This is a genomic window from Pseudooceanicola endophyticus, from assembly GCF_018760365.1.
Lineage (GTDB): Bacteria > Pseudomonadota > Alphaproteobacteria > Rhodobacterales > Rhodobacteraceae > Pseudooceanicola > Pseudooceanicola endophyticus.
Map to the genome: position 1 here is coordinate 56,886 of NZ_JAHIAB010000004.1, position 54,542 is coordinate 111,427.

Annotated in this window: 53 protein-coding genes and 1 riboswitch (2 of these 54 cut by a window edge); of the genes, 29 read left to right on the forward strand and 24 right to left on the reverse strand. The window is 68.6% G+C overall.

Going from position 1 to position 54,542, the window contains the following annotated elements; all coding sequences use genetic code 11:
* Positions 1-309: the 3' portion of a glutamate synthase large subunit gene (gene gltB, locus KM176_RS08590; RefSeq protein WP_160891192.1), read on the forward strand. Its footprint begins 4,230 nt before the window's first position; the window shows 309 of its 4,539 coding nt (coding positions 4,231-4,539); its start codon lies off the left edge, out of view; it ends in the stop codon at positions 307-309.
* Positions 310-379: 70 nt separating this feature from the next.
* On the opposite strand, the gene KM176_RS08595 is transcribed toward gltB, so the two are convergent.
* Positions 380-706 carry a DUF4342 domain-containing protein gene (locus tag KM176_RS08595; protein ID WP_160891191.1) on the reverse strand — a complete coding sequence of 109 codons (327 nt, stop codon included), beginning with the start codon at positions 704-706 and terminating at the stop codon, positions 380-382.
* A gap of 184 nt (positions 707-890) precedes the next feature.
* On the opposite strand from KM176_RS08595, the gene mtgA reads away from it, so the two are divergent.
* The 3 genes from mtgA to queG all read left to right on the forward strand — a co-directional run bounded on the left by mtgA (position 891) and on the right by queG (position 3,537).
* Positions 891-1,703, forward strand: coding sequence for a monofunctional biosynthetic peptidoglycan transglycosylase (mtgA, locus tag KM176_RS08600; protein WP_375372105.1), 813 nt, complete (start codon positions 891-893; stop codon positions 1,701-1,703).
* A gap of 46 nt (positions 1,704-1,749) precedes the next feature.
* Positions 1,750-2,421: an FtsZ-binding protein FzlA gene (gene fzlA / locus KM176_RS08605; protein WP_160891190.1), complete on the forward strand. Its 672-nt coding sequence runs from the start codon at positions 1,750-1,752 to the stop codon at positions 2,419-2,421.
* A 78-nt stretch (positions 2,422-2,499) separates the two neighbouring features.
* Positions 2,500-3,537: a tRNA epoxyqueuosine(34) reductase QueG gene (queG, locus tag KM176_RS08610; protein ID WP_160891189.1), complete on the forward strand. Its 1,038-nt coding sequence runs from the start codon at positions 2,500-2,502 to the stop codon at positions 3,535-3,537.
* On the opposite strand, the gene KM176_RS08615 is transcribed toward queG, so the two are convergent.
* Entirely contained in the window at positions 3,534-4,361 is an 828-nt protein-coding gene (locus tag KM176_RS08615) for a hypothetical protein (RefSeq protein ID WP_160891188.1), read from the reverse strand. The genes queG and KM176_RS08615 overlap by 4 nt on opposite strands.
* A gap of 230 nt (positions 4,362-4,591) precedes the next feature.
* Between KM176_RS08615 and msrB the strand changes: the two genes are divergently transcribed.
* On the forward strand, positions 4,592-5,038 hold the full coding sequence (gene msrB / locus KM176_RS08620; RefSeq protein ID WP_160891187.1) for a peptide-methionine (R)-S-oxide reductase MsrB: 447 nt from the start codon (positions 4,592-4,594) through the stop codon (positions 5,036-5,038).
* Entirely contained in the window at positions 5,038-5,547 is a 510-nt protein-coding gene (msrA, locus tag KM176_RS08625; protein ID WP_160891186.1) for a peptide-methionine (S)-S-oxide reductase MsrA, read from the forward strand. The genes msrB and msrA overlap by 1 nt, the downstream gene beginning before the upstream one ends.
* A gap of 33 nt (positions 5,548-5,580) precedes the next feature.
* Here msrA and KM176_RS25165 read toward each other — a convergent pair whose 3' ends face one another.
* The gene (locus KM176_RS25165; RefSeq protein ID WP_160891185.1) at positions 5,581-6,159 is read right to left on the reverse strand and encodes a hypothetical protein; all 579 of its coding nucleotides are present in this window, start codon (positions 6,157-6,159) and stop codon (positions 5,581-5,583) included.
* Between the two features lie 188 nt (positions 6,160-6,347).
* Between KM176_RS25165 and KM176_RS08635 the strand changes: the two genes are divergently transcribed.
* A complete protein-coding gene (locus KM176_RS08635) occupies positions 6,348-7,262 on the forward strand; it encodes a DMT family transporter (protein WP_160891184.1) in 915 nt (304 codons plus the stop codon).
* Positions 7,263-7,353: 91 nt separating this feature from the next.
* Here the strand turns inward: KM176_RS08635 and KM176_RS08640 are convergent, their stop codons facing one another.
* The 5 genes from KM176_RS08640 to KM176_RS08660 all read right to left on the reverse strand — a co-directional run bounded on the left by KM176_RS08640 (position 7,354) and on the right by KM176_RS08660 (position 12,917).
* Positions 7,354-8,697 (reverse strand): NAD(P)/FAD-dependent oxidoreductase, encoded by a 1,344-nt coding sequence (locus tag KM176_RS08640; protein ID WP_311136122.1) that lies wholly within the window; start codon positions 8,695-8,697, stop codon positions 7,354-7,356.
* A 34-nt stretch (positions 8,698-8,731) separates the two neighbouring features.
* Positions 8,732-9,547, reverse strand: coding sequence for an ABC transporter permease subunit (locus KM176_RS08645; protein WP_160891183.1), 816 nt, complete (start codon positions 9,545-9,547; stop codon positions 8,732-8,734).
* Positions 9,544-10,434 carry an ABC transporter permease subunit gene (locus tag KM176_RS08650; protein ID WP_202397693.1) on the reverse strand — a complete coding sequence of 297 codons (891 nt, stop codon included), beginning with the start codon at positions 10,432-10,434 and terminating at the stop codon, positions 9,544-9,546. Before KM176_RS08650 ends, KM176_RS08645 begins: the two co-directional genes overlap by 4 nt.
* Before the next feature lie 196 nt (positions 10,435-10,630).
* Positions 10,631-11,752, reverse strand: coding sequence for an ABC transporter ATP-binding protein (locus KM176_RS08655; RefSeq protein ID WP_160891181.1), 1,122 nt, complete (start codon positions 11,750-11,752; stop codon positions 10,631-10,633).
* 76 nt (positions 11,753-11,828) lie between these two features.
* Complete coding sequence (locus tag KM176_RS08660; protein WP_160891180.1) at positions 11,829-12,917, reverse strand: polyamine ABC transporter substrate-binding protein; 1,089 nt, start codon at positions 12,915-12,917, stop codon at positions 11,829-11,831.
* A gap of 147 nt (positions 12,918-13,064) precedes the next feature.
* On the opposite strand from KM176_RS08660, the gene KM176_RS08665 reads away from it, so the two are divergent.
* From KM176_RS08665 to KM176_RS08675, 3 genes are all read left to right on the forward strand, one after another.
* Positions 13,065-13,739 carry a GntR family transcriptional regulator gene (locus KM176_RS08665; protein WP_160891179.1) on the forward strand — a complete coding sequence of 225 codons (675 nt, stop codon included), beginning with the start codon at positions 13,065-13,067 and terminating at the stop codon, positions 13,737-13,739.
* A gap of 78 nt (positions 13,740-13,817) precedes the next feature.
* Positions 13,818-15,212 carry an aspartate aminotransferase family protein gene (locus KM176_RS08670; RefSeq protein WP_160891178.1) on the forward strand — a complete coding sequence of 465 codons (1,395 nt, stop codon included), beginning with the start codon at positions 13,818-13,820 and terminating at the stop codon, positions 15,210-15,212.
* Between the two features lie 144 nt (positions 15,213-15,356).
* Entirely contained in the window at positions 15,357-16,199 is an 843-nt protein-coding gene (locus KM176_RS08675) for a formate/nitrite transporter family protein (protein WP_160891177.1), read from the forward strand.
* Positions 16,200-16,211: 12 nt separating this feature from the next.
* Here the strand turns inward: KM176_RS08675 and KM176_RS08680 are convergent, their stop codons facing one another.
* On the reverse strand, positions 16,212-16,631 hold the full coding sequence (locus KM176_RS08680; RefSeq protein ID WP_160891176.1) for a winged helix-turn-helix transcriptional regulator: 420 nt from the start codon (positions 16,629-16,631) through the stop codon (positions 16,212-16,214).
* 119 nt (positions 16,632-16,750) lie between these two features.
* Between KM176_RS08680 and KM176_RS08685 the strand changes: the two genes are divergently transcribed.
* Positions 16,751-17,860: an NADH:flavin oxidoreductase gene (locus KM176_RS08685; RefSeq protein WP_160891175.1), complete on the forward strand. Its 1,110-nt coding sequence runs from the start codon at positions 16,751-16,753 to the stop codon at positions 17,858-17,860.
* A gap of 196 nt (positions 17,861-18,056) precedes the next feature.
* Here KM176_RS08685 and KM176_RS08690 read toward each other — a convergent pair whose 3' ends face one another.
* Positions 18,057-18,923 (reverse strand): branched-chain amino acid aminotransferase, encoded by an 867-nt coding sequence (locus tag KM176_RS08690; protein ID WP_160891174.1) that lies wholly within the window; start codon positions 18,921-18,923, stop codon positions 18,057-18,059.
* A gap of 212 nt (positions 18,924-19,135) precedes the next feature.
* Here KM176_RS08690 and KM176_RS08695 point away from each other — a divergent pair, with 212 nt between their 5' ends.
* On the forward strand, positions 19,136-19,633 hold the full coding sequence (locus KM176_RS08695; protein ID WP_160891173.1) for a MarR family winged helix-turn-helix transcriptional regulator: 498 nt from the start codon (positions 19,136-19,138) through the stop codon (positions 19,631-19,633).
* A complete protein-coding gene (locus KM176_RS08700) occupies positions 19,630-20,346 on the forward strand; it encodes a response regulator (RefSeq protein WP_160891172.1) in 717 nt (238 codons plus the stop codon). Before KM176_RS08695 ends, KM176_RS08700 begins: the two co-directional genes overlap by 4 nt.
* Positions 20,347-20,420: 74 nt before the next feature.
* Here KM176_RS08700 and KM176_RS08705 read toward each other — a convergent pair whose 3' ends face one another.
* Positions 20,421-21,380: a phosphotransferase family protein gene (locus KM176_RS08705; RefSeq protein WP_160891171.1), complete on the reverse strand. Its 960-nt coding sequence runs from the start codon at positions 21,378-21,380 to the stop codon at positions 20,421-20,423.
* 132 nt (positions 21,381-21,512) lie between these two features.
* On the opposite strand from KM176_RS08705, the gene KM176_RS08710 reads away from it, so the two are divergent.
* Genes KM176_RS08710 through dxs form a run of 3 tightly spaced genes read left to right on the forward strand, consistent with a single transcriptional unit; the run spans position 21,513 to position 24,586 of the window.
* Positions 21,513-21,755, forward strand: coding sequence for an exodeoxyribonuclease VII small subunit (locus tag KM176_RS08710; protein ID WP_160891170.1), 243 nt, complete (start codon positions 21,513-21,515; stop codon positions 21,753-21,755).
* Between the two features lie 3 nt (positions 21,756-21,758).
* Positions 21,759-22,619 carry a polyprenyl synthetase family protein gene (locus tag KM176_RS08715; protein ID WP_328806007.1) on the forward strand — a complete coding sequence of 287 codons (861 nt, stop codon included), beginning with the start codon at positions 21,759-21,761 and terminating at the stop codon, positions 22,617-22,619.
* Between the two features lie 41 nt (positions 22,620-22,660).
* A complete protein-coding gene (gene dxs, locus KM176_RS08720; RefSeq protein ID WP_160891169.1) occupies positions 22,661-24,586 on the forward strand; it encodes a 1-deoxy-D-xylulose-5-phosphate synthase in 1,926 nt (641 codons plus the stop codon).
* A 171-nt stretch (positions 24,587-24,757) separates the two neighbouring features.
* Here the strand turns inward: dxs and KM176_RS08725 are convergent, their stop codons facing one another.
* Positions 24,758-25,447 carry an exopolysaccharide biosynthesis protein gene (locus tag KM176_RS08725; RefSeq protein WP_236045233.1) on the reverse strand — a complete coding sequence of 230 codons (690 nt, stop codon included), beginning with the start codon at positions 25,445-25,447 and terminating at the stop codon, positions 24,758-24,760.
* 31 nt (positions 25,448-25,478) lie between these two features.
* Positions 25,479-26,345 (reverse strand): SDR family oxidoreductase, encoded by an 867-nt coding sequence (locus tag KM176_RS08730; RefSeq protein WP_160891168.1) that lies wholly within the window; start codon positions 26,343-26,345, stop codon positions 25,479-25,481.
* A gap of 173 nt (positions 26,346-26,518) precedes the next feature.
* Between KM176_RS08730 and KM176_RS08735 the strand changes: the two genes are divergently transcribed.
* Positions 26,519-27,985 carry an AMP nucleosidase gene (locus tag KM176_RS08735; RefSeq protein WP_160891167.1) on the forward strand — a complete coding sequence of 489 codons (1,467 nt, stop codon included), beginning with the start codon at positions 26,519-26,521 and terminating at the stop codon, positions 27,983-27,985.
* Positions 27,986-28,165: 180 nt separating this feature from the next.
* Entirely contained in the window at positions 28,166-28,453 is a 288-nt protein-coding gene (locus KM176_RS08740) for an HU family DNA-binding protein (protein ID WP_160891166.1), read from the forward strand.
* A gap of 158 nt (positions 28,454-28,611) precedes the next feature.
* On the opposite strand, the gene KM176_RS08745 is transcribed toward KM176_RS08740, so the two are convergent.
* From KM176_RS08745 to KM176_RS08755, 3 genes are read right to left on the reverse strand one after another with little or no spacing between them, the layout of a single operon-like run.
* On the reverse strand, positions 28,612-29,745 hold the full coding sequence (locus tag KM176_RS08745) for an HlyD family secretion protein (RefSeq protein ID WP_311136121.1): 1,134 nt from the start codon (positions 29,743-29,745) through the stop codon (positions 28,612-28,614).
* Positions 29,746-29,756: 11 nt separating this feature from the next.
* The gene (locus tag KM176_RS08750) at positions 29,757-31,538 is read right to left on the reverse strand and encodes an MFS transporter (RefSeq protein WP_202397677.1); all 1,782 of its coding nucleotides are present in this window, start codon (positions 31,536-31,538) and stop codon (positions 29,757-29,759) included.
* A gap of 22 nt (positions 31,539-31,560) precedes the next feature.
* Positions 31,561-32,046 (reverse strand): MarR family winged helix-turn-helix transcriptional regulator, encoded by a 486-nt coding sequence (locus tag KM176_RS08755; protein WP_160891165.1) that lies wholly within the window; start codon positions 32,044-32,046, stop codon positions 31,561-31,563.
* 250 nt (positions 32,047-32,296) lie between these two features.
* On the opposite strand from KM176_RS08755, the gene KM176_RS08760 reads away from it, so the two are divergent.
* Genes KM176_RS08760 through KM176_RS08770 form a run of 3 tightly spaced genes read left to right on the forward strand, consistent with a single transcriptional unit; the run spans position 32,297 to position 34,375 of the window.
* Positions 32,297-33,196: a DMT family transporter gene (locus tag KM176_RS08760; RefSeq protein ID WP_160891164.1), complete on the forward strand. Its 900-nt coding sequence runs from the start codon at positions 32,297-32,299 to the stop codon at positions 33,194-33,196.
* Between the two features lie 33 nt (positions 33,197-33,229).
* Positions 33,230-33,943, forward strand: coding sequence for a cytochrome c biogenesis CcdA family protein (locus tag KM176_RS08765; protein WP_160891163.1), 714 nt, complete (start codon positions 33,230-33,232; stop codon positions 33,941-33,943).
* A 12-nt stretch (positions 33,944-33,955) separates the two neighbouring features.
* The gene (locus tag KM176_RS08770; protein WP_160891162.1) at positions 33,956-34,375 is read left to right on the forward strand and encodes a thioredoxin family protein; all 420 of its coding nucleotides are present in this window, start codon (positions 33,956-33,958) and stop codon (positions 34,373-34,375) included.
* 27 nt (positions 34,376-34,402) lie between these two features.
* Here the strand turns inward: KM176_RS08770 and KM176_RS08775 are convergent, their stop codons facing one another.
* The 3 genes from KM176_RS08775 to aroC all read right to left on the reverse strand — a co-directional run bounded on the left by KM176_RS08775 (position 34,403) and on the right by aroC (position 36,887).
* Complete coding sequence (locus KM176_RS08775; RefSeq protein ID WP_160891161.1) at positions 34,403-34,702, reverse strand: hypothetical protein; 300 nt, start codon at positions 34,700-34,702, stop codon at positions 34,403-34,405.
* A 127-nt stretch (positions 34,703-34,829) separates the two neighbouring features.
* Positions 34,830-35,777 (reverse strand): AEC family transporter, encoded by a 948-nt coding sequence (locus KM176_RS08780; protein ID WP_160891160.1) that lies wholly within the window; start codon positions 35,775-35,777, stop codon positions 34,830-34,832.
* A gap of 6 nt (positions 35,778-35,783) precedes the next feature.
* The gene (gene aroC / locus KM176_RS08785) at positions 35,784-36,887 is read right to left on the reverse strand and encodes a chorismate synthase (RefSeq protein WP_160891159.1); all 1,104 of its coding nucleotides are present in this window, start codon (positions 36,885-36,887) and stop codon (positions 35,784-35,786) included.
* A gap of 186 nt (positions 36,888-37,073) precedes the next feature.
* Positions 37,074-37,171, forward strand: a riboswitch (TPP riboswitch).
* Between the two features lie 41 nt (positions 37,172-37,212).
* On the opposite strand from aroC, the gene thiB reads away from it, so the two are divergent.
* The 6 genes from thiB to KM176_RS08815 all read left to right on the forward strand — a co-directional run bounded on the left by thiB (position 37,213) and on the right by KM176_RS08815 (position 44,561).
* On the forward strand, positions 37,213-38,190 hold the full coding sequence (gene thiB, locus KM176_RS08790) for a thiamine ABC transporter substrate binding subunit (RefSeq protein WP_160891158.1): 978 nt from the start codon (positions 37,213-37,215) through the stop codon (positions 38,188-38,190).
* Entirely contained in the window at positions 38,166-39,698 is a 1,533-nt protein-coding gene (locus KM176_RS08795; RefSeq protein WP_160891157.1) for a thiamine/thiamine pyrophosphate ABC transporter permease ThiP, read from the forward strand. Before thiB ends, KM176_RS08795 begins: the two co-directional genes overlap by 25 nt.
* Positions 39,691-40,386: a thiamine ABC transporter ATP-binding protein gene (locus KM176_RS08800; protein WP_160891156.1), complete on the forward strand. Its 696-nt coding sequence runs from the start codon at positions 39,691-39,693 to the stop codon at positions 40,384-40,386. Before KM176_RS08795 ends, KM176_RS08800 begins: the two co-directional genes overlap by 8 nt.
* A 31-nt stretch (positions 40,387-40,417) precedes the next feature.
* Entirely contained in the window at positions 40,418-41,095 is a 678-nt protein-coding gene (locus tag KM176_RS08805; RefSeq protein ID WP_160891155.1) for a 2-dehydro-3-deoxygalactonokinase, read from the forward strand.
* A gap of 87 nt (positions 41,096-41,182) precedes the next feature.
* Positions 41,183-42,190 (forward strand): deoxyribose-phosphate aldolase, encoded by a 1,008-nt coding sequence (gene deoC, locus KM176_RS08810; protein ID WP_160891154.1) that lies wholly within the window; start codon positions 41,183-41,185, stop codon positions 42,188-42,190.
* Positions 42,191-42,233: 43 nt separating this feature from the next.
* Positions 42,234-44,561 (forward strand): aldehyde dehydrogenase family protein, encoded by a 2,328-nt coding sequence (locus KM176_RS08815; RefSeq protein ID WP_160891153.1) that lies wholly within the window; start codon positions 42,234-42,236, stop codon positions 44,559-44,561.
* Between the two features lie 136 nt (positions 44,562-44,697).
* Here KM176_RS08815 and serB read toward each other — a convergent pair whose 3' ends face one another.
* The 3 genes from serB to KM176_RS08830 form a co-directional block, all read right to left on the reverse strand.
* Positions 44,698-45,570 carry a phosphoserine phosphatase SerB gene (serB, locus tag KM176_RS08820; RefSeq protein WP_160891152.1) on the reverse strand — a complete coding sequence of 291 codons (873 nt, stop codon included), beginning with the start codon at positions 45,568-45,570 and terminating at the stop codon, positions 44,698-44,700.
* Positions 45,571-45,656: 86 nt separating this feature from the next.
* The gene (locus tag KM176_RS08825) at positions 45,657-46,649 is read right to left on the reverse strand and encodes an MDR family oxidoreductase (RefSeq protein ID WP_160891151.1); all 993 of its coding nucleotides are present in this window, start codon (positions 46,647-46,649) and stop codon (positions 45,657-45,659) included.
* Positions 46,650-46,676: 27 nt separating this feature from the next.
* Positions 46,677-47,432 carry a FadR/GntR family transcriptional regulator gene (locus KM176_RS08830; RefSeq protein WP_160891150.1) on the reverse strand — a complete coding sequence of 252 codons (756 nt, stop codon included), beginning with the start codon at positions 47,430-47,432 and terminating at the stop codon, positions 46,677-46,679.
* Between the two features lie 153 nt (positions 47,433-47,585).
* Here KM176_RS08830 and KM176_RS08835 point away from each other — a divergent pair, with 153 nt between their 5' ends.
* A complete protein-coding gene (locus KM176_RS08835) occupies positions 47,586-48,965 on the forward strand; it encodes an FAD-binding oxidoreductase (protein WP_160891149.1) in 1,380 nt (459 codons plus the stop codon).
* Between the two features lie 28 nt (positions 48,966-48,993).
* Positions 48,994-52,359, forward strand: a complete 3,366-nt coding sequence (locus KM176_RS08840; protein ID WP_160891148.1) for an indolepyruvate ferredoxin oxidoreductase family protein — start codon at positions 48,994-48,996, stop codon at positions 52,357-52,359.
* Between the two features lie 37 nt (positions 52,360-52,396).
* Here the strand turns inward: KM176_RS08840 and KM176_RS08845 are convergent, their stop codons facing one another.
* Positions 52,397-54,478 carry an acetate--CoA ligase family protein gene (locus tag KM176_RS08845; RefSeq protein ID WP_202397676.1) on the reverse strand — a complete coding sequence of 694 codons (2,082 nt, stop codon included), beginning with the start codon at positions 54,476-54,478 and terminating at the stop codon, positions 52,397-52,399.
* Positions 54,465-54,542, reverse strand: partial view of an enoyl-CoA hydratase/isomerase family protein gene (locus KM176_RS08850; protein WP_160891147.1) — the end only. It continues 732 nt past the right edge of the window; only the last 78 of its 810 coding nucleotides appear in the window; its start codon lies off the right edge, out of view; it ends in the stop codon at positions 54,465-54,467. The genes KM176_RS08845 and KM176_RS08850 overlap by 14 nt, the downstream gene beginning before the upstream one ends.

The following is a 54,542-nucleotide window of genomic DNA, read 5'->3' on the forward strand; positions in this document are numbered from 1 at the left end:
ATCGGGGCGAACTTCGGGGCCGGCATGACCGGCGGCATGGCCTATCTCTATGATCCCGAAGGCATCACGGAGAAGCTGATCAACAAGGAAACCCTGGTCACCTGCCCGGTGACGGTCCAGCACTGGCAGACCCAGCTGCACGACCTGGTCAAGCGTCATGCCGAGGAAACCGGCAGCCGCAAGGCCTCGGAGATGCTGCAGCACTGGGATCTGGAGCTGGGCAACTTCCTTCAGGTCTGCCCGAAGGAGATGCTGGTGCACCTGCCGTTCCCGCTGAGCGAGGACGAAAGGGCGATGCCGGCAGAGTAACCCTTGCCGGATCCGTGAAATGGACGGGCCCCGGAGCGCAAGCTCCGGGGCCCTTTCCTTTGACCTGCCCTCAGATCGGCAGGTTGTCTCCCAGCGGGCCGTCGGCCAGCGTGTCGGCCTCGGTCGGGGCGTGCGGCGGGTCGTGACCATGCTCCACCTCGACATGAAGCTGGGTCGCAAGGCCTGCTGCGGCGCCCAGCAGCGTCAGCCAGGGGGCGGCCAGGGCCAGGGCCCCGCCGGCGACCACCGCCGCCGTCACCGGAAGTTCCAGGGTGAAGCTGCCGTCTGGGTCGCGGATGCGCAGGCGGTTCACGTTGCCCTCGGCAATCCTGTCGCGCACATGGTCGATCAGGGCGGGGGCATCGATGCAGGCGGTTCTTCTCGGGTCGAGGGCCATGTCGGGCTCCTTTCATCCGGTGTTGCCCGGGAGGATGATGCGTGGAGGAAAGACCCCGGCCACCCTCCCTTTCCGGACATCACTATGCTACTTCTTGGCAGGGGACGCGGCCTTGATCCTGATCATGGCAGCCCCCGCATTTCCGGGACGGACGGGCGCAGACCCGTCAAGGAAGAGGCAGGGCGTGGCGAAACAGGCCGAGCGGAAAAGCCCCCGGGCGAAGACCGGGACGAAGAAGACATCGAAGGCGCCGGCCAAGGCCGCGAAAGCCGCAGCTGCAGCCCCGGCCCGCCGGCGGCTGCTGCGCCTGCCACGCCTGCGCATCCCGACGCGTCGCGGCCTGCGGCGCCGGCTGGGGCTGACCCTGGTCGGGGTGGTCGGGCTGGCGCTGGCGCTGGTGGCGGTGAATTCCGTGGTGCGGCCCTTCCAGGGGATCTACATGCATTCCGAGGCGCGCCGCCTGGGCGGGATCGAGCAGAGCTGGGTTCCGATGGACCAGATCGCCCCGGTGATGGCGCGCTCTGCCGTGGCGGCGGAGGATGCCAATTTCTGCCGTCACTGGGGCTTTGACATGTCGGCGATCCGCGATGCCATTGCAGACGGCATGTCGCGCGGCGGCTCGACCATCACCCAGCAGGTCGCCAAGAACGTCTATCTCTGGCAGGGCCGCAGCTATGTCCGCAAGGCGCTGGAGGCGGGCTTTACCCCCGCGATCGAGCTGTTCTGGACCAAGCGCCGGATCCTTGAAGTCTACCTGAACGTCGCCGAGTTCGACGAGGGCGTCTTCGGTGTCGAGGCCGGGGCCATGCATTACTTCGGCGTCCATGCGGCACAGCTGAACGCCACCCAGGCGGCGCGGCTGGCGGCGATCCTGCCCTCGCCGCAGGCCTGGTCGGCCTCGCATCCGACAAATTACGTGCTGCGCCGGTCGCGGCAGATCATCGACGGGGCGGCGACGATCCGGCGCGATGGCCGCGCCGCCTGTTTCGAGGATTGAACCCGCCCCTGTGAAAGGGCATGACAAGGGTCCAAGGATGGTGACCATGATCTCAGCAGAACTCTACCACGTGCCGCTTTCGCCGTTTTGCCGCAAGGTGCGCCTGTCGCTGTCGGAGAAGCGGATCGACTGCAAGCTGATCGAGGAACGCTACTGGGAGAAGGATACCGACTTCCTGCGGCGCAATCCCGCCGGCAAGGTGCCGGTGCTGAAGCTGGAGGGCCGGGTGCTGGCCGAGAGCGCGGCGATCTGCGAATACCTCGAGGAGGTCTATCCCGAACCCTCGCTGATGCCGCGCGATCCGATGGAGCGCCACGAGGTGCGCCGCCTGGTCAGCTGGTTCGACGACAAGTTCCACCACGAGGTGACCTCCAAGCTGCTTTACGAGCGGGTGAACAAGAAGATCACCGGCCAGGGCTTCCCGGATTCGACCAACGTCAAGGCGGGCCTTCGGGCGATCAAGTTCCACCTGGACTACCTGGGCTGGCTGCTGGACCACCGCCGCTGGCTGGCGGGCGACCGCATGACGCTGGCGGATTTCGCGGCGGCCGCGCATCTGTCCAGCCTCGACTACATCTCGGACGTGGACTGGGACCGCAATGCCTCGGTCAAGGACTGGTATGCGAAGATCAAGTCGCGCCCGGCGTTCCGGGGCATCCTGATGGACCAGGTGCCGGGCTTCCCGCCGCCGGATCACTACACGGATCTCGATTTCTGAGGGAGCGGGGGCGCTGCCCCCGTCCGCCTGCGGCGGACTCCCCCGAGGTATTGGAAACAAGAAAATGGAGGGGCCGGGGTGCTTCGGGATCGGCTTGTCGCGCAGGCGGTGGCAGAGGGGTTCTCTGCGGCGCGGGTGTGCCGGCCCTGCGACGTGCCGGAGGTGATGGGGCGGCTGCAGGCCTTCCTGGAGGCCGGGTATCACGGGCAGATGGGATGGCTGGCGGATCGGGTGCACTGGCGCGGCGATCCGGCGGCGCTCTGGCCCGAGGCGAAATCCGTGATCATGCTGGCGGAGAACTACGGCCCCGATGACGATCCGCGGGCGGTGCTGGCGCATCCGGACCGGGCGGCGATTTCCGTCTATGCGCAGAACCGCGATTACCATGACGTGGTGAAGAAGCGGCTGAAGCGGCTGGCGCGCTGGCTGATCGCGGAGGCCGGGCCGGAGGTGCAGGTGAAGGTCTTCGTCGATACCGCACCGGTGCCCGAGAAGGCCCTGGGCCAGGCGGCGGGGCTGGGCTGGCAGGGCAAGCATACCAACCTGGTGAGCCGGGAGCTGGGCAGCTGGTTCTTCCTGGGGGCGATCTTCACCACCCTTGAACTGCCGGTGGACGGGCCGGAGGCGGATCACTGCGGGCGCTGCACGCGCTGCCTTCAGGCCTGTCCGACCGAGGCTTTCGTGGCGCCCTACCGGATGGATGCGCGGCGCTGCATCTCTTACCTGACGATCGAACATGCGGGGCCGGTGCCCGTGGATCTGCGGGGCCGGATGGGCAACCGGATCTACGGCTGCGACGATTGCCTGGCGGCCTGTCCCTGGAACAAGTTCGCGGAGCAGGCCGCCGAGATGAAGTACCATGCCCGCGACGATCTGCGGGCCCCCGAGCTGGCGGAACTGGCGGCGCTGGACGATGCGGGGTTCCGGGCGCGGTTCTCGGGGTCTCCGATCAAGCGGATCGGGCGGGACCGTTTCGTGCGCAATGTGCTTTACGCCATCGGCAACAGCGGCGTGCCGGCGTTGCGGGGGGCGGCCCGGGCCCTGCTGGAGGATCCCGATCCCACCGTGGCCGAGGCCGCCCGCTGGGCGCTGGCACGCCTTGGGGACCCGGCCTAGCCGCGGTCATCCACCAGCAGGCGCAGCCGGTTGCCGTCCGAGGCGAAGACCCCGACCACGTCCCAGGCGCCGAAGCCGCGCTGTTCCAGCCGGGCCTCGACCGGGGGGATGGCGCGAATCTGCTGCTGCATCCGGGCGATCCGGGCGCGGTCCTGGCGCAGCTGGCGGTCGAGCTTGCCCAGATTGATCCGGCCCGTGCCGGAAAGCTGGGTGAGGGTGACGATCTCCAGGTCGCTGGGGTTCAGCCGCATCCAGTCCAGCGGGGCCAGGGCGCGCGGCATCGGACGCCAGGGGGCGTTGCCGGTGCCGGTGCGACCGGCGGTGACGGTGCCGCTGCCCGTCCCCATGCCCGAACCGGTACCCGAACCGGTGCCCGAGCCGGTCCCGGAACCGGTTCCGGAGCTGCCGCCCGTGCCGGAGCCGGAGCTGCCGCCAAGGCCGACATCGACGGAGATGCCGCCGCCGCCCGAACCCGAGCCCGACCCGGAGCCGCCGGAACCCGACCCGCCGAGGCCCACGTCGGCGCTGGCCGAGAGGCCATCATCGCCGCCGAGGCCGGCATCGACATCTGCGGACACGCCGTCCCCGCCTCCGAGGCTTGCATCGGCGCTGGCGCTGACGCCATCGCTGCCGCCGAGGCTGGCATCCGCGTCGGCGGACACGCCGTCGCTGCCCAGGCCCACGTCGGCACTGGCCGAGAGGCCGCTGTCGCCGCCTAGGCTGGCATCGACCCCGATGTCGAGGCTGCGGCCCGCCTGGGGCAGGCCGGTGATCAGAATGAGGCTGAGGGCCGTGAGGCCGCCCGTCCGGATGATATGTCGCATGGTCTCTCCTCCCGTTGCTGCGAACTGCCCGGAAGGTCTGGTCCTGCCCTGTATCTGTCCTGGTTCAATGGCGCGTCCTGCGTCGCGCTTGACCGCAGGAACGGAGCCGCGCCGGAAAAGGTTTCACCGCGTTAAATTATCGCGCGCCTCTGCAAGGCGGCTGCGCGGCGGCAGGGGTTTTCCTTTGCCGGGAAATCCCCACATGATGAGACGAACAGACAGGAGGCGTCATGACCAACTATCGCAAGACCGAAGAGGCCATCTCCGCTCTGACCCCGGAACAGTTCCGGGTGACCCAGCAGAACGGCACGGAACGGCCCTGGAGCGGGGCATATAACGAGACGAAGCAGGCCGGGCTTTACGTCGACATCGTCTCGGGCGAGCCGCTGTTTGCCAGTGCCGCCAAGTTCGAGAGCGGCTGCGGCTGGCCCAGCTTCGTGCGCCCGGTGGCGCCCGACAACGTGGTGGAGCTGACCGATACGACCCATGGCATGGTCCGGGTCGAGGTGCGCTCGAAACACGGGGACAGCCACCTGGGCCATGTCTTCCCCGACGGGCCGCGCGATCGCGGCGGCCTGCGCTACTGCATCAACTCGGCGTCGCTGCGCTTCATCCCCCGGGCGGAGATGGAGGCGGAAGGCTACGGCGCATATATCGACCAGGTGGAGGAACCGTGATGAGCGAAGAGCGTGCCGTCCTGGCGGGCGGGTGTTTCTGGGGCATGCAGGACCTGATCCGCAGGCTGCCGGGCGTCACCCGGACCCGCGTGGGCTATACCGGGGGCGACGTGCCCCATGCGACCTACCGCAACCATGGCAGCCATGCCGAAGGGATCGAGATCTTCTTTGATCCCTCGGTGATCAGTTATCGGCAGATCCTGGAGGTGTTCTTCCAGATCCATGATCCGACCACGCCGAACCGGCAGGGCAACGACCTTGGGCCGAGCTATCGCAGCGCGATCTACTATGTCGATGCCGCCCAGAAGGCGGTGGCGCAAGAAACGATCGCCGATGTGAACGCCTCGGGGCTGTGGCCGGGGTCGGTGGTGAGCGAACTGGAGCCGGTGGGCGATTTCTGGGAGGCCGAGCCGGAGCATCAGGATTACCTGCTGCGCTATCCCAACGGCTACACCTGCCATTTCCCGCGCCCGCACTGGGTGCTGCCGAAGCGCAGCGCCGCAGAGTGAGAGCCGTCCGCGTGAGAGGCGTCTGCGTCCCCGTCAGAGGGGGCGCAGACTGAAGGCCAACAGCAGCGCCAGGATTGCCGTCAGCCAGCTGGCCCCGATGCGCAGGGCGATCGGCCCCCAGGGGGTGGCGGCGGCGTGTTGCAGGCCCCGGGACAGCAGGGCGGCAGCGGTGATCGCCAGCCCCGCCAGCAGGTAGGCACCAAGCGCCAGCAGCAGCGGCGGGGCCGGGCTGGCGTGGAACAGGGCCGTCATCGCCAGCGCCGGCAGGATCAGCGCCAGCGCGGCCCGCAACGCCGTCGGCGCGCCGGTCGGGCGCAGGGCCACCAGTGCCGCCGCGGGAATGCCCGCGGCCAGGGCCAGCACCGCCACCGCTTCTCCGGTCAACGGGGCGACCAGCAGACCGGCCCCCAGCCCCGCCAGGATCAGCGCCCAGAGCCGCCCGGCCTGCGCCCCGAGTGCCAGGCCGAGTGCCAGCAGCGGCAGCAGGCATTCGGGCATGTCGGCGGCCTGCCGCAGCCCCTGCCAAAGCTGTGCCGGGGCGGGTGACGGGGCAGCGGGGGCGGCGACGCCCGGGGCAGGCAGCAGCAGCAGGGCGGCGGACAGGCGGAGCATCGGGACCTCGGGTGGCGGAAGCGGCCCCTTGGTGGCGGCTCGAGGCGCCGAGGTCAATCGTGCAGGCGGTAAGGGGCGGGGACGCAAGGAGGGCGGGAGGCGCAAGGAAGGGGGCGCAAGGGCGGCTGTGCCGTTGACCCTGCGGCGGGCTTCACGAAGGAGTGAGGCCTCTTCCCAGAGGATCCCCCATGCAGCCCTTCAAAGGCATCCTGTACAAGCTGATCGCGGTGATCTGCTTCATCGTCATGCAATCCCTGATCAAGGCGGCCTCCGACCATGTGCCGCCGGGGGAAACGGTGTTCTTCCGATCCTTCTTCGCGCTGCCGGTGATCCTGGCCTGGCTGGCCTGGCGGCACGAGCTGTCGACCGGGTTGCGGGTGAAGGCGCCGATGTCGCATGTCTGGCGCGGGCTGATCGGGACCACGTCGATGGGCTGCGGCTTTGCCGGGCTGGCCTTCCTGCCGCTGCCGGAGGTGACCGCGCTGGGCTATGCCATGCCGCTGCTGACGGTGATCTTCGCGGGCATGTTCCTGCACGAGCAGGTCGGGGTCTACCGGCTGAGCGCGGTCGGGCTGGGCCTGATCGGCGTGCTGGTGGTGCTGGAGCCGCGGGTGACCGCGCTGAACGGCACGTTGAAGGCCGAGGAGGCGATCGGGGCCATCCTGGTGCTGGTCGGAGCCATGAGCGGGGCGCTGGCCCAGGTCCATATCCGCAACATGGTGCGGCTGGAGGCGACCTCGGCCATCGTGTTCTGGTTCACCATGACCTCGACCGTGCTGTCGCTGGCGACGATCCCCTTCGGCTGGGTGATGCCCGGCGGGAAGGAGGCGCTGTGGCTGATCGGTGCTGGGCTGCTGGGCGGGGTCGGGCAGATCTTCCTGACCGCCTGCTACCGCTTTGCCGATGCCAGCGTGGTGGCGCCCTTCGACTATGCCTCGATGATCTTCGCACTGGGGATCGGCTACGTGGTCTTTGCCGAGGTGCCGTCTGGGCAGATGCTGGTCGGGGCGGCGATCATCGTCGCGGCCGGGGTGTTCATCATCTTGCGCGAGCGGCATCTGGGGTTGCAGCGGGCCCGCGCCCAGGCGGCGAAGACCCCGTGACCAAAGCCCCGTGACACCGGGTGGGGGTGGGGGCGCTGCCCCCGTCCGCCTGCGGCGGACTCCCCCGAGGTATTTCAAACAAGAAAATGCCTCAGCGGTTGAGCAGCCGGGACATGCCGTATTCCGCGGCCAGCAGCAGCATCCGGTGGCGCCCGAGCGGGAAGCGCATCGGCGGGGTGGCGAAGCTTTTCGGCAGGTCCGGGGTGTCGCCGGCGGCAAGGCGGCCCATCTGGGCGCCGAGGTAACTGCCCATGGCCACGCCATTGCCGTGGTAGCCGAAGGCGGCAAAGACCTTCGGGCTGCCGGGCAGCGCGCCGCAGAACGGTGTCAGAGAGGCCGTCACGCAGACCATGCCGGACCAGTAGAACGGGCTTTCGACATGTTTCCATGCCGGGAAGGCGGCCTCGAAATCGGCGCGCAGGCGGGCGGCGATGCGCTTTTCGTTGGCCGCCGAGGAGCGCAGCGCGCCGCGCATGCCGAAGACCATCCGCCCCTCCGGGGTGAGGTGGAAGTAATGCAGCATCTTGCGGTCTTCGTAGCTCATCTGGCGGGAGGTGAAGCCCTGGGCCGAGAGCTCTTCCGGGGTCATCGGGCGGGTGGTCAGGACCGAGCTTTGTGCCGGGATGTAGCGACCGCGCAGCCAGGGGTGCAGGTTTTCGCTGGCATAGCCGTTGGTGGCGATCAGCACCCGGTTTGCGGTGATCGTGCCGTTTGCGGTGATCACCTTCGGCTGCGGGCCGCTGTCGTCGATGCGCAGGGCGGGGGTGGCGCCATGCAGCTGCGCCCCGGCGCGGCGCGCGGCGGCGGCGAGCCCGGCGAGGTACTTGCGCGGGTGCAGCGCGAAGCCGTGCGGCATCTGGATCGCGCCGTGCCAGAGCGGCCCGTTCAGGCCATGGGCCGCCAGGTCCGGCTTTTCGATGAGGGTGGCGGGGCTGCCCCAGTCGCGCAGGTGCGCCTCTGCGTCACGGCGGAACTGTTCCATCTTGGCCGCGGTATGGGCCAGGATCACCTCGCCCTCGGAATGGCGGTCGACATCGAGGTTCTCGGCCTCAAGGAAGGCCTCCACATGGGCGACGGCGGCGGCTTCGGTGCGGTTGACGGCGGCGGGTTCGCCGGCGCCGAAACGGCGCGTCAGCAGGGCGTCGGAGGCGCGGTGCGAGCCGATGCAGCAGAAGCCGCCGTTGCGCCCCGACGCGCCGAAGCCGGGGAATTGCGCGTCGATCAGCGTCACCTCGATGCCGGCACGGGCCAGGGAGATGGCGGCGTTGAGACCGGTGAAGCCGCCGCCGATCACCAGCGCATCGGTGCGGTGATCGGCGAGCGGCGGGAAGGTCAGGGCCGTCTCGGGGACGGCCTCGGCCCAGTAGCAGCGCTCGATCGGGCTCCGCGAGTAGGTGTAGTCGGGATAGAGACGGCGGGGCGTCAGATCGGTCACGGGCTGGTCTTTCGGTTTTCGGGGCGGTCGTCCGTCAGGTGCGGACGGCCGCCTGTTCTTCCATTTGCTGGCGCACGGCGGCGCGCTTGGAGATGATCGAGAAGATCACAACGCCAAGCGCCACGATGCCGATCATCAGGGTCGAGAGGGCGTTGATCTCCGGGCTGACGCCCAGGCGCACCGCCGAGAAGATCTTCATCGGCAGGGTGGTCGAGGAGGGGCCGGCGGTGAAGGAGGCGATCACCAGGTCGTCGAGCGAGAGGGTGAAGGCCAGCAGCCAGCCCGAGATCACCGCCGGCGCGATGATCGGCAGGGTGACAAGGCGGAAGCTTTGCCAGGGGGTGCAGCCGAGATCGAGCGCGGCTTCCTCCAGCGAGCGGTCGAAGGAGGAAAGCCGGGAGGAGACCACCACCGAGACGTAGCACATGGCGAAGGTGGTATGGGCCAGAACGATGGTCAGGATGCCCCGGTCGAGCCCGATGCCGATGAACAGCAGCAGCAGCGCCAGGCCGGTGATCACGTCGGGCATGACGAGGGGCGCGTAGATCATGCCGGAGAACAGCGTGCGGCCCAGGAAGCGGCCCGTGCGCACCAGGATCCAGGCGGCCATGGTGCCGAGGATGGTCGCCAGGGTCGAGGAGATCACCCCCACCTTCAGCGTCACCATGGCGGCATCGAGGAAGGCCTGGTCGCGGAACAGTTCTCCGTACCAGTGGGTCGAGAAACCCGCCCAGACGGTGACCAGCTTGGAGGCGTTGAAGCTGTAGATCACCAGGATCAGCATCGGCAGGTAGAGGAAGGCCAGGCCCAGGGTGAGCGAGACCAGGTTGAACGAGGACATGCGTCTCATTGGCCGGCCTCCCGGTTCTTCTGTTCATTGCGCTGGAAGAGGATGATCGGGATGATCAGGATCAGGAGCAGCACCACGGCCACCGCCGAGGCGACGGGCCAGTCGCGGTTGTTGAAGAATTCCTCCCAGAGCACCTTGCCGATCATCAGCGTGCGGGACCCGCCCAGCAGCGAGGGGATGACGAATTCGCCAAGCGCGGGGATGAAGACCAGGAAGCAGCCGGCGATGATGCCGGGCTTCGACAGCGGCACGGTGACCAGCCAGAAGGCGGTCAGCCGCGAGCAGCCCAGGTCCTCGGCAGCTTCGAGGAGCGAGATGTCGAGCTTTTCCAGAGTCGCGTAGATCGGCAGGATCATGAAGGGCAGGTAGGTATAGACGATGCCGATATAGACCGCCGTGGGGGTGTTGAGGATCGTCAGCGGCTCGTGGATCAGGCCGGTCCAGAGCAGGAAGCTGTTCAGCAGCCCGTTCTGGCTGAGGATGCCCATCCAGGAGTAGACCCGGATCAGGAAGGAGGTCCAGAAGGGCAGGATCACCAGCATCATCAGCGTCGGGCGCCATTCGCTGCGCGCCGAGGCCATGGCGTAGGAGATCGGGAAGCCCACCAGCAGGGTGATCAGCGTCGAGAAGGCGGCGATCTTCAGCGAGGAGAGATAGGCCTTCCAGTAGAGGTCATCGCTGGTCAGGAACCAGAAGTTCTCGAGGTCGAGCTGGGAGAAGAAGTCCTTCAGCCCGGAGAGGCCCGCTGCGAGGTCGAGCTGGGGCATGTAGGGCGGGCGCGCCAGCGCCACGTCCGAGAGCGAGATCTTCACCACGATGAGGAAGGGCACCAGAAAGAGGGCCAGCAGCCAGAGGTAGGGGATCAGGATGAGGGTCAGGCGGCGCAGCATCAGGCGGCTCCTCCGGTGACGGAGGGGGGCAGGGGGCGCTGCCCCCGCGCCTGCGGCGCTCCCCCGGGATATTGATGGCCAGATGACGGGGAGGCCGTCGGGCCCCCATGGCGGGTGGTTTCATCTTTCCCCAAATATGCCCGCCGGAGGCGGAACGGGGCGCGGCGGTCGGGCTGGAGGCTGACGGGCATGATCAGCGCTCCAGCAGGATGGCGGCGGTGTCGGTCCAGGACAGCCAGACCTTGTCCTCCCAGGTGAAGGAGCGGCGGGCGATGCGGCGGGTGTTGGTGCTTTGCGCCTTGATCACGTGGCCGGTCGGCAGCTTGACGTGGTAGGTCGAGATGTTGCCGAGGTAGCCGATGTCGAGGATCTCGCCCTGCAGGCGGTTGGCGGTGTCGGGCTCGGTTTCCGAGATGGTGATCTTTTCCGGGCGGATCGCCAGGTAGCAGGCCTGGTCCTTGGAAAGGTGCTTTTCGGTGGCGGCGACCAGGGGCGTGGTGCCCTCGGCCCAGCTGACGAGGACCCGGTCGCCGGACTGGGAGGCGCGGCCCTCGATGATGTTCACGTCACCGATGAAATCGGCCACGTAGACCGAGTTCGGGGTCTCGTAGATGCGGTCGGGGGTGGCGACCTGCACCAGCTTGCCCTCGTCCATCACCGCCACGCGGGAGGCGACGGTCATCGCCTCTTCCTGGTCGTGGGTGACGATGACGAAGGTGGTGCCGGTCTTCTCCTGGATGTCCATCAGTTCGAACTGCGTCTCTTCGCGCAGCTTTTTGTCGAGGGCGCCCAGCGGTTCGTCGAGCAGCAGCAGTTTCGGCGCCTTGGCGAGGGAGCGCGCGAGCGCGACGCGCTGGCGCTGGCCGCCCGAGAGCTGGTGCGGCTTGCGGCGGGCGAATTTCTCGAGCCGGGTCAGGCGCATCATGTCGGCGACGCGGGTCTCGATCGTGCCGCGGTCCTTGCCCTCGCGCTTCAGGCCGAAGGCGATGTTGTCCCAGACCGAGAGATGCGGGAAGAGCGCGTAGCTCTGGAACATCATGTTGACGGGGCGGCGGTTCGGCGGAATCTCCGCCATGTCCTGGCCGCCGATCAGGATGCTGCCCGAGCTGGGCGTCTCGAAGCCCGCGAGCATGCGCATCAGCGTGGTCTTGCCACAACCCGAGGGGCCCAGGAGGGCGAAGAATTCGCGGGTGTAGATGTCGAGGTCCAGGTTGTCGATCGCGGTGAAATCGCCGAAGCGCTTGGTCACGTTGCGGAACTGGATCAGCGGTTTTTCGTCCGGGTTCTCCCAGGGGGCGAAGACGGTCTGAGGCATGGGGCGGGCTCCTGGTCTCGGCATGGAAACCGCGCCGCAGGGGCTGCGGCGCGGCGGGTGTCGGGCGATCCGGGCGTCAGGTACCCGATTTCACCTTGGTCCACATGCGGGTCAGGTTGCGCTGGTCCTTCGCGTCGAAGGGCGTGACCGTGTAGAGGTGGTCCAGCGTCTCCTGGTCGGGGTAGATCGCCGGGTCGCCGATCACGTCATCGTTGAGGTACTGCTGCGAGGCCTTGTTGCCGTTCGCGTAGTAGACGTAGTTGGAGGCCGCGGCGGCGTTGTGCGCGTCCATGATGAAGTTCAGGAACTTCATCGCGCCATCGGGGTTCGGGGCATCGACGGGCACGGCCATCTGGTCGAACCACATCAGCGCGCCTTCCTTGGGAATGTTGTATTCGACCTTCACGCCGTTGTCGGCCTCGGCGGCGCGATCGCGGGCCTGGAGCACGTCACCCGACCAGCCGAAGGCCACGCAGATGTCGCCGTTCGCCAGCGCGTTGATATATTCCGAGCTGTTGAACTTCTGGATGTAGGGGCGCACCGCTTCCAGCGCCTTCTCGGCCTTGTCGAGCGAGTCCTTGTCGTGGGCGTCGGGGTTCAGGCCCAGGTAGGTCAGGGCGGCCGGCACCATCTCGGTCGGGGCGTCGAGGAACATCACGCCGCAGGAGGCGAGCTTTTCCATGTTCTTGGGATCGAAGACCAGCGCGAGCGAGTTCACCGGCGCGTCGTCGCCAAGCGCTTCCTTCACCTTGTCGACGTTGATGCCGATGCCGGTGGTGCCCCACATGTAGTTGATCGAATAGTCGCCGTTGGGATCGTAGGTGTCGGTCCGTTTCTGGATCACGTCCCACATGTTCTTCAGGTTCGGCAGCTTCGACTTGTCGAGCTTCTGGAACGAGCCGGCGGCGATCTGGCGCTGCAGGAAGGTGCCCGTGGGAACCACGACGTCGTAACCGGAGCCCCCGGCCAGCATCTTGGTCTCGAGCAGCTCGTTGGAGTCGAAGACGTCGTAGACCAGCTTGATGCCGGTCTCGTCCTCGAACTTCTTCAGCAGCGATTCGTCGATGTAATCGGACCAGTTGTAGACATGCACCTCTTCCTGGGCCGCGGCGGCGGTAGCCGACAGTGCCAGAGCTGCGGTCACGCTCAGCATGGTTCTCTTCATGAAATGGTCTCCCTGAGATTTGGGGGTTCTTCGTGCCCTTCATCCCAAATTTGATCAAACGTTGCGCCCTCTGGCAACAGGAAGATGTTTCCATGGGGGCGCAAGCCGTGCAAGATGAGGTGAACAACCGTGATACGGGGAAGGGTGATGAATTTGCAGGCAGAGGCATCGGCTGCGCGCGACAGCAAGGGCGCGGGGCTTCCGGCGCACGAGATCGTCTATCGCGAATTGCGGGCGCGGGTGCTGTTCGGCCAGTTCGAGCCGGGCCAGGGGGTGACCATCCAGGGGCTGGTGTCGGACCTCGATGCCGGGATGACGCCGGTGCGCGAGGCGCTGCGCCGGCTGATGGCCGAGGGTGCGCTGGAATTCCGGGGCAACCGGCGGATCTCGGTCCCGGCGCTGACGGCGGCGGATCTGGATCAGCTTCTGGTCGCCCGCCGGGCGCTGGAGCCGGAGCTGGCTCGCCGCGCCTGCCAGCGGCTGAACCAGGCCGATATCCTGGCGATGGAGGCCATCGACAGCGCCCTGGACGAGGCGATCCGTCGCGGCAATGTGCATGACTACCTGGTCGAGAACCACCGTTTCCACGCCTATCTGAACGCCCGTGCCGAGGCGCCGATCCTGTCGGGCCTGGTCGAGGGGCTGTGGCTGCGCTTTGGCCCCTCGCTGCGGGTGGTCTGCGGCCAGTTCGGCACCCGCAACCTGCCCGACATGCACAAGGAACTGATCTGTGCCCTGAAAGCAGGCGATCAGGAGGCCGCCGCGGCCGCGATTGCCGGCGATCTGGAACAGGGCATGGAGATGATCCGGCAGGCCCTGTGACCGCCCCGCGATTCGATTGACAAGTGCTAATTTGATCATATTCTCCGGCCCGACGACGCATCGGACAGGAGGCCCTTCATGGTCAGCATCACCAACCACATGCCCACGGCAGAGCTTCAGGCGCTGGACGCGGCGCATCATGTGCACCCGTTCTCGACCAATGCGGGCTTCGCGACGAAGGGCGCGCGGGTCATCACCGGTGCCGACGGCTGCTGGCTGAGCGACAGCGAGGGCGAGAAGATCCTGGATGCCATGGCGGGTCTGTGGTGCGTCAACATCGGCTATGGCCGCGACGAGCTGGCCGAGGTCGCCGCCCGCCAGATGAAGGAACTGCCCTATTACAACACCTTCTTCATGACGACCCACGTGCCGGTCATCGCGCTGTCGGCAAAGCTTGCGGAACTGGCGCCGGGGGATCTGAACCACGTCATGTATTCCTCCTCGGGGTCGGAGGCGAACGATACCAACCTGCGCATCGTGCGCACCTACTGGGCGGAAAAGGGCAAGCCGTCCAAGAAGGTCGTGATCGCGCGCTGGAACGGCTACCACGGCTCTTCCATGGGCTCGGGCAGCCTGGGCGGCATGAAGTCGATCCATTCGCAGGGCGGTCTGCCGATCCCCGACATCCACCATATCGGCCAGCCCGACTGGTGGTCCGAGGGCGGCGACATGAGCCCCGAGGACTTTGGCCTGATGCGCGCGCAGGAGCTGGAGCAGGCGATCCTGGAGCTGGGCGAGGACAAGGTTGCCGCCTTCATCGCCGAGCCCGTGCAGGGGGCTGGCGGCGTGATCATCCCGCCCGCGACCTACTGGCCCGAGATCCAGCGCATCTGCGACAAGTACGAGATCCTGCTGATCGCGGACGAGGTGATCTGCGGCTTCGGGCGTACCGGAAACTGGTTCGGCTGCCAGACCATGGGGATTCGTCCCGACATCATGACCATCGCCAAGGGTCTGTCCTCGGGTTACCAGCCGATCGGTGGCTCGATCCTGTCGGATGAGGTCAACGCGGTGATCGCCGCGACCGAGTTCAACCACGGCTACACCTATTCCGGCCACCCGGTCGCCGCCGCCGTGGCGCTGGAAAACCTGCGCATCCTCGAAGAGGAAAAGGTGATCGCGCGCCTGCAGGACGACACTGGCCCCTATCTGAAGGAACAGTTCGAATCCCTCGCGCAGCACCCGATGGTGGGCGAGGCGAAGATCATCGGCGCCATGGGCTCTCTGGCGCTGACGCCGGACAAGGCCACGCGGGCGAAATTCGCCGGCAAGGAAGGCGCCGTCGGCTTCATGGTGCGCGAGCGCTGCTTCGCCAACAACCTGGTGATGCGCCATGTCGGCGACCGGATGATCATCTCTCCGCCGCTGGTCATTTCGAAGGCCGAGATCGACACCCTGATCGAACGCGCCTGGAAAAGCCTGGACGAGGGCATGGCACGGGCCAAGGCCGAAGGCATCTTCAAGGCGGCCTGATCCCCCGTCCCGAAAGGACCCGCAAAGGCCCGGCTCATGCCCGGGCCTTTCGCGTTTCGGGGAACCCGGCGCGGGCTTTCGCGTTTGCCTTTCTGCGGAGGAACCCCCAGCGGAACGGAAGGACGCCCCTTGAAGGACGACCCAATGGCACAGGATCAGGCAGAAGAGGGCCGCGCGCCCGATGTGGCGGCGCTTGAGGAGCAGCTGCCCTCGCAGGCGGCGGCGGTCCATGCGGTGATCCGGCGCTCCGGCGAGAAGGAGCTGCGGCGCGAGGTCATGGCGCTGCTGTGGTCGGCGATTGCCGGCGGCATCACCATGAGCACCTCTTTCCTGGGCCGCGGCGTGCTGATGGCCAACCTGCCGCAGAGCGATTTCGGCTTCCTGATCGATTCCGCCGGCTACACGCTGGGCTTCCTCTTCGTGATCGCCGCCGGCCAGCAGCTGTTCACCGAGAACACGGTGACCCCGGTCCTGCCCTTCATGTCGAACCCGACGCGCAAGAACCTGGCCTGCCTGCTGCGGCTCTGGGGGGTGGTGCTGCTGGGCAATACCATCGGCGGTGCCATCGCGGCGGCGGTCTTTGCCTGGATGCCGGTCTTCCCCGGCGACGTGATGCAGAGCTTCGTCAACATCGGCGCCCACATGCTGGAAAAACCCTGGCCGCAGATGCTGGCGGGGGGCGTGATCTCGGGCTGGCTGATCGCCACAATGGTCTGGGCCATCCATGCCGAGCCCCGCGCCAAGATGCTGCTGGTGTTCCTGGCGACCTATCTGATCGCCATCGGGGAATTCCCGCATGTCATCGTCGGCACCATCGAAGCCCTCTTCATGTTGATGCTGGGGCAGGCCAACCTGCTGGATGTTGTGTTTGGCTTCTGGCTGCCGACCCTGATCGGCAACGTGCTGGGCGGCACCTTCATCTTCGCGCTGATCAGCCATGCCCAGGTGCGCGCCGATGTGGATGCGCCCCGCCGCAAGCGCGCCTGAGGTGCCCGGGCCTCAGCCCGTGCTGTCGGCATCGAAGGCGGCTCGGGCGGCATCGACCTCCTCCATGTGGCGGTAGGTCCAGGCGTAGAGGGCGCGGAACGGCGGCAGCAGCGTCTCGCCCAGCGGGGTCAGCCCGTACTGGACCGCCACCGGACTGCACGGCAGGACCTCGCGGGTGACCAGCCCGTTGCGCTCCAGCCGGCGCAGGCACTGGGTCAGGCTTTTCTGGGAAATCCCCTCCAGCGCCCGCTTGATGGCGTTGAAGCGCGCCGGCCCATGGGTCAGCACCGTCAGGATCATCATCGACCACTTGTCGGCGATCTCGTCCAGCAGCCTGCGCGACGGGCAGTCGGCGGTAAAGGCCTGGGCGCCGCAATGGGTGATCTTTTCCGCCAGCGCGGCGGGCAGGGTGTCTGGGGCCGTATCGCTCATGGGCCGGTTACCTCGAAGTGACCTGGTGCATCCATGGTGCCTCATTGACACCTGGTATCCGAAATATACCTTGTGTCCGCCAAACAGTCACGCCGCACCGCGGCAGAACGGAGAGAGTCATGAGCGCGACTACCGACACGCTGTTCCGTCCCTTCACCTACAAGGGGCTTTCGCTGAAGAACCGGATCGTCATGGCGCCGATGACCCGGGGCATGGCCCCCGAGGGGATCCCCGCAGAGCCCAATGCCGCCTATTACCGGCGCCGGGCCGAACATGACGTCGGCCTGATCCTGTCCGAGGGCACGGTGATCGACCGCCCCGCCTCGCGCAACCTGCCGGGCATTCCCTTCTTCCACGGCGCGGCGCTGGACGGCTGGAAGCAGGTGATCGACGCGGTCCATGCCGCCGGCGGCAAGATGGGCCCGCAGATCTGGCACACCGGCTCCACCCGTGGCGGCGAATGGGAGCCCGAGGCCCCCGTCGAAAGCCCCTCGGGCTTGGTCGGTCCCGGCGATCCGCGCGGCGTCACCATGAGCGAGGCCGATATCGAGGCCACCATCGCCGCCTTCGCCCAGGCCGCCGCGGATGCCAAGCGCCTCGGCTTCGACGTGGCCGAGATCCACGGCGCCCACGGCTACCTGATCGACCAGTTCTTCTGGTCGGGCACCAACCTGCGCAGCGATGCCTGGGGCGGCCCGACCATCGAAGCGCGCTCGCGCTTCGGGATCGAGGTCGTCAAGGCCGTGCGCGCCGCCGTCGGCCCGGACTTCCCCATCGTGATGCGCCTGTCGCAGTGGAAACAGCAGGACTACACCGTCAAGCTGGCCTCCGACCCCGCCGAGATGGAGCGCTGGCTGCAGCCGCTGGTCGAGGCCGGCGTCGACATTCTGCACTGCTCGCAGCGCCGCTTCTGGGAGCCCGAGTTCCCCGAACTCGACGGCGAGGCCGGGCTGAACTTTGCCGGCTGGGCCAAGAAGATCACCGGCGTGCCGACGATCTCGGTGGGCTCGGTCGGTCTTTCGGGCGAATTCCTCGCCGCCTTCGGCGGTGCGGGCTCCGAGGTCACGCCCCTCGACAAGCTGCTGACCCGTATGGAGAAGGACGAGTTCGACCTGATCGCCGTCGGCCGCGCCCTGCTTTCCGACCCGGCCTGGGTCTCCAAGGTGAAGGCGGGTCAGGCCGACCAGCTGAAAGGTTTCGCCGCCCGGGACCTCGCGGAACTGGTGTGATCCATTCCGCCTCCGGCGGGCATATTTGAAGAAAGATGAAACGGGCGGGGGCGCCGCGCTCCCGCCCATTTTCTTGTTTCAAATACCTCGGGGGAGTCTTCCGCAGGAAGACGGGGGGCAGAGCCCCCTCCCACGGCGGGAAACGAAAAAGGCCCGCCGTTTCGGGCGGGCCTTCCTGATCCCTCTGGTGCGGCGCTCAGGCGCGGACCAGTTTCTCGTAGCTGGCGACGGCATCCTTGACCAGGGCGCCCACTTCGAAGTGGTAGTCGCCGATCTGGGCCACCGGGGTCACTTCGGCGGCGGTGCCGGTCAGCCAGCACTGCTCGAAGCTTTCCAGCTCGTAGGGCTCGATATGGCGTTCCCAGACACGGATGCCCTTTTCCTTCAGCATGGCGATCACGGTCTGGCGGGTGATCCCGTTCAGGAAGCAGTCGGCCAGGGGCGTGTGCACTTCACCATCCTTCACGAAGAAGATGTTGGCGCCGGTGCATTCGGCCACGTAGCCGCGGTAATCCATGAACAGCGCATCCGAGCAGCCCTTGGCTTCGGCCTCGTGCTTGGACATGGTGCAGATCATGTAAAGACCGGCGGCCTTGGCATGCACGGGGATGGTTTCCGGCGACGGGCGCTTCCACTTCGCGATGTCGAGCTTGGCGCCCTTCATCTTCGCGTCACCGTAGTAGTTGCCCCATTCCCAGCCGGCGATTGCCAGCCGCACCGGGTTCTTCTTCGACGAGACGCCCATGTCCTCGCCGGCACCGCGCCAGGCCACGGCGCGGACATAGGCGTCCTTCCAGCCGTTGGCTTCCAGCATGGCATATTTCGCCGCCTCAATCTCCTCGACGGAGTAGGGGATCTCGAAGTCGAGCAGATTGGCCGAGGCCTTCAGCCGCTTGGAGTGCTCGACGCCCTTGAAGATCTTGCCGTTGTAGCAGCGCTCGCCTTCGAAAACGGAGGAGGCGTAATGCAGGGCGTGGGTCAGCAGGTGTACGTTGGCATCGCGCCAGTCCACCAGTTTGCCGTCCATCCAGATCTTGCCGTCGCGGTCCTCATAGGAACTCATCGCGAACCTCCTGACATCTAATTTTTCCATATGTTGCGCTTGAAACGTCCGGATCGGACAGAATATTTCGTCAACGCGGGTGCTACCTAGTCCTTGATTCTTGGAATGTCAACAAGCCTGACTTATTTTCACGCCCGTCCTTGTCCCCCCCGGGCTTGCGCGGATAGACTGAAAGGCACCACGCAGACCGCAGCCGAGGGGGAAGGGGACGCATGTCGGATACGCAGGTGGGAGACTCGCTGCTCTTCCTGACGGATGAGCAGCTCCGCCAGGGGATCGAGGCCGTCTTCTTCGCCTATCAGGGATTCACCGCCGCCCCGGACCTGGTGCTAGAGGGCACCCAGTACGGGCGCGCCCATCACCGGGCGCTGCATTTCATCGCCCGGGCCGAGGGGATGAAGGTCACCCGGCTGCTGACCATTCTCGGCGTCACCAAGCAGAGCCTCAACCGGGTGCTGCGCACCCTGATCGAGGACGGGCTGGTCGAAAGCCGGGTCGGGCGCGCCGACAAGCGTGAACGCCATCTCTTCCTCACGCCCGAGGGGGCGGCGCTGGAATCGCGCCTGTCGGGGGCGCAGCGCAAGCGCATGCGCGCCGCCTATCGCCAGGCCGGCCCCGAGGCCGTCGCCGGCTTTCGCCAGGTGCTCGAGGCGCTGATGGACCCCGAACAGCACCGCACCTACATGTCGCTCAGGGAAGGCAAGTCATGACCGATCCGGACCCGCATATCCTGGTTGTCGACGACGACGAACGGATCCGTGACCTGCTGGCACGCTTCCTCAAGCGCAACGGCTTCCTGGTCTCCACCGCGCGCGACGCGGCGCAGGCGCGCCGCCTGCTGGCGGGGCTGGAATTCGACCTGATCGTGCTCGACGTGATGATGCCGGTCGAGGACGGGATCTCGCTGACCGAAAGCCTCCGGCAGGAGATCTCGACGCCGATCCTGCTGCTCTCGGCACGCGGTGAGGCCGATGACCGCATCCGCGGCCTCGAAGCCGGCGCCGACGACTACCTCACCAAGCCCTTCGAGCCGCGCGAACTGCTGCTCAGGATCAATGCCATCCTGCGCCGCGTCCCCGAGACCTCCCATGCCGCCGCCTCTGCCCCCAAGGTGCTGCACCTGGGCGATGTGCGCTACGACATGGAACGCTCCGAGCTCTGGCGCGGCGACCTGCCGATCCGGCTGACCGCGACCGAGGTCCAGCTGATGCGGATCTTCTCCGCCCACCCGGGCGAGCCGCTCTCGCGCCTCCAGCTGGTCGAGGAAATGGGCCGCACCGGCGGCAAGGATCAGCCCGGCGCCCAGGAACGCGCGGTCGATGTCCAGATCACCCGGTTGCGCCGCAAGATCGAGGCCGATCCGAAACAGCCGCGCTACCTCCAGACGGTGCGCGGCGCCGGCTACATGCTGGCCCCGGACTGAGCGCCCCGGCTCTTCATCATCTGGCCATAAATATCCCCGCCGGAGGCCTCCCCGTCCCGGGGCCGCTCCGACGCTCAGACCGACAGGCGCTGGCGCAGATCCGCCAGCAGCCCCTCGGCCATCTCCCGGGCATGGGAGATCCGCGCTTCGGGCAGGCCCGGATGCTCCGGGCGCGCCAGCAGCTCGTGGCACAGGAAGAAGGGCAGGTCGCCCTCGCGTTCCACCGCGTCCAGGCCGAAGGCGCTGGCAAACGCCTCGAGCCCGCCGGCATCCACCCCGTAGCGCCGCCGCCCCGAGGGCAGCAGGCCGCGCCGGGCATTGTGCACAAGAAAGCGTGCGATGTCGCGGCAGACCGGGGCCACAGCCTTCCCGCCCAGGTCGATCCCCCACAGCGCCCCGGGCGTCAGCAACAGGTTGCCGGCGTGGAAATCGCCGTGCCCCAGGCTGACCCGCCATTCCGCCCCCTCGCCGCGCAGCGCCCGGGACAGCTGGTGCATCCGTCTCAGCACCTGGGTTTCGACGGCGATCAGCGCGGGATGGCCCTGGCGGGCCAGCCCGGCCTCGGCACGGCTGCGCCAGGGGCGGCGGTTGGCCGGGCGCAGGCGTTCCCCGGGGGCGGCATGGGCACGCAGCCAGCCGGCGGCGCGGGTCTGCAACGCATGGCGCGCGGCATCGTCCCCGGCCCACATCGCCGCCAGCAGCGAGGATCCGGCAACGAAGGCCGTCACGCTGGCCTCGCCCGCGCCCAGCAGCGCCAGCGGCTCCGGCACCCGGAACGGCCCGCCGTCCATGTAGGCGCGCACCCGGCGCAGCTCCTCGAAACGGGCCGCCAGCCCCGCCTCGGGCCCCAGCCCCAGGTGAAAGACGCAGGCCTGCCCCTGCCAGTCCCCCGCCAGCACCGCACGCTGCGCGGGCACCAGCTTCAGCACGGCGCCCGCCGTGCCCCGCCCGGCCAGCAGGATCTCCAGCCGGGCGCGGGCGCGGGCCTCCTCCTGCGGGTGCCGGCCGGGGGCATGTTCGCCGAGAATGCTCATTCCGGCAGCATCTCTCCGGGATGCCGTTGCGTCAATCTCGGGCGCGGGCCGGCACCGCGCCCGATTGAACCCCGACCGCCCCCCGGATAAGGTGCGCCCGATCCGAATGCCCGACGACCCCCGGAGGCCCAGATGAGCGATACCCCCACGTCCGACCTTTCCTTCGAAGCCGCGATGCGGGAGCTGGAGGCGGTGGTCGGCCAGCTCGAACGCGGCGACGTCGAGCTGGAAGCGTCGATCAAGCTCTACGAGCGCGGCGCCGAGCTGAAGAAACACTGCGAGAAGAAGCTCGCGGAGGCCGAGGAGAAGGTCGCCGCGATCACCCTCGACGGTGAGGGCGCCCCGGCCGGGCTGAAGCCGGTCGAAGGGCTGTAACAGGTGTTTGCCACCGCACTCGCAGAGGCCGCCGACGCGGTCACCTCGCATCTGGACCGCCGCCTGGCGGGCTTCGGCGGGGAAGTGGGCCATGCCATGCGCTATGCTGCCGGAGGCGGCAAGCGGCTGCGGGCCTTCCTGGTGCTGGAAAGCGCGCGCCTGCACGACGTGGCGCCCGCAGCCGCGCTGGATGCCGCCGCCGCGATCGAGGCGGTGCATGCCTATTCGCTGGTCCATGACGACCTGCCGGCAATGGATGACGACGACCTGCGTCGCGGCCTGCCGACGGTGCATGTGAAATGGGACGAGGCGACGGCGATCCTGGTGGGCGACGCGCTGCAGACCGTGGCCTTCGAATGGCTGGCCGGGGCCCAGCTGGACGCCACCCGCAAGGCCGAACTGATCCTGCGGATGGCGCGCGCCGCCGGCGGGCAGGGGATGGTTCTGGGGCAGGCGCTTGATATTGCGGCGGAAACCGCAGCCGTGCCGCTGGACCTGCCGGAAATCAAGCGGCTTCAGGCCCTCAAGACCGGGGCGCTGTTCGAATGGTCCGCCACCGCCGGCCCGGTGATGGCGGGGGCAGATCCGGCGCCGCTGGCGCGTTACGCGGCGGGGCTGGGCCTTGCCTTCCAGATCGCCGACGACATCTTGGACATCGAGGGGGACGAGGCCCAGACCGGCAAGCGCGTCGGCAAGGATGCCGAGGCCGGCAAGGCGACCTTCGTGTCGCTGATGGGCCTTGAACCGGCCCGTGCCGAGGCCACCCGCCTGGTCGAAGATGCCTGCGAGGCGCTTCATCCCTATGGAGCACTTGCGGAAAACTTGCGGGAGGCCGCGCGCTTCGTTATCTCCCGCCGCAGCTGAATAAGGCCGGTGCGCGGCACGGCGCCCGGCAGGAGAGCACGATGAGCGACAGACCCGACACCCCCCTTCTCGACAAGGTGGTCACCCCCGCAGACATGAAGGGCCTGTCGGATGGTGCGCTGCGCCAGCTGGCCAACGAACTGCGCAGCGAGACGATTTCGGCGGTGTCGGAAACCGGCGGGCACCTGGGCGCGGGCCTCGGCGTGGTGGAGCTGACCGTGGCCCTGCACGCCGTCTTCGAGGCGCCGCGCGACAAGATCATCTGGGATGTCAGCCACCAGTCCTACCCGCACAAGATCCTGACCGGGCGGCGCGACCGCATCCGCACGCTGCGCCAGAAGGACGGGCTGTCGGGCTTCACCAAGCGCTCCGAATCCCCCTACGACCCGTTCGGGGCGGCGCACAGCTCCACCTCGATCTCGGCAGCTCTGGGATTCGCGGTGGCGCGCGATCTGGGTGGCCAGATCCCCGAGGGGCTGGGCGATGCGATCGCGGTGATCGGCGATGGCGCAATGAGCGCGGGCATGGCCTTCGAGGCGATGAACAACGCCGGCCACCTGAAGAAGCGGATGATCGTCATCCTCAACGACAACGAGATGTCGATCGCGCCGCCCACGGGGGCGCTCTCTTCCTATCTCTCGCGGCTCTACAACGGCGAGTCGTTCACCAGCTTCAAGGAAGCGGCCAAGGCCGGCGCCCGGCTGCTGCCGCCGCCGCTCCAGGAAGGCGCCAAGCGGGCGCGCGACATCCTCAAGGGCATCGCCGTCGGCGGCACCATGTTCGAGGAGCTGGGCTTTTCCTACATCGGCCCGATCGACGGGCATGACCTGACCCAGCTGCTGCCGGTGCTGCGCACGGTGAAGACCCGCGCCGATGGCCCGGTGCTGATCCATGTGGTGACGAAGAAGGGCAAGGGCTATGCGCCCGCCGAACGCGCCACCGACAAGGGCCATGCCACCGCCAAGTTCGACGTGCCGAGCTTCGAGCAGAAGAAGGCGCCGTCGAATGCCCCGAGCTACACCTCGGTTTTCGGCAAGGAGCTGGTGCGCCTCGCGGCGGAGGATCCCCGCATCTGCGCCGTCACCGCCGCCATGCCCGATGGCACCGGCCTGCAGCTGATGGCCGAGCGTTTCCCGACCCGCTGCTTCGACGTGGGCATTGCCGAACAGCACGGCGTGACCTTCGCGGCAGGTCTCGCGGCGGGCGGGCTGCGCCCCTTCTGCGCGATGTATTCGACCTTCCTGCAACGCGGCTATGACCAGGTGGTGCATGACGTGGCGATCCAGCGCCTGCCGGTGCGCTTCGCCATCGACCGCGCCGGTCTGGTGGGCGCGGATGGTGCGACCCACGCGGGCAGCTACGACATCGCCTTCCTCGCGAACCTGCCGGGCATGGTGGTGATGGCGGCCGCGGACGAAGCGGAACTCAAGCACATGGTCGCCACCGCCGCCGCCCATGACGAGGGCCCGATCGCCTTCCGCTACCCGCGCGGCGAAGGCGCCGGCGTCGAGATGCCCGAAAAGGGCATTCTGCTGGAGATCGGCAAGGGCCGGATCATCAGCCGGGGCAAGGGCGTGGCGCTGCTCTCGTTCGGGACCCGCCTGCAGGAGGTCCAGAAGGCCGCCGAGGCGCTGTCCCTGCGCGGCATCACGCCGACCATCGCGGATGCGCGCTTTGCCAAGCCGCTCGACCGCGAGATGATCCTCGATCTTGCCGCGACCCACGAGGCGCTGATCACCATCGAGGAAGGCGCGGTGGGTGGTTTCGGCTCCCACGTGGCGCAGCTTCTCTCGGACGAGGGCGTCTTCGATGCCGGGCTGAAGTTCCGCTCCATGGTGCTGCCCGACATCTTTATCGATCAGTCGAGCCCGGCGGACATGTATGCCACCGCCCGTCTCAACGCCTCCGACATCGAGGCCCGCGTGCTTGACACGCTTGGTCTGGAACGTCTGGGCCGACGCGCCTGAGCGGCAGGGCAGGGCCGGACCCGGTATCGAGCCGGCCCCGGCCCTGCCGTCTCCTGCGGAGCCGGCGCAGCTCCGCTGTCATCTGGCCCAAAATATCCCGGGGGAGTCTCCGCAGGAGACGGGGGCAGAGCCCCCTCCCCCGGCTTCATACCAAGACTGCTGGCCCCGACTTCAGACCGCGGCCAGGCCGCCGCTCACCAGCGCGTAGATCGTCACCAGCGACACCGCCGTCCAGGCGTAGCCCAGGAGGGTGAACAGCCCGTCCCGGGACAGCAGGCCGATGGCGAAGAACGACAGGGCCAGGGCGAAGAGCGACGTCACCATCGGCAAGAGTTCCAGCGCCGGGATGACCAGGCAGATCGCCAGGATCACCAGCAGCGTCACCGTGTTCGCGGGGCGGCTGACCAGCCCGGTCAGGCGCCGGTGGGTGCGCTTGTCGACCCAGCCGCAGGGGCGGCGCAGCCAGCCCACCGCGCGCGCCAGCTTGTCCTCGTGGACCTGGCGGCGGCGCAACCAGCCCGGCACCCAGACCTGATCCCGGCCCAGCAGCTTCTGGATGGTGATCAGGAAGATGAACAGCGCGCCCAGGGTCGGCAGGCCGAAGATCCCCGACAGCGGCGAGACCAGGATCAGCGCCGGCACCAGGATCACCGGAGCGAAGGCCCGCAGGCCGATCTCGGACATGATGTCCCCGACCGAGACCTTCTCGTCGCCCTGGCCGGCATTCTCCAGCGCATCGAGGATATCCGACAGGCTCCGCATCTGCGGACCCAGCCGCTCGGCGGGGCCGGCATTTTCCCCTGCGGTGGCCGCCTCCGGCGGCAAGGCATCGCGACCCATCTCGGCTGTCATCCTCTGCATGGCGTCTCAACGCGCGGGACCGCGGGTTGGTTCACGCCTCCGCTCCGCTTTCGGCGGCATGCAGCGCAGCCAGCCCCGCCCGATAGTCGGGATAGAGCAGTTGGATGCCCAGCTCCTGCTTGATCAGGTCGTTCCGCACCCGCTTGCTCTCGGCGTAGAAACTGCGGGCCATCGGGCTCATTTCGGCGGTGGCAAAATCCTCCTCCGGGGGCAGGGGCATGCCCAGCAGCCGGGCGGCATGGCCGATCACGTCCTGAGGCGGCGCCGGATCGTCATCGCAGAGATTGTACACGGCACCGGGGCGCGGCCGTGCCATCGAGGCCTCCAGCACCTGGGCGATGTCCTCCACGTGGATGCGGCTGAACACCTGGTTCGGCTTCACGATCCGGCGCGCCGTGCCGGCCCGCACCTTCGAGAAGGGACCGCGCCCGGGCCCGTAGATTCCCGCCAGGCGGAAGATGTGCAGCGGCAGGCCGGGAATGGCCTGCCAGGCGGCCTCGGCCTCCTGGCGCCAGCGTCCGCGCCGGGTCGAGGGGGCCAGGGGCGTCGTCTCGTCCACCCAGCCGCCATCGTGATCGCCGTAGACCCCGGTGGTCGAGAGGTAGCCGACCCAGTCGAGATGCGGCGCCGCGGCGGCGATCTGCGGCCCGAGGGCGCGCAGCACCGGGTCGCCCTCGGCATCGGGACCCGCCGAGATCAGCAGGTGACTCGCCCGGCGCAGCAGCGGCGCCAGGTCGTCTGCGGGGAAAAGATGCGGGGTCACGCCGGTGGCGCGCATCGGCTCCAGCCGCTCGGGCTTGCGGGTGGTGCCGTGGATCTTGTGGCCCTGAGGCAACAGCCGCCGCGCCAGCGCGCGGGCCGAATAGCCATGGCCGAAGGATATCATCATGCCGGTCATGGCGCAGTCTTGCGACGCCGCAGGCGGGCTGGCAAGTCCCTGCGCCGGCCTGGCCGGGACCTTCGTCGTCATGCCGGCGTCATCGCGCCGTGCCAGGAGCAGGGGACCGCCGGTTCTCTCGGTGCTTGCACGGGCGCCCCTTGCATCGCACAAAGGGCGTAAAGGAGTCTCGAATGACCGAAAGCGTGATGACCCCCGATGCCCTGCCGGCCGAAGGGTTCACCGATGCAACCGCTGCCGTCGACCGGCTGCAGCAGCTCTACGACCAGGCGGCCACCTACCTCAGGGAGCAGTTTCTGACCGCCATGTCAGAGGGGCGCCCGGCAGGCCGGATCCGCGCCTTCTACCCCGAGGTCCGGATCACCACGACCAGCTTTGCCCAGATCGACAGCCGTCTGAGCTTTGGCCATGTCGCCCATCCGGGCACCCATGCCGCGACGATCACCCGACCGGACCTGTTCCGCCACTACCTGATCCAGCAGATCGGCGCCCTGATCCACAACTACGGCGTCCCGGTGCAGATCGGCCCGTCGGACACGCCCATGCCGGTGCATTTCGCCGTGGCCAATGCCGGGATCACCGTCCCGCACGAGGGCGCGGCGGACTTCACGCTGCGCGATGTCTTCGACGTGCCGGATCTCAACACCACCAACGACGACATCGCCAATGGCACCTTCGTGCCCGGTCCCGACGGGGTGAACCCCCTGGCGCCCTTTACGGCGCAGCGGGTCGATTATTCGCTGGCGCGGCTCAGCCACTATACGGCCACGGATGCCGAGCACTTCCAGAACCATGTGCTGTTCACCAACTACCAGTTCTATGTTTCGGAGTTCGAAGCCTACGCTCGGCGGATGCTTGCCGATCCGGAAAGCGGCTACACCAGCTTCGTCTCGACCGGCAATGTCGAGATCACCGATGCCGAAGCAGAGATCCCGCCCAGCCCGAAAATGCCGCAGATGCCGGCCTATCACCTGAAACGGCCCGGCGGCGCCGGCATCACCCTGGTCAACATCGGGGTGGGGCCGTCGAATGCCAAGACCGCGACCGACCACATCGCGGTGCTGCGGCCCCATGCCTGGATCATGGTCGGCCACTGTGCCGGACTGCGCAACAGCCAGCGGCTGGGTGACTTCGTTCTGGCCCATGCCTACCTGCGCGAGGACAAGGTGCTGGACGATGACCTGCCGGTCTGGGTCCCGATCCCCGCCCTGGCCGAGATCCAGGTCGCTCTGGAAGAGGCGGTCGAGGTCGAGACCGAGATGGAAGGCTATGATCTGAAAAGGATTATGCGGACCGGTACGGTGGCCTCTCTGGACAACCGGAACTGGGAACTGCGCGACCAACGCGGCCCGGTTCAGCGGCTGTCGCAGTCGCGGGCCGTGGCGCTCGACATGGAAAGCGCGACGATCGCGGCCAACGGCTTCCGTTTCCGGGTGCCCTACGGCACGCTGCTGTGCATCTCCGACAAGCCGCTGCACGGAGAGCTGAAGCTGCCCGGCATGGCGACGGATTTCTACAAGACCCAGGTCAGCCGTCACCTGATGATCGGGATTCGCGCCATGGAAAGCCTGCGCGACATGCCGCTGGAGCGGCTGCACAGTCGCAAGCTGCGCAGCTTCGACGAGACCGCCTTCCTGTGAACTGAACCGACCGTCTCGGCTCCGGACGGCTGCAATGCCGTCCGGTCAAGGCAAATAAGGGGTCTTTTGCCGGCAAATAAGCGCGGGACCCTGTCATGATTGATTGTGTCGGGAATCCCCTTCCGGTTATATGCCCCGCACGAGGCCCAAAACATCGGGCAGTGACAAGGAGACCATCGAATGGCGAAGCCGATGACCAAGACCCAACTCGTTGCCGCGCTGGCCGAGGAAATGGGCGAAGACAAGAAGACCGCAACCGCAGCGCTGGACGCTGTCGTCGCGATCATCACCAAGGAAGTGTCCGCCGGCGGCGCCGTGACCCTGCCGGGCGTCGGCAAGATCTACTGCCGTGAACGCCCCGAGCGTATGGTCCGCAACCCGGCCACCGGCGAGCAGATCAAGAAAGAGTCCGACAAGGTCGTCAAGATGACGATCGCGAAGGCTCTGAAGGACAGCGTCAACGCCTGATCCTGCGCCCCGTTGACCGGGACCGCGAAGGCTGCCCCCGGGCAGCCTTTTGCGTTCCGGCCCGCGGCCAGGCTCTCCTCGGTCCCGCAGGGACGACATAAAAAGGGCCCGCTCCCTGATGGGGGCGGGCCCTTCCGCATGACCTGAGGGGGTGGACCTCAGGTCGGGCTCTCGGTGTCGGTGTCCAGCACGCCCGTGGGCAGCGCGGCACCGTCGTCATTCTCGGCGGTCTTGCGGGCCGCCTTGGGGTTGCCCGGCAGAGAGCGGTCGACCGACACCTCGACCGACAGGCCCGGCACCAGCCGTGCGGCCTGGCCCTGGTCCGGGTCGATGGTGATGCGCACCGGCACCCGCTGGGCGATCTTGGTGAAGTTGCCGGTGGCGTTCGAGGACGGCAGCACCGAGAACTGCGAGCCGGTCGCCGGAGAAAACTGCTCGATCACGCCGGTAAAGCGCTTGCCGCCCATGGCATCGACCCGGAAGCTGACGGGCTGGCCGATCTTCATCCCGGCCAGCTGGGTCTCGTTGAAGTTGGCGATTACCCAGGTCTGGGCGCCGACATGGGACATCAGCGTCGTGCCGGCCGAGACATACTGCCCGACCCGGACCGAGATCTGGCCAAGGCGACCGTCCTCGGGGGCGCGGATGACGGTGTTGGACAGGTTGATCTGGGCGGTCTCCAGCGCCGCCTGGGCGCTGTCGACGGTGGCCTGCAGGGTGCTGTCGTTGGCCTCGGCGGTCTTCTGGGCCTGCTGGGCGACGGCGATGGCGGCCTTGGCCTGTTCCACCGCGGCCTTGTCCTGGTTCAGGGTCAGCTGGGCATCGTCCAGATCGCTCTGGGCGACGAAGCCGCGCTGCTTCAGGCGCTGCTCGCGGTCCCAGTTGGTCTGGGCGGTATCCAGCGCGGCCTTGGCACTGTCGAGCGCGGCGATCTTCGAGGTCACCGAAGCCTTGGCCGAGGCGATGGAGATCGCGTTGTTGGCCAGGCTGGCCTTGGCGGAGCGTAGCGACGCCTCGGCCGAGGCCACCGCCTGAACGTAGCTGCGGTCGTCGATCCGGGCCAGCACGTCGCCCTTGCTGACCTGCTGGAAGTCGCTCACCGGCACGTCGGTCACCAGCCCCGAGAGCTGCGGCGCGATGGTGGTCACCTTGCCGTGGACATAGGCGTTGTTGGTGCTGGTGACCGGGCTGTTGAACGGCGGCAGCTGCCAGGCGAACAGGATGAAGCCCACGGCGACGATGCCGATCGCGGCGGCCAGGAGCGTGTGGAAGAGGTGTTTGGTCATTTTCATCGGAGCGGACCTCAGGCGGAAACAGGTTCGGCGCGCAGGGCCTGAAGCTTGAGCACGGCAAGGTGCCCCAGCAGCAGGATCAGGGCCGCGGCCGCAATCATGGAAGTGAGAAGGAAGGCGTCATTGTAGGCCAGCACGGTGGCCTGCGTATTGGCGCTGCTGGCCAATGCGGCGGCGGCCTCGGCCTTCCGGAGAAGCGGGTCGGTGATGGTGGTGCTGTAGGCTTTCACCATGGTGGTGATCTGCGCCGTGACCGAGGTGTCCCCGGCCATCAGCCCGTCCTTCAGCACGCCGTTGTGGAAGGCGGTGCGGACCCGGATGAAGGTGCGGAACAGCCCCGAGCCGATGATCCCGCCCAGGCTTTGCGTCGACAGGAAGATGACGATGAAGCTGAGCAGGTAGGCCGGGCCCTTTGCCAGTGCCAGCACCAGCCCCTTGGCCATGGTCGAGGGCAGGAAGATGGCGCCGGCGAAGGCGATCATGCCCTGGCTCAGATACATCTGTTCGGGGCGGGTCTGCACGGTCGAATGGCTGTCCATCCAGGCCCCCACCATGATCAGCGACAGCGCCAGGATGTGGATGTAGGGCACCCGCGGGATCGTCAGCGTCACCGAAAGCAGCAGCCCGGCGGCCAGGTAGGCCAGCACGATGACCATGAACAGCGGCTGGATCTGCCAGTTGCCAAGCCCCAGCGAGGTGAACAGATAGGGCGCCCCGGTGCTTTGTTCCGACAGGACGATGCGGAAGATCAGCAGCACGCCGGTCAGGTGCAGGATCTCAGGCGACAGCATCCAGCGGATGTCCATCAGCGGCGACTTGCGGTTCAGCTCGATCACCACGGCGACGGTCAGGCAGGCGCCGGCCACGGCCAGGGTCCAGCCCAGCCAGGTCGTCGAGGTCCACCAGTCGGTGGTGGCCCAGGCGAAGGCGGCCAGGATGCCGCCAAAGCCCACGGCGATCAGGCAGTAGCTGACCAGGTCCATGGTGTGGATCACCTTCATGCGCGGAGCATGGGCCAGCGGCAGCTTCATGATGAAGGGCAGCGCCAGCAGCACCAGGCCGAACTGGAAGCACTTGATCGCCTGCCAGCCGCCCAGATCCCACAGCGGCGGAGAGATCACCCGCGCCAGGTACATGCCCACCATGATGAAGGTCAGCGCCATCGGCAGGCCGAAGCTCAGTTTCTTCTGCGGTGGCAGGCATTCCAGCATGTAGAGGAACGCGAGCGAGCCCAGCGGCGCGCCGCAGATCCCCGACAGGAACTGCACCGCCACGGCCGAGTGGAAGTCGTTGACGAAGAACGACAGGCACATGGCGATCGAATAGGCGGTGATCCCGACCATGGCGAAGGGGCGCAGCCCGTATTGCGCGCGCAGCTTGAACAGCAGCAGCGTCAGCGAGGCGCGCGGGATCATGTAGGCCACCAGCAGCCAGGTCGCCTGGGTCTGGGCGATGCCCAGATCGCCGGCGATCTGCCGGGTGTTGGCGCTGAGGAAGCCCTGGGCCAGCGACAGCGACAGCCCCATCAGCATCGAGGCGAAGACGAAGAGGCCGACCATGTACCAGGGGTGCGGCACGAAGGGCGGCGGACCGCCGGCGGGGGCGCCGCCCTCGGGCGGGGCGCCCTCGGCGGGGGGCTCGGCGGACTCCTGTTCGGAGGCGGTCTCCGGCGGGGTCCGCTCTGCGGCGGGCGCCTCCGGGGTCTGTGGCGCCTGGGCGTCCTGCGCGGGGCGCGGCGATGCGGGGGCGTCGGCCCCGGCACCTGCGGCCTGGGGCGCAGGCGTCGCCGTCACTGCGGCGCTCTCCTGATTTTCATCATCCCTTGGCATTTGCGGTCATTCTCTGAAGGTTCGCGTGCATTTTCTGAAGCGTGGCTTCGGTGGCGGCCAGTTCCTCGGGGGGGATGCCCCGAACCAGCTCGGCCCGCAGCGTGGTGGAAAAGTCGAAGATCTCCTCGGCATGGGCGCGCGAGCGGCCGGTCAGGAAGACCTGGCGGACCCGGCGGTCATGGGGCTGGGGGCGGCGTTCGATGAAGCCGGCCTCCTCCAGCCCGTCGAGGGTGCGGTTCATGGTCGGCGCCTCGATGTCGAGGGTCTCGGCCAGGTGCGACTGGCTCATCCCCTCCTGTCGGGCGATCGCCAGCATCGCTTGGGCCCGGGCGAAGGTCAGCCCGAGGCTCTTGGCGCGGTGGTCGAAGGTTTTCCGCAGGGTGCGCGCCAGCAGCATGACCGCCCGCAGCATGTCGCCGCTGCGTTCGTCCACGCGCTCCTGGGTCGCGGTCCTATGAGGGTCCATCGTCATCCGAGTCACCGATTAGCTGGCTAAAGATTAGCTTGCTAAATAAATTCTGTGCTTGAAAATGCAAGAGGTTGCGGCAGGGGCGCAAGCCGTCACGCGAGGGGAGGATTACTCACAAGTCATTGATTTACCGTCGATCTGTGAAAAATGCACATCTGGATCTCAGGAATTGCATGGCTGGGGAGCGCAAAAATCCCCTTTCGCGCCTCGGGCGTGTCTGCTCCTGTGCCGGCAACACTTGAAAGGAGAACGCATGGATTTTCGCGCCATTCTGATGGGCACGGCCTTTGCGCTGATGTGGTCGAGCGCCTTCACCTCGGCCCGGATCATCGTGCAACATGCGCCGCCGATGGGCTCGCTTGCGCTGCGTTTCCTGATCTCCGGCCTGATCGCGCTGGCGCTGGCCCGGGCGATGGGCCAGAGCCTGCGGCTGAGCCGGGCGCAGTGGCGCTCCACGGTGATCTTCGGGGTCTGCCAGAACGCGCTCTACCTCGGCCTGTTCTTCATCGCCATGCAGTGGATCGAAGCCAGCCTGGCGACGATCCTGGCCTCGACCATGCCGCTGATGGTGGGGCTGATCGGCTGGCTGGTGATGGGCCAGAAGCTGCGCCCGATGGCGATCGCCGGGCTGGTGCTGGGGCTGATCGGCGTGGCGATCATCATGGGCTCGCGGCTGGAAGGCGGCGCCGAGGTGAAGGGCGTCGCGCTGTGCCTGGTGGGCGCGCTGGCGCTCAGCATCGCGACGCTGTCGGCGCGCGGCGCCTCCTCGGGGGGCAATGTGATGGCGGTGGTGGGCTACCAGATGCTGGTCGGCTCGGGCGTGCTGGCGGTGACGGCCTGGGCGTTCGAACCCTGGCAGGTCAGCTGGACGCCGGGGCTGATCGGCGCCTTCGCCTTCACGGTGCTGGTGCCGGGGGTGGCGGCGACCTGGCTGTGGTTCGTCCTGGTGGGCCGGATCGGGGCGGTGAAGGCCGCGACCTTCCATTTCCTCAACCCGTTCTTCGGGGTGCTGGTGGCAGCGCTGGTGCTGGGCGAACATGTCGGGCCGGTCGATCTGCTGGGCGTCGCCATCGTCGCCGCCGGCATCCTGGCGGTGCAGCTGGCCAAGCAGCCGCCCGCCCCGATGGTAGCCGCACGCGCAGACGTCAGGTGACAGGGCCCGTCCCGGCAGGGCATCCTGCCGGGCATGGAGATCCTTCTGGCCTATCTCGCGGGGCTGCTGACGCTGATCAACCCCTGCATCCTGCCGGTGCTGCCCATGGTGCTGGGCAGCGCCCTGCAGGCCAGTCCGCGCGGCCCGCTGGCGCTGGCGGCGGGGCTGGCGCTGTCCTTCGTCACGCTGGGGCTGCTGGTCACCTGGGCGGGCTATGCGATCGGCCTGTCCGCCGAGGCCGTGGCAAGGGGCGGCGCGGTGCTGCTGATCCTCTTCGGGCTGGCACTGCTGCTGCCCGCGCTGGCCGGCTGGCTGGGGCGGGGCACGGCGGGCCTGTCCTTTCGGGCCGAGGCGCGGCTGCGCGGCCTGCGCCGCCCCGGCGCCCCGGGGCAGTTCCTGGGCGGGCTTCTGCTGGGCGCGGTCTGGAGCCCCTGCATCGGCCCCACCCTGGGCGGTGCCATCGCGCTGGCGGCCACCGGGCAGGACCTGGGCCTGGCGGCCGCGATCATGGCAGGCTTCGCCCTGGGCGTCGCGACGCTGATCCTGGGGTTGGGCCACGGGCTGCGCGGCCTGCTGCAGCGCAACCGGGCCCGGGCGCAGCGCCTGGCCGCTGTGGCGCGCCCGCTTCTGGGCGCGCTCTTTGTTGCCCTGGGGCTGGCCATCGTGCTGAACCTGCCCCACCTTGCAGAGGGCTGGGCCCTGCGGATCCTTCCGCCGTGGCTCCTGGACCTGTCCGTATCGCTCTAGGGAGTTCGTTGCATGGACCGTCGCCTGTTTCTCGCCTCCGGCCCCGCGCTTGCGCTGGCCGCCACCCTGCCCGGCGCCCTGCGCGCCGCCGAGATCGACTATGCCCCCGGCCTGATCGGAGAGCGCCTGGATCGCGGAGAGGTGCTGCTGCTGGATTTCTTCGCGCCCTGGTGCACCACCTGCGCCGCCCAGCAGCGGGTGATCGAAAAGCTGAAGGCGGAAAATCCTGCCTATGGCCGGGCGATCACCTTCATCAAGGTGGACTGGGACACCTACGGGCAGGCGCAGTTCGCCCGGCGTATGCGGATTCCGCGCCGTTCGACCCTGGTTGTGCTGAAGGGCAAGGATGAGCTGGGCCGTCTGGTGGCCGAGACCCGGGAAAGCCAGATCCGGGCGCTGCTGGACACGGCTCTGGCCGCCGCAGGAAGCTGACTTCCCGCCGCGGTCCATGGTCCTGCCTCAGTTCTGGTGAATCTGGACGGGCAGGTGGGCGGAAACGCTCTCCAGCGTCGCGCCACCCGGGGGCAGGGCGCCGAACCAGCCCGAGGCCAGTCCGAAGCCGCCGGCGGCGATGGCCACCGCGCAAAGCGCGCCCAGCATCACCAGATCCGACTCGGCCCGCAGGGCCGGGCGCCTCAGTGTCAGCCGGGGCAGGGCCGGAAAGCGGGCCGGGGCAGGCGCCACCGAGGCCGCCTCGTGAAACCGGGGCGCCAGGGAGACGGGGACGGCGGAAATCGCCGAAACGGGTCTGTGCATCATGGAAAATCTCCTCCGCCACAAGGAGATACCCGGACCTCCGGGTCCTCCCCGCGGCTGTCTCGTCAATTCGGGACTCAGGCTGCGGGGAAATCGTTAACAAATTGCAAATGCCGTCGGGCGGGGATGATTACAAAAGCAGCGCCAGCAGGGCGGTCAGGGTGAAGAAAGCGCTAACAGTGCAGACCATGACGGTCAGCGAGGCCGCGCCCTCGTGGCCGGAACCCTGGGACAGCAGGGGAAACATGCCGAAAACCGGCATGGCGGTGGAAAGAATCAGCCCGGTTGCCAATTGCGGGCTTGCCGGGACCGGCAGGGCCAGAAGCGCAAACAGGCTGAGCAGCCCGAAGGCCACCAGCGGGTGGATCACCAGCTTGAACAGGGTGATCACCCCGGCCAGCCTGATGTTGCCGCGCACCGGCAGGCCGACCAGCTGGCCGCCCATGAAGAACAATGCCAGCGGCGAGGCGGTGGACGAGATCATGTCGATCGGATGTTCGATCATGCGCGGCAGCGGCAGGCCCAGCACCGACCAAAGCGCCCCGATCGCCAGCCCCAGGATCATCGGGCGGCGCAGCACCGACAGGATCAGCTGGCCGATGCGCTTCCAGACCGGGGCCTGATCATGGGGCCGGGCGGCCTCGACCAGCATCAGCCCGATGGGGTTCATCAGGAAGTTCTCGTTCAGCAGGCACATGGCCAGGATTGCCGGCGCCTGCTCGGGAAAGACCATCGACAGGATCGGGAAGGCCAGGAAGGCCGAATTCGGCGTCGAGGCGCCCAGCACCCCTATCGCGCGCCGCCCCGGCCCCAGGCCGCGCAGCCGCAGCACGGTCCAGATCAGCAGCTGGTTGACCAGCCCGGCGCAGATCAGCAGCCCCATGAAGCCGGGGTCGATCAGCTCTCCGAAGGACTTGGTGGCAGTGGCGTGGAACAGCAGCAGCGGCAGCGCCAGCAGCATGACGAAATTGCCGATCGCCGACAGCTGGATCCTGTCGAACACCTTCAGATAGGTCAGCCCGTAGCCAAGGCCGACAAGCGCGAAGATCGGGAAGGTGATCGGCAGGATGGTCAGCATCTGGGATCAGCCGATCTTTCCGCCCGCGTCTCCGATCTGGCCGCGGTGCAGCAGCAGGTGGTCCAGGATCACGCAGGCCATCATCGCCTCGGCGACCGGCACCGCGCGGATGCCGACGCAGGGATCGTGGCGGCCCTTGGTGATGATCTCGGTCGCCTCGCCGGACTTGGTGATGGTCTGCCGGGTCTTCAGGATCGAGGAGGTCGGCTTGACCGCGAAGCGCACAACGATCTCCTGGCCCGTCGAAATCCCGCCCAGGATCCCGCCCGCATGGTTCGAGGAATAGACCGGCTGGCCGTCATTGCCGGGGAAGATCTCGTCGGCGTTTTCCTCGCCGGTCAGGCAGGCCGCATTCATGCCCTCGCCGATCTCGACGCCCTTGACGGCATTGATCGACATCATCGCGGCGGCCAGGTCGGTATCAAGTTTGCCGTAGATCGGCGCGCCCAGGCCTGCCGGCACGCCGCGCGCCACCACCTCGACCACGGCGCCGACGGAATTGCCGGACTTGCGCAGCCCGTCAAGGTAGTCGGCCCAGCTCTCGGCGGCGCCGGCATCGGGGCACCAGAACGGGTTCTTCTCGATCTCGGTGGCGTCGAAGGCGCTGCGGTCGATGCCATGGGGCCCGATCTGCGTCATGTAGCCCTGGATCTCGACCGAGGGGGCCAGCACGCCAAGCGCCGCCCGCGCCAGCCCGCCGGCGGCAACCCGCGCCGCGGTCTCGCGCGCGGAAGAGCGCCCGCCGCCGCGATAGTCGCGGATGCCGTATTTCAGCCAGTAGGTGATGTCGGCATGGCCGGGGCGGAACTTCTCGGCAATATCGCCGTAATCCTTCGACCGCTGGTCGGTGTTGCGGATCATCAGCTGCACCGGCGTGCCGGTGGTCTTTCCCTCGAAGGTGCCCGACAGGATCTCGACCGCGTCGGGTTCGCGCCGCTGGGTGGTGTATTTCGACTGGCCGGGCTTGCGGCGGTCCAGCCAGTACTGCAGCAGGGCGGGATCCAGGTCGATCCCGGGCGGCACGCCATCCACGGTCGCGCCAAGCGCCGGCCCGTGGCTTTCGCCCCAGGTGGTGACACGGAAGAGATGACCGAAACTATTCATCGACATGGACAGGGCTCCCGGGGCAAAGGTCCCGCCCGGGTTACCCGATCCCCCCGGGCTGCGCAATCGGCCCGCCCGCCGCAGCTGTGCAGGCTCCGCCCTTTCATCTTTCCCCAAATACGGCCGCCGGAGGCGCGGGCCGCAGCGCGCCCCGGTTGCATCTTGCGCGCCTGTCCTCCCGGCCCTAGTGTCCCGACCACCTCGGGGTGCCTTCGGGCTGAGATGCGATCCGCGAACCCGTTGAACCTGATCCGGTTAGAACCGGCGGAGGGAAGGTCCGGTCGCAGGGGCCGCCATTCTGTCTCCGCCCGTCGCAAAAGGAAGTGATGCCATGAAGCATCTCGTACTTGCCACGGGTTGCCTGCTGGCCAGCCAGGCCGCGGCCCAGACGCCCGTGCTCAACGTCTATACCTATGACAGCTTCGACAGCGACTGGGGCCCCGGGCCGCAGATCGAACAGGCCTTCGAGGCGCAGTGCGCCTGCGATCTGGTCTTCACCCCCGCCGGAGATGGCGCGGCGCTCCTGTCGAAACTGCGCCTTGAGGGCGCGCGCTCCAAGGCCGACGTGGTGCTGGGGCTCGACACCGCGCTGATGGCGCAGGCGCGGGCCACCGGCCTCTTCGCCCCCGCGCAGGTCAGCGCCGACTATGCCCTGCCGCTCGCCTGGACGGACGACACCTTCGTGCCCTTCGACTGGGGCTACTTCGCCTTCGTCGGCAATGCCGACGGGCCGAAGCCGCACTCCTTCCGGGAGCTCGCCGCCAGCGATGCGAAGATCGTCATCGAGGATCCGCGCAGCTCGACCCCGGGCCTCGGCCTGCTGCTCTGGGTGCAGAAGGCCTATGGCGACGAGGCGCCGGAGATCTGGAAGGCGCTCTCGGACAATATCGTCACCGTCACCCCCGGCTGGTCCGAGGCCTATGGCATGTTCCTGGAGGGAGAGGCCGACCTGGTGCTTTCCTACACCACCTCGCCCGCCTATCACGTGATCGCCGAGGATGACGACAGCAAGGTCGCGCTGCCCTTCGAGGAGGGCAATTACATGCAGGTCGAGGTCGCGGCGATGACCGCCCATGCCCCCCAGCCCGACCTGGCCCGGCAATTCCTGGCCTTCCTCGTCTCCGACAAGGCGCAGTCGATCCTGCCGGAAACCAACTGGATGTACCCGGCGGTGAAACCCGCCACGCCCCTGCCGGCGGCCTTCGACCAGATCGTGCCCGCCGACAAGGCCCTGCTGATGTCCCCCGAAGAGGCCGAGGCCGCCCGCGCCCCCGCCCTCGACGCATGGCGCTCCGCGCTGGCGCGCTGATCGCGCGGGGCAGCGCGGGCCTTCTGCTCGCTCTGCTCTTCGCGCCGCTGGCGGCGATCCTGATCCGCGCGGGCGGGGGGTATCTGCCCGCGCCCGCCGACTGGGCGGCGGTCCGCTTCACGCTGCTGCAGGCGGCGCTTTCGGCGCTGGTCTCGGTGGCGCTGGCGCTGCCGGTGGCCCGCGCCCTGGCGCGCCGCCGCTTCCCGGGGCGCCGCCTGTTCATCGCGCTGACCGGCGCCCCCTTCATCCTGCCGGTGATCGTCGCCGTCATGGGGCTGGTGGCGATCTTCGGGGTGCGGGGGGCGCTCAACACCGCGCTCGCGCAGCTGGGCCTCGGACCGCTCAGGATCTACGGGCTGCACGGGGTGGTGCTGGCCCATGTCTTCTTCAACATGCCGCTGGCGACCCGGATGCTGCTGCAGGGCTGGCAGGCGATCCCGGCAGAGCGCTTTCGCCTGGCCGCCCAGCTGAACCTGCCGCCCGCCGCCACCTTCCGCCTGCTGGAGGTGCCGATGCTGCGCCAGGTGGTCCCGGGGGCGCTGGCGGCGATCTTCGCGATCTGCCTCGCCAGCTTTGCCGTGGCGCTGATCCTGGGCGGTGGCCCCCGCGCCACCACGGTCGAGCTGGCGATCTACCAGGCCTTCACCTTCGATTTCGACCTGGGCCGGGCGGCGGTGCTGGCGCTGATGCAGACCGCGCTGGTGGCGCTGGCCGCCGTGGCGGCGCTGGTTTTCGCGCGGGCCGATGGCAGCGGCGCCGGGCTGGGCCGGCCCATCGCGCGCTGGGATGCGCCCCGGGGCTGGCGGCGCGGCGCCGATGTGTTGGTGCTGATGCTGGCGGCGGCCTTCCTGGCGGCGCCGATCCTGTCGCTGGCGCTGTCGGGCCTGCCGGGGCTGGCACAGCTTCCCGCCGGGATCTGGGGGGCGGCAATGACCTCGGTTCTGGTCGCGCTGGCCTCGGCGGCGCTGACCTGCCTGCTGTGCCTTGGCATGGCGGCGGGGCTCAGCGCGGTGGTGCAGGGGGTGGGGCTGCTGCCGCTGGCGCTTTCGCCGCTGGTGCTGGGCACCGGCTGGTTCCTGATCCTGAATCCGGTGATCGCACCCTCGGTGCTGGCGCTGCCGATGCTGGTCGCGGTCAACACGCTGATGGCGATGCCCTTCTGCCTGCGCATCCTGGCCCCTGCCTATGCCCGCGCCGAAAGCGATCACGGGCGGTTGGCCGACCAGCTGGGCCTGCGCGGCCTGGCCCGGCTGCGCTGGCTGGTGCTGCCGCGGCTGCGGCCCGCGCTGGGCTTTTGCGCCGGGCTTGCGGCGGCGCTCTCGATGGGGGATCTGGGGGTCATCACCTTGTTCGGCACCTCCGGACAGGACACCCTGCCGCTGCTGATGTATCGCCTGATGGGCGCCTACCGGACCGAGGCCGCCTCGGCCGTGGGGCTGATCCTGATGGCGCTCAGCTTCGGCCTGTTCTGGCTTTTCGACCGCGGAGGCGCCGCCCCGGATGCTTGACCTCAGATCCCTCGACATCCGGCAGGGCAGTTTTCGCCTGCGCGCCGATTTCCGCGTGGCGCCCGGGGCGAAGGTGGCCGTTCTGGGCCCTTCGGGGGCCGGGAAATCGACGCTGCTCTCGGTGATCGCGGGCTTCTTCCCGGCGCAGGGCGGATCGGTCCTGTGGCAGGGGCAGCCGCTGGAGGGGCTGGCGCCGGGCCGGCGGCCCGTGGCGATGCTGTTCCAGGACGGCAACCTGTTTCCCCATCTCGACATCGCGCGCAACGTGGCCCTGGGCCTGACACCGGCGCGCCGCCTGACGCCCGCTCAGCGTGACCGGGTCGCGCAGGCGCTGGCGCGCGTGGGCCTTGCGGGCTTCGGGCCGCGCCGCCCGGCCGAGCTTTCGGGCGGACAGCAAAGCCGCGCCGCGCTGGCCCGCATCCTGGTGCAGGAGCGTCCGCTGCTGCTGCTGGACGAACCCTTCGCCGCCCTTGGCCCCGCGCTGCGGGCGGAAATGCTGGATCTGGTCGCGGCGCTGGTGGAGGAGACCGGCGCGACCCTCCTCATGGTGTCTCATGCGCCCGAGGATGCCCGCCGCATTGCCGGAGAGATCGTGCTGGTCGAAGGCGGCACCGCCCATCCCCCTGCGCCGGCCCGGGCGCTGCTGGACAATCCGCCCGAAGCGCTGCGCCGTTACCTGGGCGATTGACCGGGGCCGGGCAGGGGCCTATCCCATGGGCATGAACTGGCAAGGTTACGAGATCGACGCCCCCGAAAGCTGGGGCCCCGAGGGACAGATCACCCGAGCGCAGATGCCGCCCGGGCGCACCCTGGTCGTGGGCGAACCCACCGTGCCCGGCGACGCGCTGCCCGGCACCCTGCTGCCCGAGGCGCTGCCCAGCAATCACGAGGGGCAGCACCTGCCGCCGCTGGGCGGGCTTTCGGCCCATTGCCGGCTGCGGCTGCTGGGCTTCCAGACGCTGAACCCGCACTGGGACGGCCTGGCGCTGGTGGTCAAGCAGACCCGCACGCATTGGGTCACCCTGTCGGCCGGAGAGGTCATCCATCTTCAGACCAGCGCCACCGGAGAGCTGGCCGAGGCCCTCGGCTGCGCCGCCACCCCCGCCGAGGGGTTGGACGATGCCATGAACGAGGCCGACCGGCTGCCCTTCGCGCTGGCGCAGGTGAAGGCGCCGGGCGCGCGCCTCGGGCTGCTGATCGGCGCCGAGATGGCCGCTGCCAAGGCGCTCTGGTTGGGCCAGCAGGCGGTGCTGATCGGGCAGGGGCCGCTGGCGCGCGCCTATCTGGCGGCGTTGCAGGGGCTTTACGTGCCGGTCACGGAAACCCGCGAGGAAATGCTGGTGCGGGAGGGGTTCCGCGCCCTCGCACGCAAGTTCCTGCCCCAGGACGACGCCTGAGCCCGACGCGAGACTTGCGCGAAGGCCTGTCTTCTGGAAAGGTTTTCGCGAGAGATCCTGAACGGATCGTCAGGTTTTGGAGGTGCCATGCAGAGCGACATTCTGGCCGACACCAGCGGGTCGAAGGACCTTGCTCTGGTCCCGCAGGGCCATGAGCCGCGCAACCCCGGCATGGCGCTGGATCTGGACTGGGTGGCGGGGGCGCGGGCAAATCGCTCGGCCATCGAACGCCGCGCGGCCAGCCTGCCGGGGCGGCGCAGCCTGAAGAAGGACTATCAGGCGGCCTGGCTGTGCCGGGCGATCAGCTGCATCGACCTGACGACGCTGGCGGGCGATGACACCGAGGGGCGCGTGCGCCGTCTCTGCGCCAAGGCGAAGCAGCCGGTGCGGGCGGATCTGCTGGCGGCGCTTGGCATGGAGGGGCTGACCACCGGCGCCGTCTGCGTCTACCACGACATGGTGGAAACCGCGGTCCGGGCGCTGGAGGGCAGCGGCATTCCGGTCGCCGCCGTCTCGACCGGGTTCCCGGCGGGGCTCTCGCCCTTCCATCTGCGGCTGGCCGAGATCGGCGAAAGCGTCGCGGCGGGGGCGCAGGAAATCGACATCGTGATCTCGCGCCGGCATGTGCTGACCGGCAACTGGCAGGCGCTGTATGACGAGATGCAGGCGTTTCGCGCGGCCTGCGGGGAGGCTCATGTGAAGGCGATCCTGGCCACCGGAGAGCTGGGCACCTTGCAGAATGTCGCGAAGGCCTCTCTGGTGTGCATGATGGCGGGGGCGGATTTCATCAAGACCTCGACCGGCAAGGAAAGCGTCAACGCGACGCTGCCCGTCAGCCTGGTGATGATCCGCGCGATCCGCGATTACCACGAACGCACCGGGATCCGGGTGGGCTACAAGCCCGCCGGCGGGATTTCCAAGGCGAAGGACGCGCTGGTCTACCTGAGCCTGATCAAGGAAGAGCTGGGCGACCGCTGGCTGCGGCCCGACCTGTTCCGTTTCGGCGCCTCCTCGCTGCTGGGGGATATCGAGCGGCAGCTGGAGCATCACGTGACGGGCGCCTATTCGGCCAGCTGGCGTCACGCCGCTGGCTGATCGGGCGAATGCATATTTTTGGAAAGATGAAACGGGGGCGGGGATGCGCGTGAAAGAGATCTTCGAGAGCATGGAATACGGTCCCGCGCCCGAGGCGTCGGGCGAGGCGCTGGCCTGGATCGCAGGCTTTGGCGGGCGGTTCGGCTGTTTCATCGATGGCACTTTCCGGGCGCCGGGGGAGACCTTTGAGACCCGCAACCCCGCAAGCGGGGCGGTGCTGGCCGAGGTGACCCAGGCCACGGCGGAGGATGTCGATGCGGCGGTGGCCGCGGCGCGGGCGGCGCAGGGCAAGTGGCAGGCCCTGGGCGGCAAGGGCCGGGCGCGGGTGCTTTATGCCATTGCGCGGCTCTGCCAGAAGAATGCCCGTCTGATGGCGGTGCTGGAGACGCTGGATTGCGGCAAGCCGATCCGCGAGGCGCGCGATGCCGATCTGCCGCTGGTGGCGCGGCATTTCTACTACCACGCCGGGATGGCGCAGCTGTTCGAGGAGGAGATGCCGGGGCGCGAGGCGATCGGCGTCTGCGGCCAGGTGATCCCCTGGAACTTCCCGCTGCTGATGCTGGCCTGGAAGGTGGCGCCTGCCCTGGCGGCGGGCAACACGGTGGTGCTGAAGCCTGCGGAATGGACCTCTCTGAGTGCGCTGCTGTTCGCCGACATCTGCCGTCAGGCCGGGTTGCCGAAGGGCGTGCTGAACATTGTCACCGGCGATGGCATCGTGGGCGAGCGCGTGGTGGTGCACGAAGGTGTCGACAAGGTGGCCTTCACCGGCTCGACCGAGGTGGGCCGCAAGATCCGCCGCGCCACCGCCGGGCAGGGCAAGGCGCTGACGCTGGAACTGGGCGGCAAGTCGCCCTTCATCGTTTTCGAGGATGCCGATCTGGATTCGGCGGTCGAGGGGCTGGTCGATGCGATCTGGTTCAACGGCGGGCAGGTCTGCTGTGCCGGATCCCGCCTGCTGGTGCAGGAGGGCGTGGCGGAGCGCTTCCTGGCCAAGGTGAAGGCGCGCATGGCGACGCTGCGGGTGGGCGATCCGCTCGACAAGGGGATCGACCTGGGGGCCATTGTCGATCCGGTGCAGCTGGCGCGGATCAGGGCGCTGGTCGAGGCCTCGGGCGGCGCGGTGTTCCAGCCCTGCGACCTGCCTGAGGGCTGTTATTACGGGCCGACGCTGATCACCGGGCTGGAGTCCTCGGACCGGCTGATGCAGGAGGAGATCTTTGGCCCGGTGCTGGTCTCGACCACCTTCCGGACCCCGGCCGAGGCCGTGCAGCTGGCCAATGACACCCGCTATGGCCTGGCGGCGAGCGTCTGGAGCGAGAACATCAATGTCGCCCTCGATATCGCGCCGAAGCTGGTCGCGGGGGTGGTCTGGATCAACGGGTCGAACATGTTCGACGCGGCGGCGGGCTTTGGCGGGGTGCGCGAAAGCGGGTTCGGGCGCGAGGGCGGCCCCGAGGGGCTGCGCGCCTACACGAGGCCTGCGGGCAAGCGCAAGCCGCTGAAGCCGGTGAAGGCGATGACCGGGGAGCCGGGAGCGCAGGCCGGGCTGGACCGGACGGCGAAATTCCTGATCGGCGGCAAGCAGGTGCGCCCCGATGGCGGCCAGGTGCGTCCGGTCTATGGCCGCAAGGGGCTGGCGGGGCAGGTGGGCATCGCCGGAAGGAAGGACATCCGTAATGCGGTCGAGGCGGCGCGGGGGGCTGCCGGCTGGGCGGGCACGACGGCGCATCTGCGCGCCCAGATCCTCTATTACATCGCCGAGAACCTCGAGGCGCGGAGTGCGGAATTCGCCGCCCGGATCGAGGATCTGACCGGGGTGAAGCATGGGGCGCGGGAGGTTGAGGCCGCCGTGTCGCGGCTGTTCAGCTATGGCGCCTGGGCGGACAAGTTCGGCGGTGATCTGCGGCAGGTGCCGATGCGGGGCATGGCGCTGGCGGTGCGCGAACCCGTCGGGGTGATCGGGGCGCTGTGCCCGGAAGAGGCGCCGCTGCTGGGGCTGGTCAGCCTGATGGCCCCGGCGATCGCCATGGGCAACCGGGTGGTGCTGGTCACCGGAGAGGCCGCGCCGCTGGTCGCGGGCGATTTCTGCCAGGTGCTGGAGACCTCGGACGTGCCGGGTGGTGTGGTCAACATCCTGTCGGGGCCCCATGCGGAGCTGGCGCCGGTGCTGGCGGCGCATATGGATGTGGATGCGGTCTGGAGCTTCTCGGGGGGCGACGTAAGTGCGGTGATCGAGGCGGAAAGTGCCGGGAGCCTCAAGCGGACCTGGGTCAATGACGGATACGCCACGGACTGGGACGCCTTCGAGGGGCGGGATGTGCTGGAGCAGGCGAGCGAGGTGAAGACGGTCTGGGTGCCCTACGGGGCCTGAGGGGGCTCTGCCCCCGTCTCCTGCGGAGACTCCCCCGGGATATTTCGGGCCAGATGACAGGGGAGCTGGGCCGGCTCCGAAGGAGACGGCAGGGGCGGGCCCGGCTCGATGCCGGGTCCGCCCCTCCTTTTCCGGATCAGGCGAAGTCGGGTTTCGCGTAGCCCTGCAGGTAGAGAAGCGCGGTCAGGTCGCCGAAGTTCACCCGGACCTCGCATTGGGCTGCGACCGAGGGCTTGGCGTGTAGTGCCACGCCCGTGCCGGCGCGGGTCAGCATGCCGAGATCGTTGGCGCCGTCGCCCACGGCGATCACTTCGGCCTCGGTGATGCCGAGCTTCGCGGTGATCTCTTCCAGCGCCTGGACCTTGGCTTCGCGACCCAGGATCGGGCGGCCCACTTCGCCGGTCAGGGCTTCGTTTTCATGGAACAGCGTGTTGGCGCGGTTCTCGTCGAAGCCGAGGCGCGCGGCGACGGCTTCGGTGAAGGCGGTGAAGCCGCCCGAGACCAGCGCACAGTAGCCGCCCCCGGCCTTCATCGTTGCCAGCAGGGTCGGGCCGCCGGGCATCAGCGTGATGCGGGTTTCCAGAACCTTGTCGATCACCGACAGCGGCAGGCCCTTCAGCAGGCCGACGCGTTCGGTCAGGGCACCTTCGAAGTCCAGCTCTCCGTTCATCGCCCGGGCGGTGATGTCCTTCACCCGTGCGCCGACTCCGGCCTCGTCCGCCAGCTCGTCGATGCATTCCTGGCAGATCATCGTCGAATCCATGTCCGCCAGCAGCATCCGCTTCCGGCGCCCGGCCGTCTCCTGGATGTTCAGGTCGATCTGCATTTTCTGAAGGTCGGCCCAGACCGTGCGGAAATTCTCCGGGATCGCGGGCAGGGAGAATTCCGCAGCCTCGTCGGGGGCAAGCCAGGTGATCTCTCCGCCGCCCCAGGCATTGCGCAGGGGGGCGATCAGCGCGGGGTCCAGGCCGCGGGTCACGGGGCTGGTGAGCAGGGTGGCGGTGTACATGGCCTCTCCTTCGGTTTGAGCGCGTTTAAGCATGCGCTTGGCCGAAGGGAAAGGGGCGGCGTGGGCCGCCGCCCCGGGGCGCTCAATCAGATCTCGACCACCACGCGGCCGCGGATCTTGCCGCCGATGATGTCGGCGGCCAGCTGCGGCAGCTCGGCGAAGGGATGCACGCTGTAGACCGAGGACAGCAGCGCCGGATCGAGGTGATCGGCCAGCAGCTTCCAGGCCGCCTTGCGCTTTTCCATCGGCGCCATGACGGAATCGACGCCCAGCAGCGCCACGCCGCGCAGGATGTGCGGCATCACCGTGGCCGGAAGATCGGCGCCGCCCGCCAGGCCGCAGGCCGCCACCGCACCGCCGTAGCAGGTCTGCGCCAGCACGTTCGCCAGGGTATGCGAGCCCACCACGTCGACCGCCCCGGCCCAGCGTTCCGCCTGCAGCGGCTTGCCGGCCTCGGCGATCTCGGCCCGGTCGAGGAAACTCTTCGCGCCGAGACCCGAGAGGTATTCATGCGTCTCGGGGCGGCCGGTGACGGCGGTGACCGGGTAGCCCATGCTGCCCAGCAGCGCGATGGCGACAGAGCCGACGCCGCCCGCCGCGCCGGTCACCAGCACGTCGGGGCCCTCTTTCGAGATCTTGCCCCAGTCCAGCAGCGCCTGCACGCAGAGCGCCGCCGTGTAGCCGGCGGTGCCGATCGCCATGGCCTGTTCGGGGGTGAAGGCCTCGGGCAGGGGCAGCAGCCATTCGGGCTTCAGGCGCTGGTACTTCGCATAGGCGCCCTGCTCGGTCTCGCTCAGGCCCCAGCCGTTGCAGATCACCTTGTCGCCCGGTTTCCAGTCCGGCGAGGCGCTTTCGACCACGGTGCCAGCCAGGTCGATGCCCGCAATCATCGGCAGACGGCGGGCGATGCGGCCCTTGCCGGTGATCGCCAGACCGTCCTTGAAGTTCACGGTGGAGTGGCTGATTTCGACCAGCACCGGGTAATCGGGAAGATCGGCGAGGCTCAGCGCCGTCACCTCGGCCTTGGTCTTGCGCTCGCCCGCGTCGGTGATGACCATTGCGTCGAAAGTCTCGGACATGGGGTGCCCTTTCTGGTTAGGAGTGGCTCATGCCCCCGGGGAGGTGCCCCCGCGGGCGTCCCGGGCCGACATGGCCGCCCGGTAGTTCTGGGTCAGATGCGCGATCAGCTGGTCGAAGGTGGCGCGCGCGGCGCCCGTATCGCGGGCCGCGACGGCCTCCAGCAGGCGGGCATGCAGCGCCGTCGTTTCGGCACGCACGCGCTGGCGCACCACGATCATGTTCAGCAGCGGGATGAAGCTTTCGATCACCGTGCCCATCATCAGCCGCAGCGGGCCGTTGCGCCCGGCATCGACCAGCGCGCGATGGAACCGCACGTCCGAGGCGCAGAAATCGCTGTCGGCCAGGCCCTCGTCGCTCTGGATCGCCAGCTCGGCCCGCATCTTGTCCAGATCGCTCTCGTCATGATGGGCGCAGGCCAGGTCCAGGCACAGCGCCTCGGTGCGATGGCGGGCGGTGATCATCTCGTCGAAGTCGAAGGCGCCCATGCCGACCAGCAGCGTGGTCGAGGCCGAGTGCTGGTCCACCAGCTCGTCCACCTCGGGCATCTTGACGAAGTTGCCGCCCGTGGGGCCGCGTCGGGAATGGATCAGGTTCAGCGCCGCCAGCCGTTTCAGCGCCTCGCGCACGGTGGGGCGGGAGACGCCGAAGCGCGCCGCCATCTCCTCTTCTCCGGGCAGCCGGTCATCGGCCTTCAGGCGCCCGTCGAGGATCGCCGCGCGGATCTCGTCCGCGACCTGACGCGCCAGCCCCGCCGTCACCACCTGCCCGAATTTTACACTCATGCGCTGCCGGTCCTGCCCGTTGGCCCCCGCCCTGCGAGGGGAAAAGAATAATAGGTTTGACAAATATGAATATGAGCGGATCAGTGGAGGCCTGTCCATGGAAATCTTGGCCCGGCGCGGCATCTGCCCCGGCCCGGCCCCGGAACTGCCGACGTGAGCGACACTTTGACCGATCTTCCCGCGATCGCGGCGCTGAGGGCGCGCCTTGCGGATCTGCCCGGCCCGGCGCTGCTGGCCGCAGGGGCCATCGGCGCGGGCCATGGCCATGACGAGACAGGCAATCTGGAGTGCCTGCCGGCGCTGGTGCTGCGCCCTTCCTGCACGGAAGAGGTCAGCCGGATGCTGGCCGCCTGTCACGACCTGGACCTGAAGGTGGTGGTGCAGGGCGGGCGCACGGGGCTGTCCAATGGCGCGACGCCGCGCGCGGGCGAAGTCGCGCTGAGCCTTGATCGCATGACGCGCCTCGATCCCGTCGATCCGGTTTCGGGCAGCATCGTCGCCGAGGCGGGCGTCAGCCTGCAACGGGTGCAGGAGGCGGCCGAGGCGGCGGGCCTGTCGTTCGGCGTCGATATCGGCGCGCGCGGCACTGCGACGGTGGGCGGGATCTGCGCCACCAATGCCGGAGGGCTGAACGTGATCCGCCACGGCATGACGCGGGCCCACGTGATCTCGCTTGAGGTCGTGCTGGCCGATGGCCGGGTGATGGGCCACACCCGCAGCCTGGCCAAAGACAATTCCGGCCCCGACCTGAAGCAGCTTTTCATCGGCTCCGAAGGCATTCTGGGCGTGATCACCCGCGTCTGCCTGGCGCTGCGGCCCGCGCCCGGACCCGCCGCCACCTTCTTCGGCAGCGCCCCCGGCATCGCCGCCGCCCGCGCCCTGCTGGCGCGCCTGCGCCGCGATGCCCCGGCGGCGCTTCTGGCCTTCGAGATCATCGACCGCCCGCTGTTCGACCGCATCACCACCGCGGGCCACGTTTCCCCCATCGCCCCCGGTGCCGTTCAGGTGCTGGTCGAGCTGGAAGAGGGCGCCGATCCCGATCACCTGGGCGCCGTGCTGATGGAGGCCATCGAGGCCGGAGAGCTGGAGGATGCCACGCTGGCCGCCTCCGGGTCTCAGCGTGCCGCCCTCTGGGCCCTGCGCGAGGCCTGCGCCGAGGCGGTGTTCTCGCTCACCGCGCCGGTGGGTTTCGACATCGGCCTGCCCACCGCCGCGATGGAGGCCTTCCTGCACGATGCCCGCACCGGGCTGGAGGCCGCGCTGCCCGGCATCGGCATCTATGTCTTCGGCCATCTGGGCGATGGCAACCTGCATTACATCGTCGACACCGACCAGCCCGACACCGTGGCGCAGATCGTCTTCGGGGCGCTGGCCGCCCATGGTGGCGCGATCTCGGCGGAACACGGGCTGGGCCGCGAAAAGGCGAAATACCTGCCGCTGGTGCGCAATGCCGCCGAACTGGACGTGCTGCGCGGCCTGAAACAGCTTCTCGATCCAAGGGGTATCCTCAACCCCGGCCGCGTCCTGCCCTGAGCAGCCGCCAAGACCCAAGGGACCCGCCATGAGCAAACCCGACACGCTTTCCCCCAAGACCGCCCGGATGGCCTTCCTCTCCGGCAACCAGGCGCTGGCGAAACTGCCCGTGCTGATGCGCCAGCGCGATGCGGCGGCAGGGCTGAACACGGCGGGCTATGTCACGGGCTACCGGGGATCCCCCCTGGCGCAGCTTGACCGAGAGATGATGCGCCAGAAAAAGGCTCTGGCCGAGGAGCACATCCATTTCCACCCCGCCCTGAACGAGGATCTGGCCGTCACCGCCGCCTGGGGCACCCAGCAGACCGCGCTGTTCGAAGGGGTGCGCTATGATGGCGTCTTCGCCATGTGGTACGGCAAGGGGCCGGGGGTGGATCGGTCCATCGACGCGCTGCGCCATGCCAATGCCGATGGCACCAATCCCCATGGCGGGGTGCTGGCGCTGATGGGCGACGACCATGGCGCGGTCTCCTCGACCCTGCCACACCAGACCGAACATGACATGATCGCGGCGCAGATCCCGGTGATCGCCCCGGCGGGCGTGCAGGATTACCTGCGCTTCGGCCTGCTGGGCTGGGAAATGTCGCGCGCCGCCGGTGTCTGGGTCGGCTTCAAGTGCCAGACCGAGGTCGTCGAAAGCTCGGCCACCGTGTCGCTCGAAGGGCTGATGGCGCCCGCCGTCCTGCCCGAGATCCCCGAGAACCTGTCGCTGCGCTGGCCTGACGGCCCCTTCCCGAAAGAGGCCCGCCTGGAGAAGAAGCTGCGCGTGGCGCAGGACTTCGCGCGGCTGAACGGCCTTGATGAAAGCTATGGCGCGGGGCACGCCCGTCTGGGTCTGATCGCCTCGGGCAAGAGCTGGCTGGACCTGCGCGCGGCGCTTGGCCTGCTGGGGCTGGACGAGGACGATCTGGCGCAATACGGCATCCGCCTGCGCAAGGTCGGGCTGGTCTGGCCGCTGGAGCCCGAGGGCCTGCGCGCCTTCGCGGACCAGTGCGACGAGATCCTTGTGATCGAGGAAAAGCGCCCCGTCATCGAAGATCAGCTCAAGTCCCTGCTGTTCAACGCCGATCCCCGCCCGAAGGTCAGCGGCAAGACGACGCCCGAGGGCACGGCCCTGCTCTCGGCGCTTGGGGAACAGACGCCCCACATGGTCGCCCGCGCGATCCTGATGCGCCTGCCCGAAGATCTGCGCGCCCGCATCCCCGCCCGGATCGAGGACGCCCCGGCGCCGAAGCTGAAACCGCTGCCCGAAATGAACCGGGAGCCCTACTTCTGCTCGGGGTGCCCGCATTCGATCTCGACCCGCCTGCCCGATGGCAGCCGCGCCACCACCGGCATCGGCTGCCACATGATGGTGATCGGGGTCGAGGGGCGCGAGACCTCGACCTTCACCCAGATGGGCGCCGAAGGGATCAGCTGGCTGGGCCTTTCTCCCTTCACCGACGAAAAACACATCTTCGCCAACATGGGCGACGGGACCTTCTTCCATTCCGGCCTGCTGGCGATCCGCGCCGCCATCGCCGCGCAGGTCAACATCACCTACAAGATCCTCTTCAACGATGCGGTCGCGATGACCGGCGGCCAGCCCCATGACGGCGAGTTGAGCGTGCCCAAGGTCGTCGCCTCGGTCCTGGCCGAGGGCGCGCGCGAGGTCGTCGTGGTGGCCGAGCAGCCCGAGCGCCACAAGGGCGCGCTGCCGGCCAATGTGAAGGTCTACCACCGCGACCGTCTGGACGAGGTGCAGCGCCACCTGCGCGAGGTCGAGGGCACCACGGTTCTGGTCTTCGATCAGGTCTGCGCCGCCGAGAAGCGCCGCCGCCGCAAGACCGGCGAATTCCCGAAAATCGACACCCGCGTCTTCATCAACGATCTGGTCTGCGAGGGTTGCGGCGACTGTTCCGCGCAATCGGGCTGCATCTCGATCGAGCCGAAGGACACGCCGCTGGGCCGCAAGCGCGAGATCAACCAGAGCTCGTGCAACGGCGATCAGAGCTGCCTGAAGGGCTTCTGCCCCAGCTTCGTCACCATCGAGGGCGGCACCCTGAGGAAGCCCGCCGTGAAACGCGCCGAGGCCGCCGCCACCCCGATCCCCGATCCCGTGGTGCCGGCAGTCGATGGCGTCTTTTCCCTGCTGGTCGCGGGCATCGGCGGCACCGGGGTGCTGACGGTCAGCCAGGTGCTGGCCAGGGCCGCGCATCTCGATGGTCTTGCGGTGCAATCCCTCGACCAGACCGGGCTGGCGCAGAAGAACGGCGCCGTGGTGGGCCACCTGCGGCTGGCGCGCGATCCGCACGCCCTGACCGCCGCCCGGGTGGGCGAGGGGGAGGCCGATCTGGTCCTCGCCTTCGACATGCTGGTGGCGCAATCCGCCAAGGTCCGCCCCTCGATCCGCGCCGGGCGTACGCAGGTGGTCGTCGATGACCGCCTCGCTCCGAACGCCAGCTTCGTGCAGAACACCGCGATGGAATTCCGCAAGTCTTCGGCGCTGAAGGTGCTTTCGGGGCTGGTGGCAGAGGGCGCCTGCCGCCCCGTCGCCGGGACGGAGATGGCCGTGGGCCTGATGGGCGATGCAATTGCGACCAACCTGCTGATCCTCGGGACCGCCTGGCAGGCGGGCCTTGTGCCGATCAGCCTTGCCGCGCTCACCAAGGCCATCGGCGGTGCCCGGGGCGGAGAGGCCAACCTTGCCGCCTTCGACTGGGGCCGCCGCGCCTTCCTCGACCCGAAGGGCGTGCTGGCCATGGCGCACGAGGTCGTCCCCGCCGAGGCCGAGCCGGTCGAGGAAATGCTGGAGCAGTTCATCGCGCGCCGCGCCTCCTACCTGACCGGCTACCAGTCGGGCCGCTATGCGAAACGCTACCTGAAGCTGGTCGAGGCCACCCGCCGCGCCGAGGGCGATCTGGGCGAGGATCTGACCCGCGCCGTTGCCACCTCGGCCTTCCGGCTGATGGCCTACAAGGATGAATACGAGGTCGCCCGGCTGCACCTGGATGCCAGCCAGAAGGCCCGCATCGCCGAGACCTTCGAGGGCGATTACAAGATCCGCTACCACCTTGCCCCGCCGGTGATTTCCAAGCCCGACGGGCGCACGGGCCGGCCTGCGAAACGTGCCTTCGGGGCGCAGATGGACCGTGGCTTCAAGGTGCTGAAGGCGATGAAGGTGCTGCGCGGCACGCCGCTCGACCCGTTCGGGCGCACCGAAGAACGCCGGATGGAACGCGCCCTGATCGCCGATTTCGAGGCCGAGGTGCAGGGGCTGATCGCCGGGCTGTCCCCGGAAACCCACGCCCGCGCCGTGCAGATCGCCGCGCTGCCGCAGATGATCCGCGGTTTCGGCCCCGTGAAAGAGGCTTCGGTCACCGCCTATCGCGCGGCCCGCGCCAAGCTGGACTGAAAAAAGCGCCGGAAGAGCCGCAGGGCTCTTCCGGCAGTCAGGGGAGGTTCTGTTTCGGCAGGATCAGCGCGTCGAGCAGGCGCAGCCCCTGCGGCAGGACGCGGACCGGGTTCAGGTCCACCGCTTCCAGCGTCTCGGCGTGAGTGCAGCCAAAGTCCGACAGGGCGACCATGGCGCGGATCAGCGCCTCTGCGTCGCCTGCGGGCGCGCCCCGGTAGCCTTTCAGAAGGGCGCCCAGACGGGTCCGGCCCAGCATTGCGCGGGCGCGCTCGGCATCCACCGGCAGCAGGTCGAAGGCACTGTCGGCCAGCAGCTCGACCAGCGTACCGCCCAGCCCGACGACCAGCCCCAGCCCGTAGGGATCATGGCGCACAAGGCCCAGGACGGCCTCGATCCCGCCGGAAACCTGTTCCTGCACCAGCACGCCATCAAGCCGCGCTTCGGGCGCGTAGGCGTGGGCCTGCGCCATGATCCGGGTGAAGGTGTCGGCGGCGGTGGCCGCGTGCACGTCCAGCGCGACGCCGCCGGCTTCGGTCTTGTGGGCAATGTCCGCAGAGGCGATCTTGAGCACCACCGGGCCGCCGATCCGGGCCGCGATCTGCTGCGCTTCGCGCGCGCTGGTCGCCAGTGCTTCGGCCGGAGAGGGCAGGTGGCAGGCGGCCATCAGGGTGCGGGCCTGCTGTTCGCTCATCATTGTCAGGGGCGCGGTGCCGATGGCGCGGCGCCAGGAGGAGGCACGGGGCGTTCCCATCCAGCCGGCGACGGCGGTCAGCCCGGCGCGGGTGCCCTTCAGGCGGGGCGCCGTGCCGTAGGCCCGGGCCACGTCCCCGTGCAGACCGTCCGAAAGGTTGGCCAGCGCCACCACGGGCTTGGGGCCGTCATAGGCGGCCACCGCCCCGGCGATCCCCAGGTATTCCGCCGCCATTTCGGGGGCCAGCGCCGGGGGCGCGTCCTGTGCCGCGACGATGACGCCGACGCCCGGATCCTCCGACAGGATCGTCAGGATGCGGGCGTAAAGCGCGGGATCGGCAAAGGGCACCCCGGTCACGTCGAGCGGGTTCTGCGCCGTGGCAAAGCCCGGCAGAAGATCCGCCAGGGCCTGCACCGTCCTGGCGGTCAGATCGGCCAGGGGCAGCCCGGTTTCCGAGGCGATATCCGCGGCATGGGCCACCCCGCCGCCCGAGACGCCGAGCACGGCGGCGCCCTTGATCGCGGGCGGGCGGGGCAGGGCGGAACACAGCCGAACGGCGGCCAGGAAGCTGTCCATGTCGGGCATGTCGATCAGGCCCACCCGGGCGCAGAAGGCGCGGGCGGCGTCCTCGGATCCGGCCAGCGCGCCGGTATGGGCGGCGGTGGCACGCTGCCCGGCGGCGGATCGTCCGACCCGCAGCGCCACGACCGGCTTGCCGGCGGCATGGGCCTGTTCCATCGCGGCGGCCAGGGCATCGGGGTCGCCGATCCCCTCGATCACCAGGGCGATCACGTCGGTTCCGGGATCGCGGGCGAACCACGACAGGTAATCGGCCAGCCCGGTCACGGCGGCATTGCCGGCGGTGACAACATGGCCCAGGCCGATCTGCCCGGAATGCGTCAGCGCGATGGCCGTCGCCCCCGAGGCCGAGATCAGCGCGACGCGCCCCTTCGGCAGATCGGGGGACAGGGTCGAGGAATAAAGGGCGGCACCCGTGCCGGTCGCCACCGTGCCCAGGCAGTTCGGCCCGACCACCGCCATGCGGTAACGTTCGGCGATCTGCGCGACCCGGGTTTCCAGCGCGGCCCCCTCGGCCCCGCTTTCGCGGAACCCCGAGGCCAGGATGACGGCGGCCTTCACGCCCGCCGCGCCGGCCTCTTCCAGGGCCTGGGGCACCAGATCGGCGCGCAGGCCCAGCACCGCGCAGTCGGGGGGTGTCTCAAGATCCGCCAGCGCCGTCACGGCGGGCAGGCCGAAGACGCTGCCGCCGCGCGGATGCACGGGGATCACCCGGCCCGCATATCCGAAGCGGGCCAGGTTCTTCATCACGTAGCCGGCGGACGAGCCTTCGCGCTCGGAGGCGCCGATGACGGCGACCGATCCGGGCGCGAAGAGCGCCGAGAGGTCAGGCCCCTCAGTCAAGCCCACGGAAGGGGGAATCCCGGTATTCGAGATATTCCTTGAGGGTCATCTTGGCGAGCTTGCGCATCCA

What these genes read in the sequence shown, in the direction of transcription:
- KM176_RS08675 (WP_160891177.1), top strand. Translation starts at nt 15,357, where the DNA reads ATGGCACAGGATCAGGCAGAAGAGGGCCGCGCGCCCGATGTGGCGGCG.
- KM176_RS08805 (WP_160891155.1), top strand. Translation starts at nt 40,418, where the DNA reads ATGAACTGGCAAGGTTACGAGATCGACGCCCCCGAAAGCTGGGGCCCC.
- KM176_RS08690 (WP_160891174.1), bottom strand. Translation starts at nt 18,923, where the DNA reads ATGAGTTCCTATGAGGACCGCGACGGCAAGATCTGGATGGACGGCAAA.
- KM176_RS08725 (WP_236045233.1), bottom strand. Translation starts at nt 25,447, where the DNA reads ATGCAGAGGATGACAGCCGAGATGGGTCGCGATGCCTTGCCGCCGGAG.
- serB (WP_160891152.1), bottom strand. Translation starts at nt 45,570, where the DNA reads ATGTACACCGCCACCCTGCTCACCAGCCCCGTGACCCGCGGCCTGGAC.
- KM176_RS08595 (WP_160891191.1), bottom strand. Translation starts at nt 706, where the DNA reads ATGGCCCTCGACCCGAGAAGAACCGCCTGCATCGATGCCCCCGCCCTG.
- KM176_RS08830 (WP_160891150.1), bottom strand. Translation starts at nt 47,432, where the DNA reads ATGAGTGTAAAATTCGGGCAGGTGGTGACGGCGGGGCTGGCGCGTCAG.
- KM176_RS08825 (WP_160891151.1), bottom strand. Translation starts at nt 46,649, where the DNA reads ATGTCCGAGACTTTCGACGCAATGGTCATCACCGACGCGGGCGAGCGC.
- KM176_RS25165 (WP_160891185.1), bottom strand. Translation starts at nt 6,159, where the DNA reads ATGCTCCGCCTGTCCGCCGCCCTGCTGCTGCTGCCTGCCCCGGGCGTC.
- msrB (WP_160891187.1), top strand. Translation starts at nt 4,592, where the DNA reads ATGACCAACTATCGCAAGACCGAAGAGGCCATCTCCGCTCTGACCCCG.
- KM176_RS08645 (WP_160891183.1), bottom strand. Translation starts at nt 9,547, where the DNA reads ATGAGACGCATGTCCTCGTTCAACCTGGTCTCGCTCACCCTGGGCCTG.
- aroC (WP_160891159.1), bottom strand. Translation starts at nt 36,887, where the DNA reads ATGTCGATGAATAGTTTCGGTCATCTCTTCCGTGTCACCACCTGGGGC.
- KM176_RS08755 (WP_160891165.1), bottom strand. Translation starts at nt 32,046, where the DNA reads ATGACGATGGACCCTCATAGGACCGCGACCCAGGAGCGCGTGGACGAA.
- KM176_RS08780 (WP_160891160.1), bottom strand. Translation starts at nt 35,777, where the DNA reads ATGCTGACCATCCTGCCGATCACCTTCCCGATCTTCGCGCTTGTCGGC.
- KM176_RS08735 (WP_160891167.1), top strand. Translation starts at nt 26,519, where the DNA reads ATGACCGAAAGCGTGATGACCCCCGATGCCCTGCCGGCCGAAGGGTTC.
- KM176_RS08770 (WP_160891162.1), top strand. Translation starts at nt 33,956, where the DNA reads ATGGACCGTCGCCTGTTTCTCGCCTCCGGCCCCGCGCTTGCGCTGGCC.
- KM176_RS08705 (WP_160891171.1), bottom strand. Translation starts at nt 21,380, where the DNA reads ATGAGCATTCTCGGCGAACATGCCCCCGGCCGGCACCCGCAGGAGGAG.
- thiB (WP_160891158.1), top strand. Translation starts at nt 37,213, where the DNA reads ATGAAGCATCTCGTACTTGCCACGGGTTGCCTGCTGGCCAGCCAGGCC.
- dxs (WP_160891169.1), top strand. Translation starts at nt 22,661, where the DNA reads ATGAGCGACAGACCCGACACCCCCCTTCTCGACAAGGTGGTCACCCCC.
- msrA (WP_160891186.1), top strand. Translation starts at nt 5,038, where the DNA reads ATGAGCGAAGAGCGTGCCGTCCTGGCGGGCGGGTGTTTCTGGGGCATG.
- KM176_RS08815 (WP_160891153.1), top strand. Translation starts at nt 42,234, where the DNA reads ATGCGCGTGAAAGAGATCTTCGAGAGCATGGAATACGGTCCCGCGCCC.
- KM176_RS08670 (WP_160891178.1), top strand. Translation starts at nt 13,818, where the DNA reads ATGGTCAGCATCACCAACCACATGCCCACGGCAGAGCTTCAGGCGCTG.
- KM176_RS08745 (WP_311136121.1), bottom strand. Translation starts at nt 29,745, where the DNA reads ATGAAAATGACCAAACACCTCTTCCACACGCTCCTGGCCGCCGCGATC.
- KM176_RS08680 (WP_160891176.1), bottom strand. Translation starts at nt 16,631, where the DNA reads ATGAGCGATACGGCCCCAGACACCCTGCCCGCCGCGCTGGCGGAAAAG.
- KM176_RS08695 (WP_160891173.1), top strand. Translation starts at nt 19,136, where the DNA reads ATGTCGGATACGCAGGTGGGAGACTCGCTGCTCTTCCTGACGGATGAG.
- deoC (WP_160891154.1), top strand. Translation starts at nt 41,183, where the DNA reads ATGCAGAGCGACATTCTGGCCGACACCAGCGGGTCGAAGGACCTTGCT.
- KM176_RS08685 (WP_160891175.1), top strand. Translation starts at nt 16,751, where the DNA reads ATGAGCGCGACTACCGACACGCTGTTCCGTCCCTTCACCTACAAGGGG.
- KM176_RS08760 (WP_160891164.1), top strand. Translation starts at nt 32,297, where the DNA reads ATGGATTTTCGCGCCATTCTGATGGGCACGGCCTTTGCGCTGATGTGG.
- KM176_RS08660 (WP_160891180.1), bottom strand. Translation starts at nt 12,917, where the DNA reads ATGAAGAGAACCATGCTGAGCGTGACCGCAGCTCTGGCACTGTCGGCT.
- KM176_RS08840 (WP_160891148.1), top strand. Translation starts at nt 48,994, where the DNA reads ATGAGCAAACCCGACACGCTTTCCCCCAAGACCGCCCGGATGGCCTTC.
- KM176_RS08775 (WP_160891161.1), bottom strand. Translation starts at nt 34,702, where the DNA reads ATGATGCACAGACCCGTTTCGGCGATTTCCGCCGTCCCCGTCTCCCTG.
- KM176_RS08765 (WP_160891163.1), top strand. Translation starts at nt 33,230, where the DNA reads ATGGAGATCCTTCTGGCCTATCTCGCGGGGCTGCTGACGCTGATCAAC.
- KM176_RS08635 (WP_160891184.1), top strand. Translation starts at nt 6,348, where the DNA reads ATGCAGCCCTTCAAAGGCATCCTGTACAAGCTGATCGCGGTGATCTGC.
- KM176_RS08710 (WP_160891170.1), top strand. Translation starts at nt 21,513, where the DNA reads ATGAGCGATACCCCCACGTCCGACCTTTCCTTCGAAGCCGCGATGCGG.
- KM176_RS08730 (WP_160891168.1), bottom strand. Translation starts at nt 26,345, where the DNA reads ATGACCGGCATGATGATATCCTTCGGCCATGGCTATTCGGCCCGCGCG.
- KM176_RS08655 (WP_160891181.1), bottom strand. Translation starts at nt 11,752, where the DNA reads ATGCCTCAGACCGTCTTCGCCCCCTGGGAGAACCCGGACGAAAAACCG.
- KM176_RS08615 (WP_160891188.1), bottom strand. Translation starts at nt 4,361, where the DNA reads ATGCGACATATCATCCGGACGGGCGGCCTCACGGCCCTCAGCCTCATT.
- KM176_RS08700 (WP_160891172.1), top strand. Translation starts at nt 19,630, where the DNA reads ATGACCGATCCGGACCCGCATATCCTGGTTGTCGACGACGACGAACGG.
- fzlA (WP_160891190.1), top strand. Translation starts at nt 1,750, where the DNA reads ATGATCTCAGCAGAACTCTACCACGTGCCGCTTTCGCCGTTTTGCCGC.
- KM176_RS08795 (WP_160891157.1), top strand. Translation starts at nt 38,166, where the DNA reads ATGGCGCTCCGCGCTGGCGCGCTGATCGCGCGGGGCAGCGCGGGCCTT.
- KM176_RS08800 (WP_160891156.1), top strand. Translation starts at nt 39,691, where the DNA reads ATGCTTGACCTCAGATCCCTCGACATCCGGCAGGGCAGTTTTCGCCTG.
- KM176_RS08740 (WP_160891166.1), top strand. Translation starts at nt 28,166, where the DNA reads ATGGCGAAGCCGATGACCAAGACCCAACTCGTTGCCGCGCTGGCCGAG.
- KM176_RS08665 (WP_160891179.1), top strand. Translation starts at nt 13,065, where the DNA reads ATGAATTTGCAGGCAGAGGCATCGGCTGCGCGCGACAGCAAGGGCGCG.